Source organism: Pseudomonas sp. TE3895 (assembly GCF_056278855.1).
Window position 1 is genome coordinate 1 of record NZ_JBWBQE010000001.1, and the last position, 57,320, is coordinate 57,320.

49 protein-coding genes, 2 tRNA genes, 3 rRNA genes and 1 pseudogene (1 of these 55 running past the window's edge) are annotated in these 57,320 nt (G+C 59.5%); 16 read left to right on the plus strand and 39 right to left on the minus strand.

Going from position 1 to position 57,320, the window contains the following annotated elements; translation table 11 throughout:
• Positions 1-28 precede the first annotated feature (28 nt).
• Together ACZ889_RS00005 and mdaB are read right to left on the minus strand one after the other, a co-directional pair.
• A complete protein-coding gene (locus tag ACZ889_RS00005) occupies positions 29-925 on the minus strand; it encodes a LysR family transcriptional regulator (protein ID WP_054889663.1) in 897 nt (298 codons plus the stop codon).
• Positions 926-955: 30 nt separating this feature from the next.
• Positions 956-1,546, minus strand: a complete 591-nt coding sequence (mdaB, locus tag ACZ889_RS00010) for an NADPH:quinone oxidoreductase MdaB (protein ID WP_003251592.1) — start codon at positions 1,544-1,546, stop codon at positions 956-958.
• A 163-nt stretch (positions 1,547-1,709) separates the two neighbouring features.
• On the opposite strand from mdaB, the gene ACZ889_RS00015 reads away from it, so the two are divergent.
• Entirely contained in the window at positions 1,710-2,024 is a 315-nt protein-coding gene (locus tag ACZ889_RS00015; RefSeq protein ID WP_003251589.1) for a putative quinol monooxygenase, read from the plus strand.
• On the opposite strand, the gene ACZ889_RS00020 is transcribed toward ACZ889_RS00015, so the two are convergent.
• Positions 2,014-2,778, minus strand: a complete 765-nt coding sequence (locus ACZ889_RS00020; protein ID WP_003251587.1) for a sulfite exporter TauE/SafE family protein — start codon at positions 2,776-2,778, stop codon at positions 2,014-2,016. The genes ACZ889_RS00015 and ACZ889_RS00020 overlap by 11 nt on opposite strands.
• 77 nt (positions 2,779-2,855) lie before the next feature.
• Here ACZ889_RS00020 and ACZ889_RS00025 point away from each other — a divergent pair, with 77 nt between their 5' ends.
• On the plus strand, positions 2,856-3,737 hold the full coding sequence (locus tag ACZ889_RS00025; RefSeq protein ID WP_476257082.1) for a LysR family transcriptional regulator: 882 nt from the start codon (positions 2,856-2,858) through the stop codon (positions 3,735-3,737).
• 106 nt (positions 3,738-3,843) lie between these two features.
• Here the strand turns inward: ACZ889_RS00025 and ACZ889_RS00030 are convergent, their stop codons facing one another.
• Positions 3,844-4,119: a metal/formaldehyde-sensitive transcriptional repressor gene (locus ACZ889_RS00030; RefSeq protein ID WP_003251584.1), complete on the minus strand. Its 276-nt coding sequence runs from the start codon at positions 4,117-4,119 to the stop codon at positions 3,844-3,846.
• A 70-nt stretch (positions 4,120-4,189) separates the two neighbouring features.
• On the opposite strand from ACZ889_RS00030, the gene dmeF reads away from it, so the two are divergent.
• Positions 4,190-5,128 (plus strand): CDF family Co(II)/Ni(II) efflux transporter DmeF, encoded by a 939-nt coding sequence (gene dmeF / locus ACZ889_RS00035; RefSeq protein ID WP_012053717.1) that lies wholly within the window; start codon positions 4,190-4,192, stop codon positions 5,126-5,128.
• A 96-nt stretch (positions 5,129-5,224) separates the two neighbouring features.
• Positions 5,225-5,569 carry a cupin domain-containing protein gene (locus ACZ889_RS00040; protein WP_003251579.1) on the plus strand — a complete coding sequence of 115 codons (345 nt, stop codon included), beginning with the start codon at positions 5,225-5,227 and terminating at the stop codon, positions 5,567-5,569.
• A gap of 192 nt (positions 5,570-5,761) precedes the next feature.
• Here the strand turns inward: ACZ889_RS00040 and mmsB are convergent, their stop codons facing one another.
• Positions 5,762-6,649: a 3-hydroxyisobutyrate dehydrogenase gene (mmsB, locus tag ACZ889_RS00045; protein ID WP_476257083.1), complete on the minus strand. Its 888-nt coding sequence runs from the start codon at positions 6,647-6,649 to the stop codon at positions 5,762-5,764.
• 10 nt (positions 6,650-6,659) lie between these two features.
• Complete coding sequence (locus ACZ889_RS00050) at positions 6,660-8,186, minus strand: CoA-acylating methylmalonate-semialdehyde dehydrogenase (RefSeq protein ID WP_003251574.1); 1,527 nt, start codon at positions 8,184-8,186, stop codon at positions 6,660-6,662.
• Between the two features lie 132 nt (positions 8,187-8,318).
• Between ACZ889_RS00050 and ACZ889_RS00055 the strand changes: the two genes are divergently transcribed.
• The gene (locus ACZ889_RS00055; RefSeq protein ID WP_476257084.1) at positions 8,319-9,263 is read left to right on the plus strand and encodes a LysR family transcriptional regulator; all 945 of its coding nucleotides are present in this window, start codon (positions 8,319-8,321) and stop codon (positions 9,261-9,263) included.
• A 370-nt stretch (positions 9,264-9,633) separates the two neighbouring features.
• On the opposite strand, the gene ACZ889_RS00060 is transcribed toward ACZ889_RS00055, so the two are convergent.
• On the minus strand, positions 9,634-10,359 hold the full coding sequence (locus tag ACZ889_RS00060; RefSeq protein ID WP_476257085.1) for a recombinase family protein: 726 nt from the start codon (positions 10,357-10,359) through the stop codon (positions 9,634-9,636).
• Positions 10,360-10,768: 409 nt separating this feature from the next.
• Here ACZ889_RS00060 and ACZ889_RS00065 point away from each other — a divergent pair, with 409 nt between their 5' ends.
• The 3 genes from ACZ889_RS00065 to ACZ889_RS00075 all read left to right on the plus strand — a co-directional run bounded on the left by ACZ889_RS00065 (position 10,769) and on the right by ACZ889_RS00075 (position 12,268).
• On the plus strand, positions 10,769-11,194 hold the full coding sequence (locus ACZ889_RS00065; RefSeq protein ID WP_476257086.1) for a hypothetical protein: 426 nt from the start codon (positions 10,769-10,771) through the stop codon (positions 11,192-11,194).
• 60 nt (positions 11,195-11,254) lie between these two features.
• Positions 11,255-11,626, plus strand: a complete 372-nt coding sequence (locus ACZ889_RS00070) for a hypothetical protein (RefSeq protein WP_476257087.1) — start codon at positions 11,255-11,257, stop codon at positions 11,624-11,626.
• 171 nt (positions 11,627-11,797) lie between these two features.
• Complete coding sequence (locus ACZ889_RS00075; protein ID WP_476257088.1) at positions 11,798-12,268, plus strand: hypothetical protein; 471 nt, start codon at positions 11,798-11,800, stop codon at positions 12,266-12,268.
• A gap of 716 nt (positions 12,269-12,984) precedes the next feature.
• Here the strand turns inward: ACZ889_RS00075 and ACZ889_RS00080 are convergent.
• The 6 genes from ACZ889_RS00080 to ACZ889_RS00105 form a co-directional block, all read right to left on the minus strand.
• Entirely contained in the window at positions 12,985-13,725 is a 741-nt protein-coding gene (locus tag ACZ889_RS00080) for a hypothetical protein (RefSeq protein ID WP_476257089.1), read from the minus strand.
• A gap of 528 nt (positions 13,726-14,253) precedes the next feature.
• Positions 14,254-14,763 carry a hypothetical protein gene (locus tag ACZ889_RS00085; RefSeq protein WP_476257090.1) on the minus strand — a complete coding sequence of 170 codons (510 nt, stop codon included), beginning with the start codon at positions 14,761-14,763 and terminating at the stop codon, positions 14,254-14,256.
• Positions 14,760-14,894: a hypothetical protein gene (locus tag ACZ889_RS00090; protein ID WP_476257091.1), complete on the minus strand. Its 135-nt coding sequence runs from the start codon at positions 14,892-14,894 to the stop codon at positions 14,760-14,762. Before ACZ889_RS00090 ends, ACZ889_RS00085 begins: the two co-directional genes overlap by 4 nt.
• Positions 14,891-15,109, minus strand: a complete 219-nt coding sequence (locus tag ACZ889_RS00095; protein WP_476257092.1) for a hypothetical protein — start codon at positions 15,107-15,109, stop codon at positions 14,891-14,893. The genes ACZ889_RS00090 and ACZ889_RS00095 overlap by 4 nt, the downstream gene beginning before the upstream one ends.
• An 808-nt stretch (positions 15,110-15,917) precedes the next feature.
• Positions 15,918-16,478, minus strand: a complete 561-nt coding sequence (locus tag ACZ889_RS00100) for a tyrosine-type recombinase/integrase (RefSeq protein ID WP_476257093.1) — start codon at positions 16,476-16,478, stop codon at positions 15,918-15,920.
• 8 nt (positions 16,479-16,486) lie between these two features.
• Entirely contained in the window at positions 16,487-16,825 is a 339-nt protein-coding gene (locus ACZ889_RS00105; RefSeq protein WP_476257094.1) for a hypothetical protein, read from the minus strand.
• A 484-nt stretch (positions 16,826-17,309) separates the two neighbouring features.
• Here ACZ889_RS00105 and ACZ889_RS00110 point away from each other — a divergent pair.
• Positions 17,310-17,447 (plus strand): annotated as a pseudogene (locus ACZ889_RS00110) (LysR family transcriptional regulator); the annotation flags it as partial.
• 149 nt (positions 17,448-17,596) lie between these two features.
• Here ACZ889_RS00110 and yfiB read toward each other — a convergent pair.
• From yfiB to mrcB, 20 genes are all read right to left on the minus strand, one after another.
• Entirely contained in the window at positions 17,597-18,088 is a 492-nt protein-coding gene (gene yfiB, locus ACZ889_RS00115) for an outer membrane lipoprotein YfiB (RefSeq protein ID WP_014754448.1), read from the minus strand.
• A gap of 4 nt (positions 18,089-18,092) precedes the next feature.
• Complete coding sequence (gene dgcN / locus ACZ889_RS00120) at positions 18,093-19,364, minus strand: diguanylate cyclase DgcN/YfiN (protein ID WP_047604334.1); 1,272 nt, start codon at positions 19,362-19,364, stop codon at positions 18,093-18,095.
• Entirely contained in the window at positions 19,361-19,927 is a 567-nt protein-coding gene (yfiR, locus tag ACZ889_RS00125) for a regulatory sequestration protein YfiR (RefSeq protein WP_014859459.1), read from the minus strand. Before yfiR ends, dgcN begins: the two co-directional genes overlap by 4 nt.
• A gap of 100 nt (positions 19,928-20,027) precedes the next feature.
• Positions 20,028-22,103 (minus strand): exodeoxyribonuclease V subunit alpha, encoded by a 2,076-nt coding sequence (recD, locus tag ACZ889_RS00130; protein WP_476257095.1) that lies wholly within the window; start codon positions 22,101-22,103, stop codon positions 20,028-20,030.
• The gene (recB, locus tag ACZ889_RS00135; RefSeq protein WP_476257096.1) at positions 22,100-25,771 is read right to left on the minus strand and encodes an exodeoxyribonuclease V subunit beta; all 3,672 of its coding nucleotides are present in this window, start codon (positions 25,769-25,771) and stop codon (positions 22,100-22,102) included. The genes recD and recB overlap by 4 nt, the downstream gene beginning before the upstream one ends.
• A complete protein-coding gene (gene recC / locus ACZ889_RS00140; RefSeq protein ID WP_476257097.1) occupies positions 25,768-29,250 on the minus strand; it encodes an exodeoxyribonuclease V subunit gamma in 3,483 nt (1,160 codons plus the stop codon). Before recC ends, recB begins: the two co-directional genes overlap by 4 nt.
• Positions 29,251-29,437: 187 nt before the next feature.
• Positions 29,438-29,553, minus strand: a 5S ribosomal RNA gene (gene rrf / locus ACZ889_RS00145).
• Positions 29,554-29,684: 131 nt separating this feature from the next.
• Positions 29,685-32,577, minus strand: a 23S ribosomal RNA gene (locus tag ACZ889_RS00150).
• Between the two features lie 234 nt (positions 32,578-32,811).
• Positions 32,812-32,887, minus strand: a tRNA-Ala gene (locus ACZ889_RS00155).
• A 6-nt stretch (positions 32,888-32,893) separates the two neighbouring features.
• A tRNA-Ile gene (locus ACZ889_RS00160) sits at positions 32,894-32,970 on the minus strand.
• 77 nt (positions 32,971-33,047) lie between these two features.
• Positions 33,048-34,584: ribosomal RNA gene (locus ACZ889_RS00165) — 16S ribosomal RNA — on the minus strand.
• Together the 16S, 23S and 5S rRNA genes with 2 tRNA genes alongside form the textbook arrangement of a ribosomal RNA operon.
• 965 nt (positions 34,585-35,549) lie before the next feature.
• Entirely contained in the window at positions 35,550-36,161 is a 612-nt protein-coding gene (gene msrQ / locus ACZ889_RS00170; RefSeq protein WP_108078770.1) for a protein-methionine-sulfoxide reductase heme-binding subunit MsrQ, read from the minus strand.
• Positions 36,161-37,174, minus strand: a complete 1,014-nt coding sequence (gene msrP, locus ACZ889_RS00175) for a protein-methionine-sulfoxide reductase catalytic subunit MsrP (RefSeq protein WP_014860198.1) — start codon at positions 37,172-37,174, stop codon at positions 36,161-36,163. Before msrP ends, msrQ begins: the two co-directional genes overlap by 1 nt.
• 79 nt (positions 37,175-37,253) lie before the next feature.
• Positions 37,254-38,105, minus strand: a complete 852-nt coding sequence (pssA, locus tag ACZ889_RS00180) for a CDP-diacylglycerol--serine O-phosphatidyltransferase (RefSeq protein ID WP_003250045.1) — start codon at positions 38,103-38,105, stop codon at positions 37,254-37,256.
• A 150-nt stretch (positions 38,106-38,255) separates the two neighbouring features.
• Entirely contained in the window at positions 38,256-39,272 is a 1,017-nt protein-coding gene (gene ilvC / locus ACZ889_RS00185; RefSeq protein WP_003250043.1) for a ketol-acid reductoisomerase, read from the minus strand.
• Positions 39,273-39,328: 56 nt separating this feature from the next.
• Complete coding sequence (gene ilvN, locus ACZ889_RS00190; protein ID WP_003250040.1) at positions 39,329-39,820, minus strand: acetolactate synthase small subunit; 492 nt, start codon at positions 39,818-39,820, stop codon at positions 39,329-39,331.
• Between the two features lies 1 nt (position 39,821).
• The gene (locus ACZ889_RS00195; protein WP_003250036.1) at positions 39,822-41,546 is read right to left on the minus strand and encodes an acetolactate synthase 3 large subunit; all 1,725 of its coding nucleotides are present in this window, start codon (positions 41,544-41,546) and stop codon (positions 39,822-39,824) included.
• 408 nt (positions 41,547-41,954) lie between these two features.
• Positions 41,955-42,287 carry a YqcC family protein gene (locus ACZ889_RS00200; protein WP_003250034.1) on the minus strand — a complete coding sequence of 111 codons (333 nt, stop codon included), beginning with the start codon at positions 42,285-42,287 and terminating at the stop codon, positions 41,955-41,957.
• Entirely contained in the window at positions 42,287-43,087 is an 801-nt protein-coding gene (locus ACZ889_RS00205; RefSeq protein WP_017147958.1) for a tetratricopeptide repeat protein, read from the minus strand. Before ACZ889_RS00205 ends, ACZ889_RS00200 begins: the two co-directional genes overlap by 1 nt.
• A gap of 15 nt (positions 43,088-43,102) precedes the next feature.
• Positions 43,103-45,424, minus strand: a complete 2,322-nt coding sequence (gene mrcB / locus ACZ889_RS00210; RefSeq protein WP_180689237.1) for a penicillin-binding protein 1B — start codon at positions 45,422-45,424, stop codon at positions 43,103-43,105.
• Positions 45,425-45,539: 115 nt separating this feature from the next.
• Here mrcB and ACZ889_RS00215 point away from each other — a divergent pair, with 115 nt between their 5' ends.
• Together ACZ889_RS00215 and ACZ889_RS00220 are read left to right on the plus strand one after the other, a co-directional pair.
• Entirely contained in the window at positions 45,540-47,102 is a 1,563-nt protein-coding gene (locus ACZ889_RS00215) for a bifunctional aminoglycoside phosphotransferase/ATP-binding protein (protein ID WP_070096301.1), read from the plus strand.
• A 157-nt stretch (positions 47,103-47,259) separates the two neighbouring features.
• Positions 47,260-47,538: a TfoX/Sxy family protein gene (locus ACZ889_RS00220; RefSeq protein ID WP_003250025.1), complete on the plus strand. Its 279-nt coding sequence runs from the start codon at positions 47,260-47,262 to the stop codon at positions 47,536-47,538.
• Positions 47,539-47,719: 181 nt separating this feature from the next.
• On the opposite strand, the gene ACZ889_RS00225 is transcribed toward ACZ889_RS00220, so the two are convergent.
• The 4 genes from ACZ889_RS00225 to ACZ889_RS00240 form a co-directional block, all read right to left on the minus strand.
• Positions 47,720-48,604: a ChaN family lipoprotein gene (locus tag ACZ889_RS00225; RefSeq protein WP_060537778.1), complete on the minus strand. Its 885-nt coding sequence runs from the start codon at positions 48,602-48,604 to the stop codon at positions 47,720-47,722.
• 104 nt (positions 48,605-48,708) lie between these two features.
• Positions 48,709-49,476, minus strand: a complete 768-nt coding sequence (locus ACZ889_RS00230) for a heme ABC transporter ATP-binding protein (protein WP_003250021.1) — start codon at positions 49,474-49,476, stop codon at positions 48,709-48,711.
• Entirely contained in the window at positions 49,476-50,459 is a 984-nt protein-coding gene (locus ACZ889_RS00235; protein ID WP_161775158.1) for a FecCD family ABC transporter permease, read from the minus strand. Before ACZ889_RS00235 ends, ACZ889_RS00230 begins: the two co-directional genes overlap by 1 nt.
• Positions 50,460-50,509: 50 nt before the next feature.
• Complete coding sequence (locus ACZ889_RS00240) at positions 50,510-51,394, minus strand: heme/hemin ABC transporter substrate-binding protein (protein WP_012053733.1); 885 nt, start codon at positions 51,392-51,394, stop codon at positions 50,510-50,512.
• A 148-nt stretch (positions 51,395-51,542) separates the two neighbouring features.
• On the opposite strand from ACZ889_RS00240, the gene ACZ889_RS00245 reads away from it, so the two are divergent.
• Positions 51,543-51,860 (plus strand): Rieske (2Fe-2S) protein, encoded by a 318-nt coding sequence (locus ACZ889_RS00245; protein WP_182375387.1) that lies wholly within the window; start codon positions 51,543-51,545, stop codon positions 51,858-51,860.
• Here ACZ889_RS00245 and sfsA read toward each other — a convergent pair.
• The gene (sfsA, locus tag ACZ889_RS00250; protein WP_003250012.1) at positions 51,850-52,563 is read right to left on the minus strand and encodes a DNA/RNA nuclease SfsA; all 714 of its coding nucleotides are present in this window, start codon (positions 52,561-52,563) and stop codon (positions 51,850-51,852) included. The two genes, ACZ889_RS00245 and sfsA, sit on opposite strands and share 11 nt — an antisense overlap.
• Positions 52,563-53,735: a pyridoxal phosphate-dependent aminotransferase gene (locus ACZ889_RS00255; RefSeq protein ID WP_180689235.1), complete on the minus strand. Its 1,173-nt coding sequence runs from the start codon at positions 53,733-53,735 to the stop codon at positions 52,563-52,565. The genes sfsA and ACZ889_RS00255 overlap by 1 nt, the downstream gene beginning before the upstream one ends.
• A 210-nt stretch (positions 53,736-53,945) precedes the next feature.
• Here ACZ889_RS00255 and dksA point away from each other — a divergent pair, with 210 nt between their 5' ends.
• The 4 genes from dksA to ACZ889_RS00275 all read left to right on the plus strand — a co-directional run.
• Positions 53,946-54,392, plus strand: coding sequence for an RNA polymerase-binding protein DksA (gene dksA / locus ACZ889_RS00260; RefSeq protein ID WP_003250009.1), 447 nt, complete (start codon positions 53,946-53,948; stop codon positions 54,390-54,392).
• 63 nt (positions 54,393-54,455) lie between these two features.
• Positions 54,456-55,343, plus strand: a complete 888-nt coding sequence (gluQRS, locus tag ACZ889_RS00265) for a tRNA glutamyl-Q(34) synthetase GluQRS (protein ID WP_180690089.1) — start codon at positions 54,456-54,458, stop codon at positions 55,341-55,343.
• Positions 55,344-55,576: 233 nt separating this feature from the next.
• Positions 55,577-55,753, plus strand: coding sequence for a hypothetical protein (locus ACZ889_RS00270; protein ID WP_003250005.1), 177 nt, complete (start codon positions 55,577-55,579; stop codon positions 55,751-55,753).
• Positions 55,737-57,320, plus strand: partial view of a sensor histidine kinase gene (locus ACZ889_RS00275; protein WP_012053738.1) — the 5' portion only. 1,392 nt of this gene lie beyond the right edge of the window; 1,584 of the gene's 2,976 nt are visible here — the first part of the coding sequence; it begins with the start codon at positions 55,737-55,739; the stop codon falls past the right edge of the window. The genes ACZ889_RS00270 and ACZ889_RS00275 overlap by 17 nt, the downstream gene beginning before the upstream one ends.

Consider the following 57,320-nt stretch of genomic DNA (forward strand, 5'->3'; position numbering starts at 1 on the left):
TGGACAGGATTTGTCGCGATCAGGCAACTCAGCAGGCGTACATCGCCAGCTTGCGCTGGATGAAATCCAGGAAGCACTGGATGCGCAGTGCCAACTGGGTGTTGCGGTAATACACCGCGTGGATCGGCTGACGGTAGCCATTGTTGGCCTCGCTCAGCAGCACCTGCAGGCGCCCTGTGCGGATATCTTCGTGGGTCATGAAGTGCGACAGGCTGACGATGCCCTCCCCGGCCAACGCCAGCTGGCGCAGGGTTTCGCCGCTGGAAGCAACCAACGCCGGGCGGATGCTCCAGCGATCACCCTCAGCGTGGCGTAGCGGCCAATGATTGAGCGACTCCGGTTGGCTGAAGCCGAGCAGACAGTGGTTGGCCAGCTCCTCGACCTGCCGTGGCGTGCCGTGCTGCTCCAGGTAGGCCGGACTGGCCAGCACCTGCACCGGACTACAACCCAGGCTGCGCGCGTGCAGGCTGGAGTCGGCCAGCTCTCCGATGCGGATTGCCACATCAGTGCTCTGCTCCAGCAGGTCGATGATCAGGTCGTCGGTGTTGAGCTCCAGTTCGATGCCCGGGTACTGGCGGCGGAACTCGCCAATCCACGGCAGGATGGCATGCAGCATGAACGGCGCAGCGGCATTGATGCGCAATCGCCCGGTCGGGGTCTGGCGGTTCATCGACAGACGCTCTTCCATCTCGTCCATCTGCTGCAGGATCAGCCGCGAGCGCTCAAGAAAGTAGCGCCCCTCTTCGGTAAGGTCCATGCGCCGGGTGGTGCGGTTGACCAGCGTGGTGCCCAGCTTGCCCTCCAGGCGCGACAGGGTGCGGCTGACGGCAGACGGGGTCTGGCCCATCTGCTCGGCAGCAGCGGAAATCGAGCCGCAGTCGATGACGGCGACGAATACCTGGAGTTCTTCGGATCGGGTTTTCACATTCAGGCCTGCGGCTGATATCAATCCGGATTAGATCGCCTTGCCGAACACCTTGTCCAGATGCGCCTCGTAGGCCGCCAGTGCCGCCGGCACATCCGGGCGCTTCATCACATCCACAGCCAGGAAGGTCGGCAGGCCGGTCATACCCAGGAACTGGTTGGCCTTGTGGAACGGGAAGTACACGGCATCCACCCCCTTGCCTTCAAAGAAATCGCTGGGGTCATCGAACGCCTGCTGCGGCGCGTTCCAGGTCAGCGACAACATGTATTGCTTGCCGTGCACCAAACCACCGCTGCCGTATTTCTGCGAGTGGTCCGAACGGGTACGGCCATCATTGGCATACAGGCTGCCGTGGCCGGCAGTGAACACGTCGTCGATGTACTTCTTGACGGTCCACGGCGCACCCATCCACCAGCCGGGCATCTGATAGATCACCACATCGGCCCAGAGGAATTTCTCCACCTCTTCCTGGGCATCGTAGCCGCCATCGATGAACGTCTGGCGCACATCGAAGCCGGCGCGGTCCAGGTGAGCGATGGCCGCTTCGTGCAAGGTCGCGTTGAGACGGCCTTCGGAGTGAGCGAACTGTTTACCACCATTGAGCAGAAGGATCTTTTTCATGCTGGCCTCCACGGCCGAGTCAAAAATTGATGCCGGCAGGTTAGAGGCTCGCGGGGGCGGGATACAGCGGTGACGGGGCAAAATACAATTGACCAGAAGTCACGAATGAGCAATACATTATTGCCGTAAAATAGCGTCACCCCCCATCACCGAGTAGCGCCCCATGAGTGAGCCGTTCGCCTTTATCCTCAAAGCCAAGACCCGCCCGGAAATGGCTGATGCGTTCGAAAACCTGTTCCGTCCCTACGTCGAGCCAAGCCGCCAGGAACCCGGCTGCATCGAATACCACATGCTGCGCGACCAGCAGGACCCGAGCCTGTTTGTGTTCTTCGAAGTGTGGGCCGACAAGGCCGCGCTGGACGTGCACTCGGCCCTCCCGCACATGGCTGCCTTCTTCGAAAAACGCATGGATTACCTGGAGCGCGATTTCGATATCCAGAGGGTCGACATGCTCAGCGCTTCGTCCGCTAGCCGTTGATCAGCAGATGGACGCCGAGTGCGGCCAACCCGATGAAAAAGCAACGCTTGAACAGCAGCGCGCTGATCCGCTGACGCAGCCACTGGCCCGCCAGCATGCCGAGCAAAGCCGGCGCCAGCATCAGCAGCGACGCCCCCAACGCCTGGCCCCCCAAGGCATCCTGCCCGGCCAGGCCTAGGGCCAAGGCCAGGGTCGACACCGTAAACGACAGGCCCAGGGCCTGGATCAACTGCTCGCGGCTCAAGCCCAGGCTCTGCAGGTAAGGTACCGCTGGCATCACGAACACTCCGGTCGACGCCGTGACCACACCCGTGACCAGCCCGCAAAGCGGTCCCAGCCAGCGCTCGTGTCCCGGGCCCACCTGCAGGCCCGGGCCGACCACCCCATACAACGCGTAGACCAGCAAGGCGGCCCCCAACGCGTGCCCAGCCCAGGGGCCACTGCTGATTCCCAGCCAGGCGCTACCCAGCAAGGTGCCGACAACGATCAATGCCAGCATTGGCCCCAGGCGGACCAACAACCCTCGCAGATGCCCGCCGCTGGCCAGCTGCCACAGGTTGGTGAGTGTCGAGGGCACGATCAACAACGCGGCAGCCTGCGCAGGTGGCATAGCCAGGCCCAACAGGCCCATGGCAATGGTGGGCAGGCCCAGGCCGATGACCCCCTTCACTGCGCCCGCCAGCAGAAAGGTCAGTACAACCAGCAACGACAGTGCCGGGCCAATGTTCTGGTAAAACGCGAGCAAGGTAGTCATGGGCCGATGATGCCGTGCCCCGGGCGACGTGAGAATCTGCCATATACTCAGCCAGCCTCTTGCCAGGACAGAGCCACATGCATTTCGACCTGATCGACCTCAAGCTGTTCCAGCACACCCTGGAGTGCGGCAACATCACCGCCGGCGCCCGCCGCAGCCATCTGTCACTGCCAGCAGCCAGTGCGCGCATCCGCGCCATGGAAGCATCGCTGGGCATTCCCTTGCTGGAACGTAACCGCCGTGGCGTCCAACCAACGCCGGCTGGCCAGGCACTGTTGCAGCATGCGCGGCTGATAACGCAGCAGGTCGAACGCCTGCAGTTCGACCTGGGCCAATACGCGCAAGGGCAGCAAGGCCAGGTGCGCCTGCTGTGCAACACCGCTGCGCTGACCGAATACTTGCCCGAACTGCTGGCCAGCTACCTGGCTGAAAACCCTGGAGTCAGCGTGGATGTGCAAGAGCTGCCGAGTTTGCGCATCGTGCAGGCAATTACCCAAGGCATGGCCGACCTGGGCATCGTGTCCACAGCCGCCCCCAACGAGCACCTGCAGACCCGGCCGTTTCGAGACGACCCGCTGGTGCTAGTGACGCCACAGGGCCACCCCCTGGCCAGTGCGCTGGCGCCAAGTTTCGTCGACAGCCTGGCCCATGGCTATGTCGGCCTGGGGGCCGGCAGTGCATTGGGGTTGTACCTGGAAGAGCAAGCGCTGCACGAGGGGCAGCGCATGCAGGTTCGGGTACGAGCAGAGGGGTTTGATGGGGTGATCCGCATGGTCGCGGGCGGGGCCGGAATCGGGGTGGTGCCGCTGGCAGCGGTGCAGCGCTGGCAAGGGATGCTGCCGTTGCACTGGGTGGCGCTGCAGGAGCCATGGGCCAACCGCCGGCTGCTGGTGTGCGCGCGGGATTTCGCGGCATTACCAGGCTATGCCGCCGGACTGGTATCCGCCCTTATCCACTGACAGCCTTCGCTGGCACGCCTGCTTCCACAAACTCGTTCGCGTACCGCTCGGACCGTGAAGGTATTGATACCCCCCTGGGGTATTCGTGAAAGGGTACGGCGACCTCCTACTTCAGATAAGAACGCAGCAACGCTGCCACCTTGTCTGCCTCGTCCTGCCGTTCCTCGGCACTCAGGCCGTCCGCCACGAGGTGATCGCGGATGTGCCCTTCCATCACCTCGGCCATCAGCCCGTTCACCGCGCCGCGCACGGCAGCGATCTGCTGCAGGATCGCCAGGCAGTCCTTGTCCTGCTCCAGCGCCGTCTCCAGGGCGGCGGCTTGGCCTTTGATCTTGCGCACCCGGGTCAACAGCTGCTTCTTGCTCTTCAGGGTATGTGCCATTGGGTTTCACACCATGCTAGGTATACTGGGGTATAGTATTCTTCTCGATCTTCCGGGAGCATGATAAACCATGGCGACACAAACCTCAGACCGCTGGCAGCACAGCCACCAGTTCCACACCAGCAACCTGGGCGCTGAGCGCAAAACCCGCCTGGCGGTTTGGCTGACCGCAGTGATGATGGTGGCGGAGGTTGCCGGAGGCTGGTACTTCAACTCCATGGCGCTGCTGGCCGACGGCTGGCACATGAGCTCCCACGCCCTGGCACTTGGCCTGTCCTTGCTGGCCTACGCTGCCGCTCGGCGCTATGCAGGTGACCGGCGCTTTGCCTTCGGCACCTGGAAGATCGAAATTCTCGGCGGCTACTCCAGCGCATTGCTATTGCTGGGCGTGGCCGGACTGATGGCGTTCCAGTCGGTGGAACGGCTGTTGGTGCCGGGACAGATCCACTATGACGAGGCGATCTTGATTGCCGTGGCGGGCCTCGCCGTCAACCTCATCTGCGCCTGGCTGCTACGCGATGACCATCATCATGACCATCACCCTCACAGCCACGATCATCACCATCACCACCACCACCACCACCACGACCTGAACCTGCGCTCGGCCTACCTGCATGTGATGGCCGATGCCGCCACTTCGGTGCTGGCCATTGCTGCCTTGCTGGCCGGCAAGTTCTGGGGCGCCAGTTGGCTCGACCCAGCGATGGGCCTCGTCGGTGCGCTGCTGGTCGCGCTGTGGGCCCGTGGCCTGCTGCGCGATACCGGGCGAGTGTTACTGGACGCCGAGATGGACGCCCCGGTTGTGGCGGAAATCCGCGAAGTGGTCGCGCAATTGCCGGCGCCGGCCAGTATCACCGACCTGCATGTCTGGCGGGTGGGCAGGGACCAGTACGCCTGCATTCTTGGCCTGGCCACCCAGGCCACACTGAATGCCGACGGCGTGCGCCAGGCCCTGGCCGTGCACGAAGAGTTGGCGCACATCACTGTCGAGGTAAACCGCCTGCCATAGCGCGACCAGACACCTGGACGTCGAGCCCAGGCAACTGCTGCGCGGCCGTTGGGCCTATGGTGACCCGTCATTCAGCCAGTCACCAGGAGTTGTGCCATGTCCGATTTCATCACCGTCCTGCGCGAAACCTGCCCGACGCCGGTCGTGGACGCCACCAAGTGGAAGCGCATCGGCGGCGATCCGCACACCGTCAACCTCAATGCCTACCTGTCGGCCGACGGCAGCAAGATCATGGGCACCTGGATCTGCACCCCGGGCAAGTTCGAGGTCAACTACGATAAATGGGAGTTCTGCCACTTCCTCGATGGCTATTGCATCATTACCCCGGAAGGCGAAGAGCCCAAGCACCTGAAGGCGGGTGATGTGTTCGTGATCGAGCCAGGCATGAAAGGTACCTGGGAAGTGGTCGAGACTGTTCGTAAGTATTTCGTCTTCGCCTGACTTGCAGGCGCGGGTTTACCTGCGAATGCGGCGGTGAGGCTTCTGCAGCATTCGCGGGTGAACCCGCGCCTACAACGGCCGCGCACTACCTGTAAGCGTGGCCGAAAAAAATCGCGGAGCAGACGCCCTTCCCTCTGGTGCGCAGTTACAGAGGGAAGGCCACCTGGCCCGCGATGAAGTCCACCTCTTGCATCACTCCTTCTTGCGATAACCCTCGACAATGGCCGAGAAGTCCTTGCCACCCTCGCCTCGCAGGCTCATGGCCTGGTACAACTGCTGGGCCACGGCACCGAGAATCACCGGTTGGTGTGCCTGGCGTGCCGCTTCGGTAGCCAGCCCCAGGTCCTTGAGCATGAGTTCGGCGCCAAAACCACCGGTGTAGCCACGCGATGCCGGAGCGGTTTCGATGATGCCCGGCCACGGGTTGTAGGTGTCCGAGCTCCAGCAACGCCCGGTCGAACTGTTGATGATGCCGGCCAGCACCTTGGTATCGATACCCAACGCGTTACCCAGGGCCATGGCCTCGGACACGCCGATCATCGAAATGCCTAGCAGCAGGTTGTTGCAGATCTTGGCGACCTGGCCGGTACCGACTTCCCCGCAGTGCACGATGTTGCGGCCCATCTGTTCCAGTACCGGCTTGAGGCTGGCGAACAACTCGGTACTGGCGCCGACCATGAACGTCAGGGTGCCGGCCGCCGCGCCGCCAGTACCACCGGAAACCGGCGCATCACCCATGTCCACGCCCTTGGCCGCTGCGGCCTTGGACACATCACGTGCGGTCTGCGGGTCGATGGTGCTGCAGTCAACGGTCGGCGTGCCAGGGCGAATGCCAGCCAGTACGCCGTCCTCGTTCAAATACACGCTACGCACATGGGCTGCGGCCGGCAGCATGGTGATCACCAGCTCGCTGTTGGCCGCCGCGTCCTTGGGCGAGGGGCTGATCTGCCCGCCCAGTTCTGCCAGCTCGGCCAGCACGGCCTTGTTCAGGTCGAACAGGTTCAGCTGATGTCCGGCCTTGATCAGGTTGCGGGCCATGGGCGCGCCCATGTTGCCCAGGCCGATGAATGCGATACGCATGACGTACTCCTTAGCGCAGGCTAATGGTGGTGTTCACACCGTCGTTGACGCTGTCGTCATCGAACCAGCGAGCCGTGACGGTCTTGGTCTGAGTGTAGAACTGCACCACTTGCTTGCCGTAAGGCCCGAGGTCACCGAGTTTGGAACCCCGCGAGCCGGTGAAGCTGAAGAACGGTACGGGTACCGGGATCGGGATGTTGATGCCGACCTGGCCAATATCGATTTCGCTCTGGAACTTGCGGGCCGCAGCGCCGCTCTGGGTGAACAGGCCGGTGCCGTTGCCGAACGGGTTGGCGTTGACCAGGGCGATGGCCTCGTCGAGCGTATCGACTTCCAGGGTCACCAGCACCGGGCCGAAGATTTCCTGGGTATACACCTGCATGTCGGTCTTCACGCCCGAGAACAGGGTTGGGCCGACGAAGTTGCCTTGCTCGTAGCCCGGCACCTTGACGTCACGGCCGTCAAGTTCCAGCTTGGCGCCTTCCTTGATACCGCTTTCGATCAGGCCCAGCACACGCTCCTTGGCACGCTTGGATACCACCGGGCCAACGTCGGTGCCCGGCTCACAGCCAGCATTGACCTTGAGCTTGCTGGCAGCCTCCTTGATATCCGGCAACCATTCGCGGGCCTTGCCCACCAACACCGCCACCGAGGTCGCCATGCAGCGCTGGCCCGCCGCGCCAAAGGCAGCACCCACCAGCGCATTGATGGTTTGTGTGCGGTTGGCATCAGGCAACACCACCGCGTGGTTCTTGGCACCCATCATTGACTGCACACGCTTGCCATGCTGGCTGCCAAGGTTGTAAACGTGCGTGCCGACTTCAGTAGAGCCCACGAAGGAAATCGCCTTGATGTCCTGGTGGGTGCAAATGGCATCCACCACCTGCTTGCCGCCGTGCACCACGTTCAGCACACCGGCCGGCACGCCGGCTTCCAGCGCCAGCTCGACCAGTAGCATGGTCGACAACGGGTCCTGCTCGGACGGTTTGAGCACAAACGTGTTGCCGCAGACAATGGCCATAGGGAACATCCACAGCGGGATCATTGCCGGGAAGTTGAACGGGGTGATGCCAGCGCATACGCCGATCGGCTGGCGCAGGGTGTAGGTATCGACACCGCCGGCGACGTTCTCGGCAAATTCGCCCATCTGCAGGGTGCCAATGGACGCCGCGTGCTCGACCACTTCCAGGCCGCGGAAGATATCGCCTTCAGCGTCGGCCAGGGTCTTGCCCTGCTCGGCGCTGAGCACCTGGGCAATGCGTTTGGTGTGTTCGCGGATCAGCGCCTGCAGCTTGAGCATGATGCGCATGCGCGCGCCGATCGGGGTGTTACGCCATGTCTGGAAAGCGCGGTGAGCAGCGGCCACGGCTGCATCGACTTCCTCGACGGTGGCGAACGGTACGCGCGCCAGCACCTCTTGGGTGGCCGGGTTGACGATGTCACGCCATTCGGTGGTTTTGGACTCGACCCACTGGCCGTCGATCAGCAGCTTGACCTGCTCGACCTTGGTGCTGTTAGGGGATTGCGGTGCGTTCATCTGCGTTCTCCTTGGAATTGTTGTCGGGACGAGATCGCCAGCGCCGGGCAAACGCGGGGTGGCGTCCTGAGGCTTGTTTCGAGTATAGATGTGCAAACATCCAACAAGAACGCACAAAAAAACCGGATCATCATGCAAAAAGACCTCACATCCCTGAGCGCGCTCAACTGGGACGATTTGAAGTTCTTCCTCGAAGTGGCTCGCACCCGCAAGGCCAGCAGTGCCGCCAAACGGCTGAGCGTGGACTACACCACCGTGTCGCGACGCATCAGCTCGCTGGAGGGTGCGCTGGGCACCTTGCTGTTCGAAAAGTCGCGCACCAACGGCTTTGTGCTGACCGCCGAGGGCCAGCGCCTGCTGGGCTATGCCGAATCGATCGAGAGCACGCTGCACATGGCGTGCGAGCAGGTGTCCGGGTCGGGGGTGGCGTTGTCGGGCCATGTGCGCATGGGCTGCACGGAGGGCTTTGGCAGCTTTTTCATCACGCCGCAGCTAAGCCACTTCGTCGACGCCTACCCGGCGATTTCGGTGGACATCCTGCCGCTGCCGCACTTCATCAGCCTGTCCAAGCGTGAGGCGGACATCGTCATCGCGCTGGAGCGGCCCGAGCACGGGCCTTATGTGTGCTGCAAGCTGTGCGACTACCGCCTGCGGCTGTATGCCACCCAGGGCTACCTGGACAGCCACGCGCCGATCCGCCAGGTGACGGACCTGGCCAAACACCCCTTCATCAGTTACGTGGATGACCTGGCGTTCAGCTCCGAGCTGCTGTACCTGGCCAACCTGATCCCCAACGCCAGCGCACATTTGCGCAGTACCAGCGTGATCGCGCAGTACACGGCAGCGCTGCAGGGGCGTGGGCTGGCAATATTGCCGTGCTTCCTCGCCGCGCAGGACCCGCGATTGGTCACGGTGTTGCCGGAGGAGATCGAGGTGACGCGGCAGTTCTGGATGTACTGCCGGGAGGATTTGCGCAAGTTGAAGCGCATTACCCTGCTGTGGGATTACATCCGGGCGGTGACCGAGGCGAATGCGCCGTTGTTGATGGGGCAAACCCGCGAGATGCGCTTTGCGTAGCCTAGATCGACAAGGAGTAAGGGTGGCTCATCCTACCCACGGCAAGGGGGCTGTGGCAACGCCTTGTGACAGTGGTTGTGACACAGGTTGTGACAGTGCGTTTCCGCTAAAGACCCATTTTTCCCCTCAAATCAGGCATGGGGTTTCGGTTCGTATCCGGCGACGTTGTAAGTGGAAATCCCCTGAGGTACAGCGACTGGGCTTAACCCCCCAGCTTTCTAAAGACACCGGGGCGTCTAAGAACCGTCAAATCCAGTAGGGCATAAACAAGAACGCCCGCCACAGCTCCACAGAGGGCGGTGGCGAGGCGCTTTAGTGCATATCTACGTACCCCAAAGGGTGATGCTTAACGTTGCTGTATGGGCTAGTTTTAAGCCACCTTATCGAATGACAGATTGAGCGTGGCCATCACACGCATTACCGTAGTTGCACTCCATTCTCCACCACGGGAAGTTGTTACACCTTTCGCATTCAGGCAATCGGCTACAGAACGTAACGTGGTGCACTTGTCGAAAAGACATTCTTTGATGTGTGGCAGTACCGTGGCAGCATGGGCTGTTGCTTTCTTCACGTTCGCTTGGGTTGCTGCTCCATCCTTACCAGTGGCGTTGCGACGGGCTTCTACAGGTGCAGCATTGCGACGCGCAATCTTTGCTTGGCTAACTTCACAACCGCTGTCTGCACGTTGCTGCAATGCTTTGAGTGCAGCCTTAGTACGCTCGCTGATGAATGTACGTTCCTGCTCAGCCAACATGGCGTGGATGTGAAGTTCAACAGTGGTGGCGTGTGGCATCGTGGCCACTTTGAAGTTGTTACGTTTCATCATGCCAGCGATGTGCTCGACGTCACGACTCAGACGGTCCAGCTTGGCAACTACCAGTACAGCATCATGTTCCTTGCACGCGGCAATGGCCTTAAAGCATTCAGGACGCTCAGCAGGTGCGACAGAGCCGGAGATTGTATCAGTGAACTCGCCAACCACTTCCCACCCGTTCTGCTCAGCTGCTACAGCGATGTAATCATGCTGGGCTTCGATACCCAAACCTGATTCGCCTTGCGATTTCGTAGACTGGCGGTAGTAGGCGATTACTTTCATTTGATAACCACTCTCGTTCTGCTCGGCACCTTGCCTTGCTGATGCTGGTCATACTACTGGCTCACCATTACTGTTACAAGACTTAGTCGGTCGTATTAGGAATGAAACAAGGTAAAATAAATTTCCTTGACGACCACTGCTGATCTATGCGGGTGGATGACAGCCGAAATGAAGTGTCAGGCAGACCGGCGAACTCGCAGAAAATCGTGCTCGCCAACACAACTGGAAATGCCGAAGGCGGAAAATGAAATCTGGATTTTCCTGAGCGTCGTGTGACGACATTGGAAGACATGGTGTAGCGACATTGGTGACTATCGGAAAGGTTGAGTCCATAGATATCGAAGTCTGCGCTTGGCGTGCTGACAGTGCGGTGATAGCTTTATGCCTTTAAGACAACAAGGACGGAACGATGCGACAGCTGATTACCGCAGCCGCGATCACTACTATGCTGAGTGGCTGCGCTGCACCACCTACCTTAGGGGAGGCAACTCCGATCCCCAACAACCGACTGTTGGCGTATCAGGTCGAAGAGCATGGTAAACATGCTAGTGTTACGGTGTTTAGAGAAAGCGCAATCCCATCTGCTCAGTGCTACTTTGCGGTATATGTTGATGGTGTCCTTTCTGCTCGGCTGGACAATAACGAAAAGGCTAGCTTTTACCTAAAACCGGGTAGACACCTGATCGGCGTTGGGGCAGACCCACAAGGCGCAGGAAATTGCTCAGGGAATAGTGGGTACAAGAGAGAAGTGGCGACGTGGGTGGAAGTCGGTGAAAAGCAAACCTTTCGGATTGCATTTCAACCCATGCTTGATATTCGTCCGTCTTCGTACTAAGCCGGTCATAATTGCGTAGTATTCAGTACTAGCCATACTACGAACTCTTGAGGTTTAAAAATGGATTTGAAGGACTTTATTGCCACTAGTCTTACGCAAATTGCAGAAGGAATACTAACAGCCAATGAAGCATTGAGGGGGACCGATGCAGAGGTGAATCCTGTTCATCTAGTCACTCACTCAAATTCTGCTCAAGGCTATGGGCGGCTGCTTCTGCCACATGAAGAAGAACGCGGACGATTGGTGGAGCGTGTGTCATTTGATGTGGCTGTAACTGCTGAAAGTTCAGAGGCAGGAAAAGGAGGCTTGAAAGTGGGCATCGCTTCATTCGGGATCAATGGTGGCATTGAGTCCACGGATAAATCAGGCAGCACATCTCGTATCCAGTTTGGGGTTCCTATGGTCTTCCCATCTAAGCGCAACGACAAATGAGTTTCGTTTCGTCCGCTCCCTCTGGTGCAAGGGCTGATGCGACATGAGCTATAAAAAGCACTCGCAGGGGTTAATGCTTAGAGTGCTTCGGAAGTGTACGATGCAACTTGTATCTGGCATTGCAGGGCGGCACTAATCCTTTGTTAATGAGACTGACTGCATGGAGTCAATATGATAGAAGCCTTCATCTCTCGCCCCAATTGGGCTCCTCCTATTATTGAGAGAAATCTCGAACCATTCTATCGGCTACTCGAAGACTTGGGATTTCGTGCAAATACCATTGGAAAGAGCCAGATTCCACTGCGCTCTCCATTTGAAGATGTTCGCAGGCTTATGCAAAAGTGCCAATGCACTATCGTGCTCGGGCTACCTCAAATATTCATGCATAGCGGTAACGTCAAACATGTTCCTATCGAAAAGCATCTGAATCTGCCGACTGAGTGGAATCAGATTGAAACGACCATGTCTCTGATGCTGGATTTACCAACGTTGGTCTTGCTTCACAGTAATGTTACAAGTCGAGGGATTTTCGAGCGAGGTGCAGCAAATGTATTTGTACATGCCTTCAATGCCCTTGAGCCAAACTGGCTGGAAGAAATTCGACCTGCACTTCAATCGCTGAAAAAAGAAATTGGCGGCTGAGTAGATCAACCTACATTGCGTTATGCTCTTTGGCTATCATTATTTAATGATTCTGAGAATGCAGGCATTGGCAGAGAATGATACTCACAGGAACCTGTAAGTTTACATTCCTCTAAGACGGGAAGAGGAATGCTTTCTCTGCCTCTTTCCGAGTTTTATAAGTATCATTTTCTTCGTTTGAGCACGAAGAGATTGATATGAGAATCTTGATTTGCCAATCAAGAGGGAAGAAACAAATACATTCATAAAAGATACTCGACTTGACAGCCGAGAAGAGAAAGAAAATACATCTGCTGTTGATCTTGATCTTGCTTTAAGGCGACGAAGGAGACTCCCCCAAAGGGGTAAGAGAAGAAATCATTCGCTTTTGATATTTGTTATAAAACTGACTGATGCTCTTTTGTTATCCGTCTACGGATGAAAGGTTTTATCAGTAATGTTTTATGATTGTATATTCCTGTGTTAGTTAACACAGAGTGATAAAGCTCTTTGATTTAGGGGGCTGTCTGCTGCTGCCTGCCCCCTTCTATTTTCTTGGAAATCGTGACTCAAGGTTCAACCTTGGATAGAAGCTATCCTGTGGACAACTTCCACAGAAGGAAACACCCTATTATATAAGTAGGAATTTTGCCCAGCCCAGCAACCATGCGGCCTACAGAGCATCGCACCCTGAGCAAGATCAAAAAAATGCAGGGAAGATATCGTCGGATGGTCCGTCATGCGGCAAGTTGTAGTGGTTCCATCTTAGCAAGTCGCATGGCTCTAACACTCTCGCCATATTCTACATACCGACCTTGAAGCCTAAACTCAAGCTGCTCCGCCGTGTAGCTGGCCCTTATATTGGATTTCACTTCAATATTTGTTGAGTGGCCAATGCCATCGGGGTGAGACTTAATAACATCTAAGTACCATTGCTTAGCGTACTTGCCTTGCACCCAGTCCTCACCGCGAAATACGAAACGCGGATTAACAGTTAGGATTACCTCACCTTTCCTCACTCCATTACGTGCAGTACGGACACGAACAAAGTCTCTGTCACGTAAAGGTTTGAGCTTCCGCATTAAGTCGTCAACATGGACGCCAAGCATCTTTGCAAGATCAACCTGAGTGATCGCCAGTATATTTCGATACTTAACGGCTTTCTCAAGAACTTTCAAAGTTTTCATCGCGGGTGCTGTGATCCTGCAATCAATAGCTCCTTTCGAATCCTTCCATGCGAAGTAAGCTTCCGACTCCAACTCTCTCAGCCGATTAAGTTTACGGGGTGGCAACTTACGAAGATCAACATGTTTTAGATGCTCATCGAAGTCGTCAATACTACAGCAATCAGCCAGTGACCGCTTATAGTCTGCACGCTGGGCATAAACAGACGATGGATCACCATGACCAAGAATCTCACCCGTGAGCCTGTCAACTACAAATCCGTCAACTTCGTATGTTATTCCAGTATTTACCATTACATCAATTCTCCTTTATCAATTCAATAAGCTACCTCCTATGAGGTTTGCCATGTATTTGTGAGTCGCCATTATCCCAAGATTTCAAATGGCAGAAAACCCCTTGACAATTTGTCTAAATCAATAGGTCATAAATAGCTTAGAGAACTCGGTTGGTGACTTCTCTAAGTCTGATTCGACTTCTCTAAGCAAGAAATCACCAATCAGTATGCAGGCCGCTCCACAGCTTCAAACGAAGCGATTACAGCGATGCTCACTCACACCCGCTCCTTTTACTGCCCGAGACGAGAACACGCTCAGAAACGCACCCAGTGAGCCTCATGGCATGGTTTCCGATGCTTATCAAGGGCGGAGTCTGATTATTCGTTATATCTGTAGATATTGAAGACTTTTTCATTGAGAAAGTGGAATGTGCTTAACCCTCAGGCCACAATGTCCAAGGGAAATCGGAACATCGCCAGCTTCTTACAGGCAAAAGAAAGCCTCCTGCCAGCGTTAACCAGTAGGAGGCATCTGATACTTTCATTGTTACTCCGTCAGGATTGGCCATGGAGCTTCAGGGATTACAAGTGGAGAGAAACATCTCTGCACTTGTTTTTCAATTGCAGCAAGTTGCCTTGCTTCTTTTTCTGCTGCTGCTTTCAGTTCTTTTTCTACAGCTGCTTGTTTCAGCTGTTCGCGAAGTAACTCTTGATAACGACCATGTTCACTTTGAAGGTGAGCAACATACGATGCTTTCACATTAGCTTTAATGGCTTCAACATCCAAGGCTTGAACATCGTCAGGCTTTTTCAAAAAGCATGAGTAATTGAGTGGTTCTGTGATAACTCGCCAGCTTCTGGCAACTGTATATCCAGCTTTCAGTTTGCCTGCTACTTGCTCAAGGAAGTCATGAGCTAGTGAAGCATTTAGGAATTCTAGACTATCGCTCGTGTGATGATACTTATGTAGTTCAAGAGCAAGACGCCGGTCAAACTCTACTTCCTCATATTTCGGTGGAGTACCACGAATGGTGATCTTATCCTTGCTTGCTGTCATTCAATTTCTCCTTTGTGAGCTTTAATATAGTTCACCAACTCGACCAGAAGGTTAACTTCACGCTTCAAATTGTTCACTTCACAAACCCACTCATCAAGTTGGATGGCGATATTTTCATTTGTTACTGTCATTGTTTTGCTCCTTTGCGATTATGGATTAATTTAATCATTTTGGTGATGATTGTGGATTGATAAAGCAACTCGTCATACTGAGCGAATGGCTTTACAGCTAGAGTGGCTGTCTGTTGTTTCGTTAGGTCAGTTGTGGCAACTGCTCTACCCGTCTGCTGCTGTAGCTTCTTTCGTGCCGTGGCTCTTTGTAAACCTTTGATGAATGTGTCAGACATGTCTTGATGCTCCTGTGATAAATCGTTGTTCTTCAAGAAGTTCAACAATGCCATTACATCGCAGCCATTCCGATTGATTACTGGTGGCCTTAGCTGCACTACCCAGCGACTTGTAGTATCGAATTTCTTGACTAATGGTGTAGTTATTCCATTTACTTGGCATACTTCTGTACCACCATTCCAGTGAGCAGACCGCTGATCCCTTTCTTGGATTTGAAAGCATCAATAGCGAGGCTAGTATAAACATTTATGGGCACTCGGAAGTTGACAAGAACCGATTGCAGCTTGTTTGATCGAAAGAGCTTGCTACGGCAGCTATTGCTGCAAGTGGTGGCATGTTTACGTAAGTGACTAATGTCAGTATTGCAAATTTTGCAAAATCGGGAATATTCCATTTGGAAACCTCCATTAAGAATCAGGGACAAAGAAAAACCCCAGCCACTCGTAAGAGGACGGGGAACTTGGAGAAAGAAGGCCAGCCACTATAGCTAATAGCTGGCTATAACCAATTGGCAATTGATCACAAGGAAAAGTGCTGCTGACTTATCGAGGGTAGTCAACAGCAAGTGACAGTTCACATTGAAGGAAAGGAGAAACCTAATGGAACTGTCGGGGCGAGGACACGCCCGCTGAATAGAATTAGTGAGAGTGTGGAACTACTCGCCCTTGGCGACAAAGACCGAGGACGAAACCTATTAACCTATACTCTCAACTCATGATGATATTTTACACTTTTTTATTGAATTTGTAAATACCGTTACATATGTTTTTACACTTTAAGCCAACTATTTTAGTTGCAACTAAACTACTATGCAGTCTCACAAAAAACTTTCTTCAACATATCAGCAACAACTTCAACAGGTACGCCATTACCGTACGTGTCAAATGTGATAGTGCGGGAGGCGTGCCCCATGACAGCTTGGGCATGGAGTACGGACACTCCTTTTGTTTGCATCAATGATGCCAGTGAATGACGTAATGAATGGAACACTAGGCCGCGCTCATAGGTGTCTGTAAGAGCAGCGGGGATACCTTGTTGATTCACCCACTCACCTGAGGGTCTGTATCCAAACTGAGCAAGCTCCGTTACGTCCTCCGCTCGGCATGTATTGACGTACCGCAAAAATGCAGCAAGATCGAATCCGTAAGCACCGTCAGTGAGTGGCACCAATCGCTTACTCTGTTTGTTCTTGATCGACTTCCCTTCACCATTCTCATTGATGTGAATGGCTACGACCCCTGAGTCAGTTACTACAACGTCACTCATCGTCAGCTGACATATTTCCTTCAGGCGCCCACCAGTGATGATCCCCAAGCTGAGCAGCCAGCGTTTCCATGAGGTTTCTGGAAGGCCGTTTGCATAGTTCATCAGCTTGCTCACCTGAGCTTGGGAGAGAACGCCTTGCGGGTAGACTCAACCCCCTTAGTCAACTTCAGTTTCTTGTCGTATGTCTTGCTCAGGTGCCCATTCTCGACAGCCCATGCGAGCACAGCTGACAGCTTCACAATCAACTTGTTTACCGTTGAGGGCATCCGCCCTACTGACAGACGCTCCCGGAAGGCCACTAGGTCTGCTCTGGAATGGTTTCTCAAGTCCAACCCATCCAGATGTTCGGTAATGACCTTGTGGCAAAGATTCGTTTCCTTCAGGGTCGTGGGCTTTTGATCACCACCACGATCAGCCATGTAAAGTTGAGCGAGTGCATCGAAAGTCATCGGGGTTCCCGCCGGTTCTGCGCTCACCACCTCTCTATACGGTGTTTGCGCTGGCGAAGGGTTAACACCAACGTTTCGGTACATGTCCCCCCAATGGCGTAGTGGGTGGCCGTCATCAGCAGACACCAGCGTACTACTCACCAATTTCAACAGATGCTCCCGCAGCTCGTTCCATGAAGCGTCAGGACGATCCAAGTGGAACGATTGAAGCGATGCCGTGAGACGGCCAGATGCCTGCATTGCCCATCTGCGATCAGTGGTCTTCAGAGAGACAGACACCGCCCTCTTCACGCTGCCAGTCACGCGAAGGCGTAGGTAGTAGATTCCGTGTCGTCGGTAGTGGTACGGACTCGCCAACCGGCACGTTGGCCTCAAGACAAGCGTGCGATTTGTGACAGCACTTGTGACAGGGTGCTCCTGTAGAAGGTCGTTCATGATGGTTAAGCCCTTGTAACCATTGGGTTAACCCTTTCCCTCTTTGTCGTTCTGGATGTATTGCCGGGAGGATTTGCGCAAGTTGAAGCGCATTACCCTGCTGTGGGATTACATCCGGGCGGTGACCGAGGCGAATGCGCCGTTGTTGATGGGGCAAACCCGCGAGATGCGCTTTGCCCAGGACTGATGGGCCTGCGCATTTCCGAAGGCAACACAGCCCCTGTAGGAGCGGGCTTGCCCGCGAACACCGGCAAAGCCGGTGCCAGACAGCGCGTTGCCTGCTTCGCGGGCACGCCCGCGCCTACAGGGGATATGTGACAGCCCGAGCGGCAACGATCAGTAGGATGCGACCACGATGGACACTCGACGGTTCTCGGTACGCCCGGCGCTGGTGCGGTTGTCCGCCACCGGCTGGCTGCTGCCCAGGCCACGGCTCTGAATGTTCTGCGCCTGCATGCCAATCCCCACCAGCGCCTTGGTCACGCTTTGCGCGCGGCGCTCGGACAGCTGCTGGTTATACGCCGCCTTGCCCGACGAGTCGGCATGCCCGTCCACCCGCACGCCCTGGATACCAACGCCGAGCAGCGCCTTGCCGATGCGCTCGACAATCGCCTGGCTCTGGCCATTGAGGCTGTCCAGATCGCTGCCGAACAACACTTTGCCAGACAAGTCGTAGGCCCAACCTTCATCGGTCGGGGTGAAACCTTCGCGCTTGAGCACGGCAATCTGTTCTGGGGTAAGGCCTTTCGGGGGGGCGCTCTGGCAACCCGTCAGCGCCAGCATGGCGAGCAACAAGGCCCAAAGCGGAAAACGTAAAGCTTGCATCACGGGTTCAACTCCTGTTCCTGATTTCGTTGGCGGACCGTTCCGTCTGCGCCAGTTGCCAATGGCCACGGCGTTCGCGCTTGGCCTGGTACATTGCCGCATCGGCGGCATTGAGAAGACTGGCGGGGTCAGCGCCGTCATCCGGGTAATAGGCAATACCGACACTCAGCGAGGTGGAGATACTGCGGCCACTGTCCAGTTGCACCGGCAGCTTCATGCTGGCAACGATCTTCTCGGCAATGTGTTCGGCGTCCTTGCGCGTATGCAACGGCGTCAACAGCACGGCAAACTCGTCGCCCCCCAGGCGCGCCACCAGATCGTGCTCGCGCAGTTGGGCGCGCACACGTTCGGCCACGCTGATCAACACCTCGTCACCCACGGCGTGGCCGAGGGTGTCGTTGATCTGCTTGAAGTGGTCGCTGTCGAGGAACAGCAGTGCCAGGTGGTCCTGCTGACGCGCCGCATTCCGCACGCTGCGGCTCAGGCGTCCTTCAAAGAAGGCGCGGTTGGGCAAGCCGGTCAGGCTGTCGTGGCTGGCCTGATGGGCAAGGGTCTGGTTTTCGCTCTGCAGGTGGCTATGCCACACCTCCAGTTCATCCAGCAGGGCATTGAAGTCATTACCCAGCTCGTTCAGCTCGGCAATCGGCGCTTCTGGTACGCGCCGGTCGAAGCTGCGCTCGCGGCGGGCGGCATGGGCGACACTGGCCAGGCCACGCAGCGGGCGGGTGATATCGCTGAGCAGGCGCCGCGACAGATACTGGGCAGCCAGGGCGCTGAGGACCGTGCAGAACAGGATACCGGCCAAGCCACTGAGCAGGAACAGCAACAGGCTCCTGCCCTGGCCTGCCAGTTCGATATGCCCGACCTGCTGTTGCTGGTGCACGATCGGCAGAATGACCGGCTCATCCAGCAAGGTGCTGGCAACCTGCACCTCCAGCTGCGCGAGCATGCCGGTATTGTCGCGTTGCCAGTGCGCCAGTTGCTCGCCCTCGTTGTTGAAGACCTTGGCCTCGGCCACTTCTTCGGTACTGGCAATCAACGCCAGCGATTCATTGGCGGCGGCGCTGTCATCGAACACCACCGCCGCCTCTACCGTGTAATTGATCGAGCGGGCGATCAACTGCAGGTTATGGTTGGCATAGACACGCAGGGCGAGCACGCCCAGCAGGGTGAGGGAGATACCCGCCAGGCCAACGGCAAGCAAGGCGACGCTAAGGTGACCACGGCCCAGCACCGAGCGCAGGGTCGGGCGCACGGTACGCTTGCGGGTCGGTTTCATGGCTGCTCCGCCCGGCGCCGCGACAATTGCAGCACGCTGGGGTGAATACGCACGCCAGAGCGTGCCACCGAGTCGAGATTGACTTCAAAGGCCACCTGCTGGTCGCTGACCCGCAGGCAGAACAGGCTGCCGACCGTGCAGGGGTCATCCGCCTCGCTGATGCTCAGCACCGGGTGGCCGCCGATACGCTGGAACAGCCGATCCCGCTGGCCCTGGTCAAGCTTGCCAATGTAGAGGGCATCGCAGGCCTGGGCGACCTGGGTGTCTTCTGCCAGCAAGCGCCGCACCTGCAGCGGCCGGCCGGACTCCTGGACATGGCCCTTGATGAGATCGTCGGCGTACTCGGTCGGGCCGACCAGGCACAGGCGCAAAGGAGAGGGTTCGACGGGCCAGCGGGCGTAACTGAAGATACCCAGTACTACCTGGGTGACTGCCTTGGCGCGTTGCTGTGCCTGGGCGGCGGTTGTGCCGGGGTCTGCCCGGGCAGCGCCTGCAGAAAGGAGCAGGACGGCCAGCAATAGCGAAAGCGCACAGCTTGTCACTCGCCTTGCGGCCACGTTCATGTGGGAAATCCCTTTAAGCCCCTTCCGATATCGGCGCAACGATAGCACATGGCCGCTTTAATGTATGAGCCTGCAGCCACGTGTAATGGGTGTCATGGCCCTAGACCTGCTCGAGCATCAACCCGGAAATACGCCGTACTTTGCGCGCCACCGCTTCTTCGAAAATGCCTTGGCGTGGCTCGACCAGGCTGAAGCAGTGCTTGGCCCGAGTGATGCCGGTGTACACCAGTTCCTTGGTCAGCACCGGGTTGAGCGCATCCGGCAGCACCAGGGCAGTGTGGCTGAACTCCGAGCCCTGGGACTTGTGCACGGTCATGGCGAATACCGTTTCCACTTCGTTGAGCCGGCTCGGCAGAACGAACCGCACACCACCACTGCCGTCGTTGCGCGGGAAGGCCACACGCAGCAGCGGCTGGCCCTGCTCATCCGGCAGGCGCAGGGCTATACCGATGTCACCGTTCATCAGGCCCAGGCCGTAGTCGTTGCGGGTCACCAGCACCGGGCGTCCTTCGTACCAAGGCTGCTGGCTGTCGATCAGACCGGCATTGTGCAGCACCCGCGCCACCCGTTCATTCAGGCCTTCGACCCCCCAGGCGCCCCGGCGCACCGCGCACAGCAACTGGAAATCCTCGAAACTGCGCAACACCTTGCCCGCCCATTGCTCCCAGGCGGGGTCGTCAAAGGCGGTATCAAGTGCTGGCCGGTAACGCCCAAGGGTGCGCAGGTAGCTGCGGTAGCCTTGCGGTCCATCGGTACCGCGGTTCAGACCGTCCAGTAACAGGCGGTCGAAAGCACGATCCTGCTCGTGCTTGAGCGACAGGCTGTGCACGTCAGCAGGCGGCGCGGCCAGCAGGTTGCGCGCCGCGTGAGCATCCTGACGATTGACCAGTCTGGCCAACTGGCCAATACCGCTGCCTTCACCGAATCGCCGTGAAAAACGCAGCATCACCACCTGCTGAGCCAACGGGTGGCGCTGCTCATTGCCGGCCTTGAGGCCACTGCCGGCCAGCGACTCGCCACTGACCTGCTGAAGCCACGCTGCAGTCGCCGGCGAGTAAAAGCCCTCCTCAGCATCCCGGCATAGGTCACCCAGCACCGCGCCGGCCTCGACCGAAGCCAACTGGTCCTTGTCGCCCAGCAGCACCAGACGCGCCCGCGGCGGCAGGGCATCGAGCAGGTTGGCCATCATTTCCAGGTCGATCATCGACGCTTCGTCGACCACCAGCACATCCAACGGCAACGGGTTGCCAGCATGATGGCGGAAGTGCCGCGAGCCTGGGCGGCTGCCGAGCAGGCGATGCACGGTGCTGACTTCAGTAGGGATTTGCCCGCGTACTTCGGCGCTGACTTGCAGGCGCTCGACTTGCTGGCCAATGGATTCGGTCAGGCGCGCAGCGGCCTTGCCGGTCGGTGCAGCCAGGCGGATGCGCAGTGGCCTGCCCTGCTCCACTGCCGGCGCCTGCAGCAACGCCAGCAGGCGCACCACGGTGGTCGTCTTGCCGGTGCCGGGGCCACCCGTGATGATGCTGAAACCGGCACGGGTGGCCAAGGCACAGGCGAGCTTCTGCCAGTCCACCTGGCCAGCTGGCGCGCCGCCCTCGAACAGTTGCGCCAGGCGCTCTGGCAGGTCTGAAGGGGGGGCTTCGGCCTGACTCAGGCGCTGGCGCAGGGCATGGTCGATGCGCCGTTCGTAACGCCAGTAACGGCGCAGGTAAAGGCGCTCGCCACTGCGTACCAGCGGCCGCGCTTGCTGGCCAGGCGTATCACCTGCGGCCACCAGCGGGCTGGCGACGATGCGCTCAAGCCAGGCATTCAAGTCAAGGTTGGCCAGCAGTTGCGATGGCAGTAGCAAAGGGCCGATAAGGGCGTCACCTTCCGGCGGCAACGACAGGGCGAAATCAGGCTCGGCCAAGGTTTGTTGCAGGTCGAGGCAGACATGTCCGTGCCCCAGTTGGTGGCTGGCCAGCGCTGCCGCCAGCAGTAGCAAGGGATCACTGCCGGGGGCGCGCTCTTCCAGGAACGACACGAATGCGCGGTCCAGAGCTCGTAGCCAGCCCCGCTCAACCCAACGGTCGAGTAATTGCAGCAGGTCAGCGCTGTTGTGCTGCGGTGCCAGTGCCAGCAGGTGCTCTGCGTGCAACGGGGTGGGCAACAGGTCGACAAGGCTTCGGCTCATGGCGCAACTCCGGCAAACAGGTCCTGCTGTACCGGCGCGTGCTCGCCACGGAACAGTGCATCGAGGCTTTCGATCAGCTCACGCGGTGGCTTGGCGTGGTACACGCCGTGGCCGCTGCTGCTGGCACCGCGCAGGAAGATGAACAGGGCGCCGCCAACATGGCGGTCATAATCGTAGTCCGCCAGCCGCGCGCGCAACTGGCGGTGCAGGGCCAGCAGGTACAGCACATACTGCAGGTCGTAGCGGTGCTCAAGAATCGCCTTTTCCATGGCCATGGCATCGTAGGCCTGGATGTCCGCACCCAGCCAGTTGGACTTGTAGTCGGTCACGTAGTAACGCCCGTCCAGCTCGAACGCCAGGTCGATGAACCCTTTGAACATGCCGTTGAGCACGGTCGGCTGCGCAGCTGGGCGCGCCAGACCGGGGTGGGTATGGCGTGCCACCAGGCGATCGAGTTGTTCTGCGTCGACCCGGTGGCTGGCGAACCAGAACTCCATTTCGATCTGGTAATGACGCAGCTGGCCCAGCGTTACGCTCTGGTCGCTGCCCGGCAGCGGCAACGCCTCGCCCAGCAAACGTTGCATCCAGTGGCTCAGGGTGGGGATCCAGCCGGCCCAGTCACGGCGATTGCAGCGCTGGCCAACGGTGCGCTCAATCAGTTGAGGGTTACCGCTGACCTCGCTGAAGCCCTCACGGCCTGCCCACTCCAGCAAACCATGGAGGAAGGTGCCGGGGTTAGGCCCCCGCGGGAAGCGATGGATATCGCCGCTGTCGGCGGGGACCTCGCGCAACACCTGGGCATCGGGCACCTCGTCATCCAGCAGTTGCTGTGCCTGCGAGCTGTCGGCGCCGAGGGTCTGATCGCCGACACGAAGGGCACTGTAGGAAGCGATCCACCAGTGCTCGGCAGCCGCATGGCGTGGCCTGCGTGCTGGCAGCAGCTCACGTTCGGCGTATGGCATGCGATATATCTGCTCATCCGCCTGCGGCAGGCCTGGGCAAGTGATGTGCGGGCAACTTGCCCAGGCCTGCAACCAGTCCGTCAGCTGCGCCGAGCCAGCCAAGGCAAGGCCGCCCCCCAGCAGGTAGCCAAACGCCGAGCGGTGCAGCTGCGAGCTCTTCTGATTACCGCGCTTGAGGTCGGCGACACCCAGCCAGCAAGCATGCTGGGCGCGGGTCAGGGCCACGTAGAGCAGGCGCAGGTCTTCGGCCAGGCGCTCGTCGTCAGCGCGCTCGATCTGCTCCTGGTCAGGTGTGAGGGTGAGGTGGGCGTTACCTTCGCTGTCATGCCAGGCCAGCGGTAGACGGCTACCATCCACCGGTTTGCTGGTGCAGATGAATGGCAGGTAGACCAAGGGATATTCCAGGCCCTTGGACTTGTGGATGGTCACCACCTTGACCAACTGTTCGTCGCTCTCCAGGCGCAGGATCTGCTCTTCACCGGCCTGACCGGAACTGGCCAGATGCTCGGCCAGGTGGCGGATAAGCGCCTGTTCGCCGTCCAGTTCGCCGGCGGCCTGCTGCAGCAGCTCGGCCAGGTGCAGCAGGTTGGTCAGCACCCGCTCGCCATCGCTGCGGCGGATCAGCGTGCGCGGTAGCTGGAAGTCATGCAGCAGGTGGCGCAACATCGGCAACACCCCCTGGCGCTGCCAGGTGTCGCGGTAAAGGCGAAAGCGCATCACCCAGCTCTCCCAGACCCGCTCGTCCTGGTTAAGCCGGTCCAGCGCAGCCAGCGACAGGCCCAGTGTAAGGCTGGCCAGAGCAGCCTTGAGCAGGCGCTCCGAGTCAGGCTCGGCGCAGGCCTTGAGCCAGGCCAGCAGGTCGTGGGCTTCCTGGGCGGCAAACACCGAGTCCTTGTCGGACAGGTAGACGCTGCGCACCTCGCGTGCGGCCAGTTCGGCGCGGACCATCTGCGCCTCATGGCCATCGCGCACCAAGATGGCGATGTCCGAGGGCAAGCAGGCGCGCAATTCGCCTTCGGCATTCTGGAAGCCCGCCGTGCCCTGCTGGCCGCCATTGAGCAAGGCCACAATATGGCTGGCGCAACTGGCGGCCAGTTGCTGGCGGTAAACGCTGCTGGAGACTGGCTCTTCACTTTCCAGCTGCCAGCATTGCAAGGCTGCACTGACTTCACCGTCAATCAGCAGCTGTTCGCCCCGCCCCTTGGCGCGCACCTCGATGAATGGCAGCGGGTTGTCATCGGCCTCGCGGAACAGGAATGCACCCCGCCCCGCTTCACGCGCCTCGGCCTGCAGGAACACCTGGTTGACCGCCGCCACCATGGCTTTGCTGGAGCGGTAGTTGGTGTCCAGGCTGTGCAGGCGGCCGCTGGTAGCGCGTCGCGCGGCAAGGTAGGTGTAGATGTCGGCACCCCGGAAGGCGTAGATCGCCTGCTTGGGGTCGCCGATCATGAACAGGCCGGTTTCTGCGCGATTTTCGCTGATCTGGTAGATGCGCTCGAAAATGCCGTACTGAACCGGGTCGGTGTCCTGGAATTCGTCGATCAGCGCTACCGGGAACTGCTCACGGATCAGGCTGGCCAGGCGCTCGCCGGCCTCGCTGGCGAGCGCGTGCTGCAAGCGCACGAGCATGTCGTCGAAGCCCATTTCTGCACGCCGACGCTTCTCCACTTCGAAACGTGCCGATACCCAACTGGCCGCGTGCTCGAGCAGAGGGGCATCCGGGCTGTCCAGGGCCTGCAGTTGTTGCTGCAAGTGCTGCATGGCGTTGAGGGCTGGGTGCTCGGGAGGTTCTCCCTTCCAGGCCTCGGCCATGCCCGCCGGGGTCAGCCGGGTAAAACCGGTGCCCAAGTCGAGCTCTACCAGTTGCTCATCGCTGGCCCAAGCGCAGAGCTTGTCGAACCAGGGCTCGAAGTAACGGGCTTGCATCTTGCGGCCGTCGACCTGCTTGGCGGCTAGCGCCTCGCGGCAGATTTGCCGCAGTTCCTCGGCCCACTGTGCCCATGGTGCCTTGATCCGGGCCAACTGTGCGCCACGTTGCTGCAGCGATGCCTGGATCAATGCAGCGGGCTCTGGCCCATCCTGCTGGGCGCGCACACGGCCGAACAGTGGGCGAATGCGTGGCAGCAAAGCGTCGGGGCTCCCCCAGTTGCCGCGCACCCAGGCCAGTGCGTCCCCTTGCATCCCATAGCAGAAGCGCCGCCAGTAATCGCGCATGACCTGGCCCAACAACTCGCTGTGGTCGGTTTCCAGGGTCTGGGTGAACAGGCTGCCGCTGTCGAAGGCATGCTCGCGCAGCATGCGCTGGCACCAGCCATGGATGGTCGATACCGCAGCCTCGTCCATCCACTGCACGGCGATTTCCAACCGGCCGGCGCAACGCGGCCAGTTCTCTTGTGGGTAATCGTCACGCAGTTGGTGCAACAGCGGATCGGCGTCTTCCAGTTCGCCACGGAAGAACCGTGCGGCTTCAGCCAGGCGGGCGCGGATACGCTCGCGCAGCTCTTTGGTGGCGGCGTCGGTGAAGGTCACCACGAGGATCTGCGGTGGCAGCAGCTCGCGCTCGAAGCCCTGTTCGCCACCGTGACCGAGGATCAGGCGCAGGTACAGCGCCGAAATGGTAAAGGTCTTGCCCGTGCCGGCGCTGGCTTCGATCAGCTGGCTACCGTGCAGGGGGAAACTCAGTGCCAGAGGACGGTCCTGGGTCATGCGCCTTTCTCCGGGTTGCCCAAGGTCTGCCAAGGGGCGGTGAACAACGGGCGGTACAAGGTCTCGCACCAGCCTTCAAACGTTTCGTCAGCGGTGAGTGCTGCAAAATCTCGGAACTGGCGAGCCAGCGCAATGCTTTCACTTCGCTCGCCAAAACTGGTGCGTTCGTCGCCTTCGTAGGCGCGAGCTGCTGCGGCCATGGCTTTATCGGCATCGTCCTGGGCCAACCAGGCGAACGCGGTCTTGGCCGCGACTGGCAACGGCGCATTCATTGCCGCCTGACGGGCCACCAACAGGTCGCCCAGCAGTTGCGCGGACAGCGCTTGCGGCAGCGGTGCAAGCAACAGGGTCAGGTCACTGGCTACCAATGCACTGTTATAGGGGTAGCCCGCTGCACAGGCCGCCAGGTGCGTAACCCAGGGCGCGATAAGACGGTGCCACTTCAGGTTGTTGCGCCCGGCACTGATGGTGTTGGGTACTGTGGTGATACTGAGAAGGCTCTGATCTTCCGCCTGGAACACCCGGCCCAGCCAGCCCTCCAGACGGTGCTGACCGTGCTCGAAATGCACCGGTAAAGCGCCCTCGACCAGCTGTGGCCAGCGTTGCAGCAATTGTTGGTGACGTTGCAGCAGGTCCGGCAGCGGTTCGATCAATTCGTTTTGCAGCAGTTCGCCGAAACCGGCTAGCGGCAGCAAACCGCAGGCCTGCAGGCGTCGGGCCTGGGCGCGCAAGGCCTGTTCAGCGTTGTCCGGTTCGGCCAAGGCGGCGCCAAGCAGGCTTTCACTGGCGCCGTAACGTTGCAGGGTATCGAGGACGAAGGGCTCTTCGTCCGGGGTCGGCGCTTCCAGCGCCTCAAAGTACACCTTCAAGCGCTGGCTGAAGAAGTGCCGTACCGGGTGGCGCAAGAAGTCATTCAGCTGGTGCAGACTCAGGGCTTCGGCGTCCTGATAAGGCGGCAAGCCCGGCTCGCTCTGCTCGTCTGCCTCACCTTGCTGGTGCAGCACCTGCCATTCATGGGCATAGCTGAACAATGGGCTGCCCTTCTGGAAGTACCGAGGGCTGAACGGTTGCAGCGGGTGCTCCTGGGTCAGTGCGTGCAACAGTTGCTCGCCCGGTTTCGCGGGCTGGCCCTGCTGCGCGTCGGCCAAATGCCAGCCCGCAGCGATGTGATCGCGCAACTGGCCGATCAGCACCGAGGCCGGGCGTTCGCTATTGTCGCGGATACTGCGCCCGACCCAGCTGACATACAGTTGGTCACGTGCTGACAGTAGCGCTTCAAGCAACAGGTAACGGTCGTCTTCGCGGCGTGAGCGGTCGCCCGGGCGATAGTCGCTGGCCATCAGGTCGAAGTCCAGCGGTGGCTGCGCACGCGGGTAATCGCCATCGTTCATGCCCAGCAGGCAGACCACCCTGAACGGGATCGCGCGCATGGGCATGAGTGTGCAGAAGTTGACCGAGCCAGCGAGGAAACGTTGCGACAGCTTGCCCTGATCAAGGCCCGACAACCAGGCTTCACGCACCACGGTAAGCGGTAGCGGGTCGTGCAGGCCGACGGTCTCGCACACCTCAAGCCAGCTATCGCGCAGATCCTGCAACTGCATCAACAGGAATTCATCACCCTCGTCCTCGGCGAGGAAGAACACGTGCAGCAAGGCATGCAGTCGCTCGCCCCACTGGCTGACGGTGGCAGGCTCGGACAGGGCCTGGCAGGCGACTTCGAGCGCATCGAGCAACGCGACCAGCGGGCCGATCAGTGCCGCGTCCAGGCCACCGATTTCATCGTAGGGTTCAATGCCATCACAGGCCTCACCCACCCCCACGGCATAACCCAACAGCATGCGGCGCAGGCCGAAACGCCAACTGTTCTGTTCGAGCCCGGCGGGCAAGCCCAGGCTCGCCCGCTGTGCGGCGTCAAGGCCCCAACGAATGCCAGCGCCCTCGATCCAGCGATGCAGCGTGGGCAGGTCGTTTTCGCGGATGCCGAAGCGGGCGCGGACTGCCGGCACGTCCAGCAGGTCGAGCACTTCGCTGACCGCGAAGCGGCTGTCAGGCAGTTTGAGCAGGTGCTCAAGCGCGATCAGCAAAGGCTCGCGACCACGCTGGCCCTGGTCTGTCAGGGTGAACGGGATGTAGCGCGGGTCGTTGCGCTGCAACTGGCCGAAGACGGCGCGGATATGCGGCGCATACGTGTCGATGTCCGGCAGCATGACGATTACGTCGCGCGGGCGCAAAGTCGGGTCGGCGCTGAAGCGGGCCAACAGCTGGTCGTGGAGGATTTCCACTTCACGTTGCGGGCTGTGCGCGATATGGAAGCGAATCGAGCGGTCTTTTGTGGTGTCGACTGGCGGCCACCGTTCGCGGCTCTCGGCGAGCGGGCGCAATTCCAGGATGTCGTCCTGCAGTTCGTTGAGCAGCGTGGTGGGCGAACCGTCGCTGAACAGGTCGATACGGCCGTCGCTGAACACGCCCTGGTAGCTGCCTGGGTCATCATAGCTGTCGAGCAGGTTGATGTAGTCGCGGCCTTGTTTACCCCAGGCAGCCAGCAATGGGTGGGCATGCTGGTGCAGCGTCTGGTCGTCCAGTTGCAGGGGCATGCCTTGCTTGCGTTGCTGGCGTTTGTACTGGTGGCGCAACAGGTCCTTGTCGGCGACGATATCGGCCCAGTGGTGGCGGCATGGGTTGTGTACGCACAGCAATACCTGACTGAAACGCGACAGGCCTGCCAGCGCTTCCAGGGCCTGGGCCGGCAGCGAAGAGATACCGAACACGATCACCCTCGGTGGCAGCCCTGCAGGCGCCTGCTCCAGGCTGTTGATGCGCTCGATGAAACGTTGGTGTACCCCGGCGCGGCTTTGCGCCATGCCTTGCTCGCCAACATCCTCCAGCAATGCTCGCCACAACTCGGCTTGCCAGCGGTTGCCTGGCGGCAGAACTTTGCGCTCGCCGCGGGCCGTGTTGATGACGTGCTCACCAGTGGCCCAGTCCTTGAGCCAATCGGCGCGGTAGACCTGATACTGGTCGAACAGGTCGGCCAAGCGCTCGGCGAGCTGGTAGCGCTTGCGCAAGTCACTGTCATCGGTGAGGAAGCGCCGCAGTGGCTCGAAATGCGGGCGCTCGATGAGCGCTGGCAACAGGCGCATCAGCCGCCAGGTCAGGGGTGCCTTGTCGAGCAGAGACACTTCGGGGATTTCGCTACGGCCAAGCACGCTGCGGTAGAGCTGCCACATAAAGCTACCGGGCAGTTGCACATCGATTGCAGCGGCGATGCCGCAGCCGCCTTGGTCATCTTCCAGCGGATCTTCAGCCAGGGCCAGCTTGAGCCATTGGGCGATGCCATTGCTTTGCACCAGGGCAATTTCGTTTTCCAGAGGCGCCAGCGGGTAGCGACGCATCCAGCTCACTACCAGGCTACGCAGGTCGTCGAGGCGGTTGCCGTGGACGATCATGAAGCCAGGGTGGAGATGGGCGGTGTTGAGCATCGGAAGGTCTCTGGAGGCGCTGATGGCTGAGAGGGGAACGATATCACGCGTACATGAAACGGCCGAATGCCATCAGGCTGCGGGAGCGGCCGTGCCCGCTCCCGCAGCGATTCGCGCAGGTCGAGTTTTTTGCCCACAAAGACAAAACCCCTACCTGCATGCGCAGATAGGGGTTTTGCGAAATGAATCTTGACGATGACCTACTCTCACATGGGGAAACCCCACACTACCATCGGCGATGCATCGTTTCACTACTGAGTTCGGGATGGGATCAGGTGGTTCCAATGCTCTATGGTCGTCAAGAAATTCTGTTGCCAGAATGTCCAGATGGACAGCCCAGCGAATCCGGATATGCGATATTTGTGGTCTTACGAATTTTCGGGTCTTTCGTCTTCACCACCGCAATCTGCGTCAGCAAATTGCTTGGGTGTTATATGGTCAAGCCTCACGGGCAATTAGTATTGGTTAGCTCAACGCCTCACAGCGCTTACACACCCAACCTATCAACGTCGTAGTCTTCGACGGCCCTTTAGGGGATTCAAGATCCCAGTGAGATCTCATCTTGAGGCAAGTTTCCCGCTTAGATGCTTTCAGCGGTTATCTCTTCCGAACATAGCTACCCGGCAATGCCACTGGCGTGACAACCGGAACACCAGAGGTTCGTCCACTCCGGTCCTCTCGTACTAGGAGCAGCCCCTCTCAAATCTCAAACGTCCACGGCAGATAGGGACCGAACTGTCTCACGACGTTCTAAACCCAGCTCGCGTACCACTTTAAATGGCGAACAGCCATACCCTTGGGACCGGCTTCAGCCCCAGGATGTGATGAGCCGACATCGAGGTGCCAAACACCGCCGTCGATATGAACTCTTGGGCGGTATCAGCCTGTTATCCCCGGAGTACCTTTTATCCGTTGAGCGATGGCCCTTCCATACAGAACCACCGGATCACTAAGACCTACTTTCGTACCTGCTCGACGTGTTTGTCTCGCAGTCAAGCGCGCTTTTGCCTTTATACTCTACGACCGATTTCCGACCGGTCTGAGCGCACCTTCGTACTCCTCCGTTACTCTTTGGGAGGAGACCGCCCCAGTCAAACTACCCACCATACACTGTCCTCGATCCGGATAACGGACCTGAGTTAGAACCTCAAAGTTGCCAGGGTGGTATTTCAAGGATGGCTCCATGAGAACTGGCGTCCCCACTTCAAAGCCTCCCACCTATCCTACACAAGCAAATTCAAAGTCCAGTGCAAAGCTATAGTAAAGGTTCACGGGGTCTTTCCGTCTAGCCGCGGATACACTGCATCTTCACAGCGATTTCAATTTCACTGAGTCTCGGGTGGAGACAGCGCCGCCATCGTTACGCCATTCGTGCAGGTCGGAACTTACCCGACAAGGAATTTCGCTACCTTAGGACCGTTATAGTTACGGCCGCCGTTTACCGGGGCTTCGATCAAGAGCTTCGCTTGCGCTAACCCCATCAATTAACCTTCCGGCACCGGGCAGGCGTCACACCCTATACGTCCACTTTCGTGTTTGCAGAGTGCTGTGTTTTTAATAAACAGTCGCAGCGGCCTGGTATCTTCGACCGGCATGGGCTTACGGAGCAAGTCCTTCACCCTCGCCGGCGCACCTTCTCCCGAAGTTACGGTGCCATTTTGCCTAGTTCCTTCACCCGAGTTCTCTCAAGCGCCTTGGTATTCTCTACCTAACCACCTGTGTCGGTTTGGGGTACGGTTCCCAGTTATCTGAAGCTTAGGAGCTTTTCTTGGAAGCATGGTATCAACCACTTCGTCGCCTAAAGGCAACTCGTCATCAGCTCTCGGCCTTGAAATCCCGGATTTGCCTAAGATTTCAGCCTACCACCTTAAACCTGGACAACCAACGCCAGGCTGGCCTAACCTTCTCCGTCCCTCCATCGCAATAACTGGAAGTACAGGAATATTAACCTGTTTTCCATCGACTACGCTTTTCAGCCTCGCCTTAGGGACCGACTAACCCTGCGTCGATTAACGTTGCGCAGGAAACCTTGGTCTTTCGGCGTGCGAGTTTTTCACTCGCATTGTCGTTACTCATGTCAGCATTCGCACTTCTGATACCTCCAGCAAGCTTCTCAACTCACCTTCACAGGCTTACAGAACGCTCCTCTACCGCATCATCATAAGATGATACCCGTAGCTTCGGTGCATGGTTTGAGCCCCGTTACATCTTCCGCGCAGGCCGACTCGACTAGTGAGCTATTACGCTTTCTTTAAAGGGTGGCTGCTTCTAAGCCAACCTCCTAGCTGTCTAAGCCTTCCCACATCGTTTCCCACTTAACCATGACTTTGGGACCTTAGCTGACGGTCTGGGTTGTTTCCCTTTTCACGACGGACGTTAGCACCCGCCGTGTGTCTCCCATGCTCGGCACTTGTAGGTATTCGGAGTTTGCATCGGTTTGGTAAGTCGGGATGACCCCCTAGCCGAAACAGTGCTCTACCCCCTACAGTGATACATGAGGCGCTACCTAAATAGCTTTCGAGGAGAACCAGCTATCTCCGAGCTTGATTAGCCTTTCACTCCGATCCACAGGTCATCCGCTAACTTTTCAACGGTAGTCGGTTCGGTCCTCCAGTCAGTGTTACCTAACCTTCAACCTGCCCATGGATAGATCGCCCGGTTTCGGGTCTATACCCAGCGACTAAACGCCCTATTAAGACTCGCTTTCGCTACGCCTCCCCTATTCGGTTAAGCTCGCCACTGAATATAAGTCGCTGACCCATTATACAAAAGGTACGCAGTCACCTAACAAAGTAGGCTCCCACTGCTTGTACGCATACGGTTTCAGGTTCTATTTCACTCCCCTCTCCGGGGTTCTTTTCGCCTTTCCCTCACGGTACTGGTTCACTATCGGTCAGTCAGTAGTATTTAGCCTTGGAGGATGGTCCCCCCATATTCAGACAAAGTTTCTCGTGCTCCGTCCTACTCGATTTCATTGATAAGAGATTTTCGTGTACGGGGCTATCACCCACTATGGCCGCACTTTCCAGAGCGTTCCACTAATCTCAAACCAACTTAAGGGCTGGTCCCCGTTCGCTCGCCACTACTAAGGGAATCTCGGTTGATTTCTTTTCCTCAGGGTACTTAGATGTTTCAGTTCCCCTGGTTCGCCTCTTGCACCTATGTATTCAGTACAAGATAACCAGCTTGTGCTGGCTGGGTTCCCCCATTCAGAGATCTCTGGATCACAGTCTGTTTGCCGACTCCCCAAAGCTTATCGCAGGCTACCACGTCTTTCATCGCCTCTGACTGCCAAGGCATCCACCGTATGCGCTTCTTCACTTGACCATATAACCCCAAGCAATCTGGTTATACTGTGAAGACGACATTCGCCGAAAATTCGTACGTTGCTCTTTCGAGCAGAACTCACAAATTTTACCTTAGCCTGATCCACCAGCAGTGAAACTGGTGTTCAGTCTATATCTATCACATATCCGAATTTTTAAAGAACGATCTGACAAAAGTCAGAAATCAACATTCGACACGAATGCTCATTTCTGAGTTTGATCAAGGTACAGCAAGTGGTGGAGCCAAGCGGGATCGAACCGCTGACCTCCTGCGTGCAAGGCAGGCGCTCTCCCAGCTGAGCTATGGCCCCGCATATTGGTAGGTCTGGGCAGATTTGAACTGCCGACCTCACCCTTATCAGGGGTGCGCTCTAACCAACTGAGCTACAGACCTATATAGGGTCTTGATCGTCTTCGACAATGAATCAAGCAATTCGTGTGGGAGCTCATCAGCAGGCTGATGTCGTCGATTAAGGAGGTGATCCAGCCGCAGGTTCCCCTACGGCTACCTTGTTACGACTTCACCCCAGTCATGAATCACACCGTGGTAACCGTCCTCCCGAAGGTTAGACTAGCTACTTCTGGTGCAACCCACTCCCATGGTGTGACGGGCGGTGTGTACAAGGCCCGGGAACGTATTCACCGCGACATTCTGATTCGCGATTACTAGCGATTCCGACTTCACGCAGTCGAGTTGCAGACTGCGATCCGGACTACGATCGGTTTTGTGAGATTAGCTCCACCTCGCGGCTTGGCAACCCTCTGTACCGACCATTGTAGCACGTGTGTAGCCCAGGCCGTAAGGGCCATGATGACTTGACGTCATCCCCACCTTCCTCCGGTTTGTCACCGGCAGTCTCCTTAGAGTGCCCACCATAACGTGCTGGTAACTAAGGACAAGGGTTGCGCTCGTTACGGGACTTAACCCAACATCTCACGACACGAGCTGACGACAGCCATGCAGCACCTGTGTCAGAGTTCCCGAAGGCACCAATCCATCTCTGGAAAGTTCTCTGCATGTCAAGGCCTGGTAAGGTTCTTCGCGTTGCTTCGAATTAAACCACATGCTCCACCGCTTGTGCGGGCCCCCGTCAATTCATTTGAGTTTTAACCTTGCGGCCGTACTCCCCAGGCGGTCAACTTAATGCGTTAGCTGCGCCACTAAAATCTCAAGGATTCCAACGGCTAGTTGACATCGTTTACGGCGTGGACTACCAGGGTATCTAATCCTGTTTGCTCCCCACGCTTTCGCACCTCAGTGTCAGTATCAGTCCAGGTGGTCGCCTTCGCCACTGGTGTTCCTTCCTATATCTACGCATTTCACCGCTACACAGGAAATTCCACCACCCTCTACCGTACTCTAGCTTGCCAGTTTTGGATGCAGTTCCCAGGTTGAGCCCGGGGCTTTCACATCCAACTTAACAAACCACCTACGCGCGCTTTACGCCCAGTAATTCCGATTAACGCTTGCACCCTCTGTATTACCGCGGCTGCTGGCACAGAGTTAGCCGGTGCTTATTCTGTCGGTAACGTCAAAACAGCAAGGTATTAGCTTACTGCCCTTCCTCCCAACTTAAAGTGCTTTACAATCCGAAGACCTTCTTCACACACGCGGCATGGCTGGATCAGGCTTTCGCCCATTGTCCAATATTCCCCACTGCTGCCTCCCGTAGGAGTCTGGACCGTGTCTCAGTTCCAGTGTGACTGATCATCCTCTCAGACCAGTTACGGATCGTCGCCTTGGTGAGCCATTACCCCACCAACTAGCTAATCCGACCTAGGCTCATCTGATAGCGCAAGGCCCGAAGGTCCCCTGCTTTCTCCCGTAGGACGTATGCGGTATTAGCGTTCCTTTCGAAACGTTGTCCCCCACTACCAGGCAGATTCCTAGGCATTACTCACCCGTCCGCCGCTGAATCAAGGAGCAAGCCCCCGTCATCCGCTCGACTTGCATGTGTTAGGCCTGCCGCCAGCGTTCAATCTGAGCCATGATCAAACTCTTCAGTTCAATACTGCTTGGGTTTTTAAGAAACCCTAAACTTGGCTCAGCAATCTCAAATGACTATGTGATTTCTCGCATGGTCACTTGTGATGCTGATAATCTTTTTGACTATCAGTCCGTACTCACAAGCACCCACACGAATTGCTTGATTCAATTTGTTAAAGAGCGTTTGGTTAAGAGCTTTTCGTCTCAACCGAGGCGCGCATTCTACGCTTTCCTCAGAGCCTGTCAATCGTTTATTTTGAAGTTTTTTGCGAGAAACTCGTTTAGCTTCAAACACTTGGCTCGCTGCGATCTCTCGTAGCGGGAGGCGAATCATACAGCACTTGGAAGCGCTGTCAACCATCATCTCAACCGCTGGCGATCATTTGATCGTAGCCCTTACAGCATCTTCAGAAGCGTCTAACTCATTGAATTTCAAGGAGTTTGTCGTTCCGTTGTCGCTGGAAGTGGGGCGCATTATAAGGGGATTCGAGAGGGCGTCAACCTTTAATTTCAAGAAAGTGACATATAAGGGGAAAAGACCGTATCGGGGCTGCCAAGTGTTCGCCACAACAGTTTCAGCGCCTGTGAGATCGAGCGCCGCCCGCGCGGCGCTTCGCGGGTAAACCCGCTCCTACGTTTGTTTCAGGCCAATTATGCCTGTGGGATTCGCGCGCGAACGCTTTGGTGCCTGTCTCGATATCGCGTCGTACCAACAAGGCGGTCGCGCGCGCCAGGCACAGGAGGGACTGGCCCGAAACAAACGTAGGAGCGGGTTTACCCGCAAAGCGCCGCGCGGGCGGCGCTCGGTCTCATAGGCGGTGAATGTCTCAAGCCGGACGCGGGCGGCGCCCGATCTCATAGGCGGTGAATGTCTCAAGCCGGACGCGCGCGGCGCTCGATCTCGCTGGCGCCAGAGAAACAAAGGCGGGCACCCTCCCACAGCCATTGCTAACTCAAGACAGGCCCTTGGCAGCCCCATCCCTCTCTCAAACCGCCCTACCCTGCTTCCTGGCAACCCTGGGAAGCGCCCGCGCAACAGCAGGTATCCGCAAGACCATCAACACAGCCCCAATAAACGCATAGATCGCCCATTCCCGAAGGTCGGAACGCACGATCCACAGGAAATGCAGCAAGCCCAACCCAAGCACCGCGTACACCAACCTGTGCAGCTTCTTCCACCGCGCCCCCAGCCGCCGTTGGCTGTACCGGTTCGAGGTGACCGCCAGCGCCAGCAACCCCAAGAACCCCAGCGCCCCCACAATAATGTAGGGGCGCTTGCGCAACTCCACCGCCAACTGCCCCCAATCCAACCCTAGAATGAAAAACAGGTAGGCCAGAATATGCAGCACTATATAGGCGAACACCCATAACCCCAGCTGCCGGCGAACCACGATCCAGCCAGACCAGCCCGTCAGCTTCTGCAGTGGCGTCATGCTCAAGGTCACCAACAGGAAGGTAAGCGCCCCAAGCCCAAGGCGATCCATCATGATCTTCCCGGGATCAGGCCCCAGCAGGTTCATCGCCGCTTCATATAGCCACCACACCGGGAACAGGCAGCCTACGACAAAGATGGCCAAGCGAAACCAGGGGTAACGCATCAGTAGTTCTTCCGCAGATCGAGCCCGGTATACAGCGACGCCACTTCATCAGCATAGCCATTGAACATCTGCGTCTCCCGCACATTGGGGCTGAACAACCCGCTGGGCAAGCGACGTTCGCGCGCCTGGCTCCAGCGCGGGTGGTCGACTGTCGGGTTCACATTGGCGTAGAAACCATATTCATCCGGCGCCAGCCCTTCCCAGGTAGTGCCGGGCTGCTCCGCTACCAGGCTGATGCGCACAATCGACTTGATGCTCTTGAAGCCATACTTCCAAGGCACCACCAAACGCAACGGCGCACCGTTCTGGTTGGGCAGTTCCCGGCCGTACATACCCACTGCGAGAATTGCCAGCGGGTGCATCGCCTCATCCAGGCGCAACCCTTCTCTATAAGGCCAGTCGATCAAGGCGAAGCCAGAACGCTGCCCCGGCATATGCTGCGGATCCTTCAGCGTTTCGAAACGCACATAACGCGCACTGGAAGTCGGCTCGACCTGCTTGAGCACCTGAGCCAAAGGGAACCCCAGCCACGGAATGACCATCGACCACGCCTCTACGCAGCGCAGCCGATAGATCCGCTCCTCAAGCTGATAGGGTTTGACGAAGTCCTCCAGTGCATAGCGTCCGGGCTTGCCAACCTCACCATCCACCACAATGGACCACGGTTCGGTCTTCAGGCTGTCGCCATTGGCCGCCGGGTCGCCCTTGTCGGGCCCGAACTCGTAGAAGTTGTTGTAGTGAGTGGCGTCCTTGAACGGCGTAATCGCCTCGTCCTTCACCGTCACCGCCTGCCAGCGCGTGGCCGCGAGCTTGTCAGTGAACCAGGCCGGCGCGGCCCCAGCCTGCACATCGGCATAACGCGACATTTGCGCCGCGCCCACACCGCCCGGCAATGCGCCTAGCGCCAAGCCAGCCAATGAGCCACCCAGCAGGGCTCGACGGGAAAGGTAAATGCCTTCGGGGGTGATCTCCGACGCCTTGCACTCGGAAGACCTGGGAAGCTTGATAAGCATGAACGGCTCCATAGCACTGAGTAACGGATGTACCAGTAAGACTATGGAGCCGTGAGGTTATTCCAGCGTTAAGTGATTTTCACGCTTTGCGACGGCGCGCCTTCAGCAGGAACTGGATCGGCCCCGATGCTGCATAGGCAAGGAAGATCAACAGCAGGATACGCGGCGGGTCGCTGAACACGACGGCAAACACCAGCACCACCGCCAGGATCGCCACGAACGGGACGCGCCCCTTGAGGTCCAGCTCCTTGAAACTGTTGTACTTGATGTTGCTGACCATCAGCATGCCAGCAGCAGCCACCAGCAGCGCGACCAGGAACGACAGCTTGGAGCCCTGGATGCCGTAGTCGCTGAACGCCCATACGGTGCCCGCCACCACACCTGCGGCAGCCGGGCTGGCCAGGCCGATGAAGTAGCGCTTGTCGGCGGTACCGACCTGGGTATTGAAGCGCGCCAGGCGCAACGCGGCGCCGGCCACATAGATGAAAGCAACCATCCAGCCGACCTTGCCCATGTCACCCAGCGCCCAGCCGAAGGCCAGCAAAGCCGGGGCCACGCCGAAGGCGACCATATCCGACAGCGAGTCATACTCGGCACCGAAGGCACTCTGGGTATTGGTCATGCGCGCAACGCGGCCGTCCAGGCCGTCGAGCACCATGGCCACGAAGATGGCGATAGCGGCAAAAGCGAAGTACTTGCTCGCCTCGCGCGGGTCGCCGGCACTCAGGGCGCTCTGTGCGCTCATCGAGCTGATGATGGAATAGAAACCGGCAAACAGGTTGGCGGTGGTAAACAGGTTGGGCAGCAGGTAGATGCCGCGGTGGCGCACCTTGCGGCCTTCGGCGTCATGCCCTTCTTCAACGTGCTCATCGACAGGTAGCAGGCTTTCGGCGTCGGAGGGCTTGTTCGGCTCTTCGGGACGTTCGCTCATGGAGGGTACCTTGCAACAGGATGGAAAATGTTCGACACGGGCCCGCGAAACAGGTTCTGACAGCGAGCCACTGGTCTGCTTTATACCAGAAGCTGGATGCCAGAACGAAAAAACGCGGCCGAAGCCGCGTTTTTCATCTATCGATAAGACTTAGTTCTTGGTCTTGTCGACGATTTTGTTAGCCGAGATCCACGGCATCATCGAGCGCAGCTGCTCGCCGATGATTTCGATGCCGTGAGCGGCGTTGTTGCGGCGCTTGGCGGTCATCGATGGGTAGTTGGTAGCACCTTCGGAGATGAACATCTTCGCGTACTCGCCGTCCTGGATGCGCTTCAGAGCATTGCGCATGGCCTTGCGGGATTCTTCGTTGATGACTTCCGGGCCAGTGACGTACTCACCGTATTCGGCGTTGTTGGAGATCGAGTAGTTCATGTTGGCGATGCCGCCTTCGTACATGAGGTCTACGATCAGTTTCAGCTCGTGCAGGCACTCGAAGTAGGCCATTTCCGGCGCGTAGCCAGCTTCGACCAGGGTTTCGAAACCGGCTTTGACCAGCTCGACGGTACCGCCACACAGAACAGCCTGCTCACCGAACAGGTCGGTTTCGGTTTCGTCCTTGAAGGTGGTTTCGATGATACCGGTACGGCCACCACCCACGCCCGAAGCGTAGGACAGTGCGACGTTCTTGGCGTTGCCGGAAGCGTCCTGGTAGATAGCGATCAGGTCAGGGATGCCGCCGCCTTTGACGAACTCGGAGCGAACGGTGTGGCCCGGGGCTTTCGGCGCGATCATGATCACGTCGAGGTCGGCACGCGGAACAACCTGGTTGTAGTGGATCGAGAAACCGTGAGAGAAGGCCAGGGTAGCGCCCTTCTTGATGTTCGGCTCGATTTCGTTCTTGTACAGAGCGCCCTGGAACTCGTCCGGGGTCAGGATCATGACCAGGTCAGCCGCAGCGACAGCGGTAGCAACGTCGGCAACTTTCAGGCCGTGGGCTTCAGCCTTGGCAACGGTAGCCGAACCTTTACGCAGACCGACGGTAACGTCTACACCGGAGTCTTTCAGGTTGCACGCCTGAGCGTGGCCCTGGGAGCCGTAACCGATGATGGCGACTTTCTTACCCTGGATGATGGAAAGGTCGCAGTCTTTATCGTAGAAAACTTTCATGAAAATACCCCTGGTTATATCTCGGCCCCTGCGGAGCCATCGCTAATTTTTTGGATTTAGATGCTGAGCACTTTGTCGCCACGGGCAATGCCGGTAACGCCGCTGCGCACGGTTTCCAGAATCGATGCAGTGCCGATCGCCTGGATGAAGCTGTCCAGTTTGTCGCTGGTACCGCTCAGCTGCACGGTGTACACGCTGGCGGTCACGTCGACGATCTGGCCACGGAAGATATCCGTGGTGCGCTTGATCTCGGCACGCTGGGCACCGGTGGCCTTGACCTTGACCAGCATCAGTTCACGCTCGATGTGAGCGCTTTCCGACAGGTCGACAAGCTTGACCACTTCGACCAGCTTGTTCAGGTTCTTGGTGATCTGTTCGATCACTTCGTCATGGCCAACGGTGGTCAGCGTCAGACGCGACAGGGTCGGGTCTTCGGTTGGCGCTACAGTCAGGCTTTCAATGTTGTAGTTGCGCTGGGAGAACAGGCCGACCACGCGGGACAACGCACCTGGTTCGTTTTCCAGCAGCAGGGAAATGATGTGCCGCATATCAGGTACGCTCCGTCTTGCTCAGCCACATGTCACGCATCGAGCCATCCTTGATCTGCATCGGATAGACGTGCTCACTGCGGTCAACCGCGATGTCGATGAACACCAGACGGTCCTTCATCGCAAACGCTTCTTCCAGCTTCGGCTTGAGGTCCTTCAGGCTGGTGATGCGGATACCCACATGGCCATAGGCCTCGGCCAGCTTGATGAAGTCAGGCAGCGACTCGACGTACGAGTGCGAGTGACGACCGTTGTAGGCCATGTCCTGCCATTGGCGGACCATGCCCAACACACCGTTGTTGAGGTTGACGATCTTCACCGGCAGGCCGTATTGCATGCAGGTGGACAGCTCCTGGATGTTCATCTGGATGCTGCCTTCGCCGGTCACACAGGCCACGTCCTGATCCGGGAAGTTGAGCTTGACGCCCATCGCCGCCGGGAAGCCGAAGCCCATGGTGCCCAGGCCACCGGAGTTGATCCAGCGGTTTGGCTTGTTGAAGCGGTAGTACTGCGCGGCAAACATCTGATGCTGGCCCACGTCAGAAGTGACGAAGGCATCGCCATTGGTCACTTCACACAGTGTCTCGATGACTTTTTGCGGTTTGATGACGTTGCCATCGCCCTTGTCGTAAGGGAACAACTCGCCATTGCCACGCCATTCGTCAATCTGCTTCCACCAGGCATCCAGCGAAGCCTTGTCAGGCTGCTCGCCGATTTCCTTGAGGATGCCGAGCATTTCGCTGAGCACGCTGTCGACCGGGCCGACGATTGGCACGTCGGCCTTGATCATCTTCGAGATCGACGCCGGGTCGATGTCGATGTGGATGATCTTGGCGTTCGGGCAGAACTTGGCCGGACCGTTTACAACGCGGTCGTCGAAACGCGCACCGACGGCAAAGATGACGTCGGCATTGTGCATGGCCATGTTGGCGGTGTAGCTGCCATGCATGCCGAGCATGCCGAGGAACTGGCGGTCGGTACCCGGGAAGCCACCCAACCCCATCAGGGTATTGGTGACCGGCAGGTTCAGCGACTTGGCGATTTCAGTCAGGGCTTCGGAGCCACCGCCGAGGATCACACCGCCACCGGAGTAGACGACCGGGCGCTTGGCCGCCAGAAGCATCTCGGCAGCCTTGCGGATCTGGCCGGAGTGACCACGGACCGCCGGGCTGTAGGAGCGCAGCTTGACCTTTTTCGGGTAGACGTATTCGAACTTCTCAGCCGGGTTGGTCATATCTTTTGGAATGTCGACCACGACTGGACCTGGACGACCGGATTGCGCCAGGTAGAAAGCTTTTTTCAGAACTTCAGGGATCTCGGTCGGATTCTTGATCATGAAGCTGTGCTTCACGATCGGCCGCGAGATACCGATCATGTCAGTTTCCTGGAAGGCATCGGTGCCCACCATGGTGCTAGGCACCTGGCCGGACAGAATGACCATCGGAATCGAGTCCATGTAGGCGGTGGCAATGCCGGTAATGGCATTGGTCGCGCCAGGACCGGAGGTTACCAGCACCACACCGGCCTTGCCGGTGGCGCGAGCGTAGCCGTCCGCCATATGGGTGGCCGCCTGCTCGTGACGAACCAGGATGTGTTCCACTTCCGGTTCTTTGAACAGTGCGTCGTAAACATGCAGGAGAGCACCACCAGGGTACCCGTAGATGTGCTTAACGCCTTCGTCACGCAAAAAGCGGACGACCATCTCAGCGCCAGATAAAAGCTCCACGTTGTTCACCTCTAAAACGCCAGAATACCGCCCTCACTGGACGGGTCTTAATAGGTTTACTGCCAAGCAGAGCATGAGCGAACGTCAGCACTGACTGAGCAAGTATTGGGAAATCCCCAGAGTGTTGCGGGGGTTTCCCACCCAGCGCGAGGTAACGCGTTGCGGGGTGTAACAGGTCGGCGCGGGTGTGCACCTCATGATCTGCTTAGCGGGTCTGCTTCTGGCAGTCCCTCTACAGCGGAAGTTGGATTCTTGTGATTCGGCGCCAACAAGTCAAGAAAAATTATTGCCAATTTTTCCCCAAGATGAATTCCTGCCACCACTAAAAATCGCTTCAGCAGCAGAATTAAGAAGATTTCCAAAAAAAAGGGCCACAATCTGCGGCCCTTGACGGAAAAACTGAAGAAATCAGGCGGAAGGAGCGATCAATTGGTCAAAAGCTGCCAACAGGCGGCGTAGCTCACGACTTTGCTCCGGCCGGTCGGTAAACACGGTTTCGGCCATGACAAGGATGCTCGATGCGTTGGGCAGCGGGTGGCCCAGCTCGATGATGATCTTCATGCGTGGCAGGAAGATCCATTGCAGCCACTGCTCAAAACTGAGGGTATCCACGGCGAACGGCACCGTACTGGCCAGTGCCTCGTCGCTTGGCGGCTCGTCATCCCACCAGCCTTGCACCTGCAGCTCGCGCTCGATCAAGAGCAGGTGGTCGGCAATATCCAGCACGCGTTGCTCGATCATCACGAATTGACCCGCGCCTTTTGCCGGGCCAGCGCAGCGCCGGCGCTGTCACCCTGCTTTTCACGGGCCTGGGCGATCGTGTTCCAAAGCTCTGCCTGCAGGCTTGGGCGGCCGTTGGCGTAGGTCAGGGCGCGGCGCGCCAACTGCTCGGCCTGCGCCGCATCACCTTGCGAGAGGCGTACCTGGGCCAGGCGATACAGCACCTGCGGCTCACGCGGAGCAATGCGCTGGGCACGCTCCAGGCTCGAGGCGGCACCGTTGAAGTCGCCACTGCCCTGCTGCGTCTTCGCAGTGGTCAGCAGTGCCAGCACAGGACCGTCCAGCTGCTCGTCGGCCGACAGGCCACCGGCGGCGGCGCTGCGCGGAATACCGGTTGGCGCACTGGCGCTTTGCGGGGTGCTGTTCATCGCAGCGATGTCGAAGGGTTCATCGGCAATCGGGTTGGGATTGGTGGTCATCGGCGCCGAACTGACAGGCCCTGCACTGATCGGCCCCGGGGTGATCGGCGAGGTACTGATCGGCGCAGCGCCATTGCCCGCCGGGAATGTCTGGATGCCCGATGCGCCTGCGCCCTGCGGGATCATCACGGTGACACCGGAATCCTCCGGCAGCGTCTGCGCCTGGGCGGTGCCGGTGTTATAGCCACCCGCCGAGCGGTTGGCCGTCACGCGTTCGCTGTTGGACACGCGGGTGCTCGAGTCGACCACCGGAATATTGCCACGCGGGACGCTGGAGCACCCCTGGAGCACAGCCAACGCCGTCACGGCAGGAAACAGCCACTTGTTCACGTCACACCTCATCAATGCAGCCTGTGCTTAATTCATCCAGCCCTTGACCCAGTCCATTACCGATTCGACTGGGTCCTGCTCGCCGCCACAGGTTGCGCCGGCCGGCGGCTCACTCCCGCGAATATACGGCATCTGCACCGCTCCCGGACAGCTGGCATCAGACCCATGGCCTGTGTAAGGGTCGATCCAGGCCTGCACCACGTTATCCGGTTGCGGCATATCCAGCGGCAGCGGGTCGGCTTTCTTCATGAAGCTGGTCCACACCTGCAAGGCGCCGGTGGCGCCGGTAAACGGTGTCTTGCCGTTATCGTCACGGCCCATCCACACCACGGCCAGCAGATCCTGACTAAAGCCGGAGAACCAGCTGTCACGCGAGTCGTTACTGGTACCGGTCTTGCCCGCCAGGGTCAGCGAGCGTGGCAAGGTGTTGTACACCGAACGCCCTGTACCTTCGCGCATTACACGCTGCATGGCGTTCTGCACCAGGTAAATGGCACCCGGGTCGAAGGTTTGCTGGATCTGGAACGGGTAGCGCTTGAGCGGCTCGCCCTCGGCGGTGAGCACGCTGCGGATACCGCGCATCGGCGTGTTGAAGCCGCCGTTGGCGATGGTCTGGTACATGGTTGCGACCTGCATCGGCGACATGCCACCCGCCCCCAGCAACATGGCCGGAAACGCTGGCCAGTCGACATTCACGCCCAAACGACCAATGGTCTTGATCACGTTCGGCACACCCACTTCCAGGCCGAGCTTGGCGGTCGACAGGTTGTAAGAGTTGGCCAGCCCCTGGTACAGGTAGATAGTGCCATGCGGGCGGCGGTCATAGTTTTGCGGGCGCCAGACCTGGCCGTCAGCCCCTTTGACCGAAAATGGCTCGTCCTGCACCCAACTGGTCAGGGTGTACTTGCTCGGCTGCTCCAGCGCAGTCAGGTACACCGACGGTTTGACCAGGGAGCCGATCGGCCGTACAGCATCGATGGCCCGGTTGAAGCCGGCAAAACCTGCCTGGCGGCTACCGATCAGCGCCTGTACTTCACCGGTTTCAGGGTTGGTCACGACCATTGCCGCCTCGACATCGTCTGCCCCCTTGCGGCCCGCCAGGCGCTTGAAGGTCTCGCTCATCGAGGTTTCGGCCTTCATCTGCAGGATAGGGTCGAAGCTGGTAAAGATGCGCAGGCCTTCTTCGGTCAAGTCTTCGTCGCGGTAATCCTGGCGCAACTGTCGCTTGACCAGGTCGAGGAAGGCAGGGAACGAGCTGTCGGCCAGGCTGCCACGCTTGGTCACGCCCAGCGGCATTTTCTTCGCCGCATCGACTTCTGCCTGGCTGGCCACGCCCTGCTCGGCCACCAGGTCGAGCACCAGGTTGCGGCGAGCCAGGGCACGCTCGGGGTGACGCCGCGGGTTGTAGTAGGACGGGCCTTTGACCATGCCCACCAGCAGGGCGATCTGATGCAGTTTCAGCTCAGACAGCGGCTGGCTGAAGAAGAACTGGCTCGCCAGACCAAAGCCGTGCACCGCGCGTTGACCGTCCTGGCCGACGAACACCTCGTTGAGGTAAGCCTCAAGGATTTCGCGCTTGTCGTAGTGCAGTTCGAGCAGGACCGCCATCATCGCCTCGGTCAGCTTGCGGCTGAGGCTGCGCTCGCTGCTGAGGTAGAAGTTCTTCACCAACTGCTGGGTCAGGGTACTGCCCCCCTGGCGCATCGAGCCGGACGACGTGTTGACCCACATGGCCCGGGCGATGGACTTTGGCGACACGCCGAAGTGACTGTAGAACTCGCGGTCTTCCGTGGCCACCAAGGTTTCGAGCAGATATTTGGGTACCTGATCGATCTTGATCAGGATGCGATCTTCGAGATTTTTCGGGTAGATGCCACCGATCATCAGCGGCTCCAGCCGCACCACGTCAAGCGCCTTGCCATTGGCACCGGAAAGGCCTGCAACGTAATCGCCAGAAAAGCGTACACGGACGAACTGCGCCGGCTCCATGCCCTCGTAGAACTGGAAGCCACGGGTATTGAGGTCGACGGTATTGCCGCTGACGGACGCAGCGCCCGGGCCGTTGGCCGCGCTTTCGCGACGGTAGCCGAGCGCATCGAGCTCGGTGAGGAAGTCGTTCTTGCTCAACTTCTGGCCGGTGAACAGCTCCAGCGGTCGGGCATAAACTTTGGCCGGAATGGTCCAGCGCTTGCCGGAGAACTTTTCCTGGACGACGGCATCGAGGTAAACCGCGAAGCCGGCGACGATCACCAGGCCAACCAGGCTGAGCTTCAAAGCCCAGCCCAGCCAGGCGCGGGAGCGGCCGGTCGGGCGTTTCTGAGGGGTGCGGGGATTTCGGGTTCGGGTCATGGCGGCGGATTATACGCACTTTATAAAGGCTGGGCAGACGGCCCGGCGGTAGGCAGGGACGGCACCATTGACCATAATGGCGCATTCGAATTCCCTTGCCCCGGAAGGATTTGCCGTGAGCCAAGCTCTTATTACTGCGTTGCAGAACCCTGCCCTGTACCCTCACCCCGTGGAGGGGTTTCAGCTCATCGAGACGCATATCTCCTGGGTCCTGCTCACTGGCGAATACGCCTACAAGATCAAGAAACCGATGAATTTCGGCTTCCTGGACTTCACCGGACTGGACCAGCGCCAGCATTTCTGTAACGAAGAATTGCGCCTGAACCAACGCCTGACCGAAGGCCTGTACCTGGAAGTGTTGCCCATCACCGGTAGCGTCGACGCACCGCAGATCGGTGGCGAAGGCGTAGCCATCGAGTACGCGCTGAAGATGCGCCAGTTCCCCCAGGGGCAGATGCTCAACACCCTGCAGGCCAATGGCGAACTGAACGCCACGCACATCGACCAGATGGCCCGGCAGATTGCCGATTTTCACCTTCAGGCTCCGCGTGTGCCGATGGAGCACCCGCTGGGCACGCCAGACAGCGTGATGGCCCCGGTGGAGCAGAACTTCGAGCAGATTCGCCCATTCCTCAGCGACAAAGCCGATCTGCAGCAACTTGACGCCCTGCAGGCCTGGGCCCGCAGCAGCTTCGAGCGCCTGCAAGGGCTGCTGGAAAAGCGCAAGGCCAATGGCTTCATCCGTGAGTGCCACGGTGACATTCACCTGGGCAACGCCACCTTGATCGATGGCAAGGTAGTGATTTTCGATTGCATCGAATTCAACGAGCCTTTCCGACTGACCGACGTCTACGCCGACACCGCCTTCCTGGCCATGGACCTGGAAGACCGCGGCCTGAAATGCCTGGCCCGGCGCTTCATCAGCCAGTACCTGGAACTGACGGGGGATTACGAAGGCCTGGAACTGCTCAACTTCTACAAAGCCTACCGTGCGCTGGTGCGGGCCAAGGTCGCACTGTTCAGCATGCCGGCCGACGCCGATGGCGTGCAACGTGCCACCACCCTGCGCACCTACCGCAACTACGCCAACCTGGCCGAAAGTTACAGCGCCATCCCGTCGCGCCTGCTGGCCATCACCCATGGTGTTTCGGCGGTGGGCAAAAGTCACGTGGCCATGCGCCTGGTCGAGGCCTTGGGTGCAGTGCGCGTGCGTTCGGACGTAGAGCGCAAGCGCCTGTTCGGCGAACAGCAGCAGGCTGATGCCGGCCAGCTGAGTACGGGCATATACGACCAGGACGCCAGCGCAGCGACCTATCAGCGCCTGCACGAGGTGGCAGCGACCGTGCTGCGCGCCGGCTTCCCGGTGGTGCTGGACGCCACCTACCTCAAGCGTGAGCAGCGTCAGGCTGCGGCAGACGTTGCCAGCCAGACCGGCGTGCCGTTCCTCATCCTCGACTGCCACGCGCCAGAGGCGGTCATCGCCAGTTGGCTGGAGCAGCGCCAGGCTGAAAACAGCGACCCCTCGGATGCCACGCTGGAGGTGATCAAGGCCCAGCAGGCCAGCCGTGAGGCGCTGGATGCGCAGGAGCTGGTGCACAGCACCCGCGTCGATACCCAGGCTGCCGGCAGCATGGATCAAGTGATCGAGCAGATTCGCCAGCGGTTGCCTGGCCTGTAAGTTCGTCATCTTCCTGTGCCTGCCCGCGAAGGGGCAGGCACAGGCCGCTCATCACCCGATGGCAAAAAGCCGCATATTTCCCAACGCCCGCTACACTCCTCTCAGACCTGCTCGCGATTTATCCCCCATTCCCGTTCAGCCATCGCAAGGAGGCTCGATGAACGATGAATTGCAGCATCTGAAGAACCTTGGCAAGACTTCTGCGCAGTGGCTGCATGCAGCCGGCATCCACAGTGCATCGGATTTGCGCCGCCTGGGCGCGGTGGGTGCGTACCAGGCCGTGAAGACACGAGGGTTCCGTGCATCGAAGGTGCTGTTGTATGCCATTGAAGGCGCCCTGCTGGACATGCACTGGAACGATTTGCCGCTCGAACGCAAGGAAGCACTCAACCAACAATTGGACGCGAAAAACCCTGCGCAAAAAAAACCAAAATAATCGGGGTAAAGGGATTGACGTCTAAATGAGAATTGTTATGATTATCACAACTGGTCGCGAGACTGGTTGGATAAGCTAAGAGCCCCTGGTTCGGACTCTCAGATTATCTCCTCATCAGGCTAATCACGGTTATTGACCCGGCAATTTGCCGGGTCTTTTTTTTGCCTGTGCTTTTTCAGGATCAACGCCGCAGCTGCGCACAATAATCCTGCTCCGGCATCGCCGCCGTGTACCACACATAATCAGCCTCGCCAGGCTCGACTCGCTCGCCCACCTCAGCCAGCAGCAAAACCTTGCTCTCCCCCGACGCCCCCAGGTCAGCCAGATGCAAGGGTATGCCCAGGTCCTTGCGCACATGGTAAGCCCCGGCAAACAGCAGCGCCGGCTGCGGTGCCGCCTGCAAGCGCTCGGCCATGCGCCGGTCGCGCTGCTGCTGAACGGCCAGCATCGCCGGTAACTGGTTTTCCGGCAGCATCCCGCAATGCCCGGCGCGCACCTGTTCCAGCAAGGCAGCCTTTACCGCGGGTGCATTGGACTTTTCGCCCTGCACCGGCGCCGGCTGTCGATAGGCCTGACGCATCTCGTCGGGCGAAAGGTTGGCGGCCAGCAACGTCACCCGATGCTGCAAGGCTTCGGTGACAATCGGCCCGTACAACTGCCAATCCCAGCCCTCCTGCCAAGCCAGTGCCTTGGGCAAGTCTTCCGGCAAAGGCTGCCCCACCAGCTTGTCCACCCGCGATTGCTGGCTGGGCTGCAGCATCTCCAGCAACAGGCTGCCCTGAGTGCGCTGGCCTTGAAGAGCGCGCAGCAGCCACAGTTGCAGCGCGTGATGGTCAGGGTTGTCATGCTTCTCGCCGACAAGCACTCGGGGCGCATCAGCCAGGCGCTGCACCAGCGTTTCAGGGCTTATGACCTGCTCATTGGACAGGTCGACAATCTTTCCCAGCTCGGCGTGCGTGCGACCTTCACTGCTCTGCCAGGCGGGCAACGGCGGCAGGCTGGCCTGACAGCCGCCTATCGCCAGTACCAGGCACAGCGAGAAACCGGACAGCATCGGGTGTCGCATCGGCAGTTACTCCATGTCATCCACACTTTAAATGGCCTGCACCGGGGGCGGGCCGGTCGCAAGACAAGGCCACTTTCACAAAGGCCATGCATGCGTTGAGAACATCAACGGGTGATGATCAGCGGGTGCCCGCGCTCGGGGTGCGCCTGCACCAATACGTCAATACCGTACACCGCCTTCAGTGCCGCTGGGGTCAGTGCCTCTTCGGGCGTGGCAAACGCGTGGCAGCGCCCCTGTTCCAGCAACAGGATACGGTCACAGTAACGTGCTGCCAGGTTCAGGTCATGCAGGATCACCAACACTGCAGCACCGCAGTCGGCGAAGCGGCGTACGGCTTCCAGGGTGGTGTGCTGATGCAGCGGGTCGAGCATCGAGGTCGGTTCGTCGAGCAACAACGTGCTGCCCTCCTCCCCCGGCCATAGTTGCGCCAGCACGCGGGCCAGGTGTACCCGTTGCCGCTCGCCACCGGAAAGCGCCAGGTAGCTGCGCTCTACCAGGTGCCAGGCATCTGCCGCCCGCAACGCCGCTTCGACGATTTCCGCATCGCGCCGCTGACCGGTGCCATGAGGCATGCGCCCCATGCCTACCACTTCCTCCACCCGAAACGAGAAACCCAGGCTGGACACCTGAGGCAACACTGCCAGGCGCCTTGCCCGTTCCTGTCCGGCCCAATCGGCCAGCGGGCGGCCCTGCAGCGTTACCCGCCCGCGGTCGGGCGCCAGTTCACCGCACAGCACACTCAGCAGGCTGCTCTTGCCGGCACCGTTGGGACCGAGCACACCCACGACCTGCCCCGGAGGCAACTGCAGGTGAATGTCGTGCAGCACCTCATTGCTGCCCCTGCGCAGGTACAGGCCCTCTACATGCAACATCAGCCGCGCCCTCGCATCAGCAGGAACAGGAAGAACGGCGCACCAATGAAGGCCGTGACGATACCAATCGGCAGCTCGGCAGGCGCCAGTAGCAGCCGCGCCGCCAGGTCGGCGAACAACATCAGTACACCGCCGGCCAGCAGCGAGGCAGGCAGCACCACACGGTGATCAGGCCCGGCCAGCAGACGTACCAGGTGCGGCACTACCAGACCGATGAAGCCGATCAACCCGGCTGCCGCCACTGCCGCCCCCACGCCCAGCGCCGTGCAGAACACCAGCTCACGCTTGAGCCGCTCCACGTCAACGCCCAGGTGACGGGCCTCCGACTCACCCAGCAACAGGGCATTCAGCGCCTTGGCCCGGCGCGGCAGCCACACCGCTACCCCTGTCGCCACCAGCAACAATGGCCACAGCCGCTCATAGCTGGCGCCATTGAGGCTGCCAAGGTTCCAGAACGTCAGCGTGCGCAAGGTGGCGTCATCGGCCAGGTAAGAGAACAGCCCCACGGCCGCGCCCCCCAGTGCGGTCATGGCCACGCCAGCCAATAGCATCGTGGCGACGTTGGTCTGGCCATCGCGGCGCCCCAGGCGGTAGACCAGCGCAGTTACCCCAAGCCCGCCGACAAACGCGCAGAACGACAGCAGATAAGGCGCGAAAGCATCCGGCATGCCGCCAAACCAGGCGCCGCCAACAATGGCAACCGCTGCCCCCATCGCGGCGCCGGCGGCAACCCCTACCAGCCCGGGGTCGGCCAGCGGGTTGCGGAACAGCCCCTGCATCGCCACCCCGGACAGCGCCAGCACCGCGCCCACCGCCAACCCCAACAAGGTACGGGGCAGACGGATCTGGCCAAGGATCATCTCGGCCTGCTGCAGGCCATCTTCGGACACAGGCAATCCCAAAAGGCGCAGGCCAGCGCGCAGCGTATCGAACATTGGCAGGCTGACTGGCCCCAGCGCCAGTGACAGCCAGATCGCCAACAGGCACAGCAGGCTCAGGCTAATGAACAACGTACGTGGCGAGACCCGCTGTTTCATTGCGCGAAGCTGGCCTGAGCAGCCGGGTAGAAGGTGGCTGCCAGCGACTGCAAGGTCGCCGGTAGCCGAGGCCCGAGCCCGCCGACCAGCAGCGTCGGGTCCAGTGAGACCAGGCGTTTCTCACGCACGGCCCGCGAGGCAGCCAGCGCGGGGTTTTCTTTCAACAGCGCCTGCAAGGCCTGTTCATCGGCCAGCGCCCGGTCGGAAAACACGATCACATCCGGGTCAAGCGCCGCCAACGCTTCGTTGGAGAAGTTCTTGTAGCCTGGGTGCGCGGCCAGGTTACGCCCACCCGCCTGGCTCAGCAGCCAGTCACCGGCAGTGCCTTGCCCGGCGATCAGCGGCTTGGCCCCGGCATGGCCGACCAGCAGCAACACCCCGGGAGCCTGCTGCCCGGCCTGGGCCAGCTTGACGTTGGCCTGCAACGCATCGAGCCGCTGGCGGTAGTCCGCTGCAAGCGCGGACGCTTGCTGCTCTGCACCGAGCAACTGACCCAGGTGCCTGAGGTTTTCATCTACTGCCGGCAGCTCGGCCTTGCTGGAGAACAACTCGACCCGCACGCCGGCCTTGCGGATTTGCGCCAGTACCGGTGGCGGCCCCATTTCCTCGGTGCCCACCAGCACATCCGGGCGCAGGCTGAGAATGCCCTCGGCCGACAGTTGCCGCTGATAACCCACACTGGGCAAGGCTTTCAACGAGGCCGGATGCTGACTGGTAGTGTCCACTCCGACCAGGCGCGCTTCCCCCCCCAATGCGGTTATCCACTCGCTCAAGGCGCCACCCGCGCTGACCCAGCGTTGCGGCAGCTCGGCTGCCAAGGCTTGGGTAGAAAGCACAAGGCTTGCACACAGAGCGAGAAAAGCAGCTGGACGGCGCATCATCGGGTTCCTTCTGAAGACGGGCTACACGCCTTGTGGCGAGCAGCGGAACTGCGCACCATAGGCAGCCAGGCGCAGCGAATGCGATCAATTTGATAATTATTCGCATTGGAGCGTCAAGCCATCACGTGTTTCACGGGTCATCCTTGCCATGCACTTCCTTTGTCCATCCCTCGGCCTGGCCGAGGGCCAAAGCCGCGCCTTCAGCGTAGACGGCCTCGAACTGTTCGGCGTGCGTCGCCATGGCCAGGTGTACCTGTACCGCAACCGCTGCCCACACCGGGACATCCCGCTGAACTGGGCAGAGGACGCGTTTCTGGATGACAGCGCCAGCCTCATCCACTGCGCCCATCACGGTGCGCTGTTCCTGATAGAAAGCGGCGAATGCGTGGCAGGCCCCTGTGAGGGTGAGCAGCTGCAGCCCCTGGGCTGCCACGAAGACAGCCAGGGCATCTGGTTCAAGGGGTAAGCAGCACCGGCAAGCGGCGATCGATGACGATACCCTCGGCGTCCAGCCGAGTGCCATAGGCCAGCACCTCCACCCCGTCCGCTACGGCAGCGCGCAGCGCCTGGGCGTAGGCCGTATCGATTTCTTCAGCCGGGCGCACAGCGTCGATACCGGTCAGGTTCACGCAATACAGCTGCACGGCCCGCACGCCCTGCCGGGCCAGCTTTGCCAGCTCGCGCAGGTGTTTCGCACCGCGTTGAGTCACCGCATCAGGGAAGGCCGCTACTGCAGTGTCGGGGTAGCCCAGCGTCACACTCTTGACCTCGATATAGGCCGGAGCTCCCTCGAATTCCAGGCGAAAGTCGATACGGCTGCCTTCCTCGCCATAGGCCACTTCGCGCTTGAGTGCAGTGAAACCGGCCAGTTCAGTGATTGTGCCGGCGCGCAGGGCCTCTTCGACCAACGCATTGGCCCGCCCGGTATTCACGCAGGCCAACCGCCCCTGGGGGGTTTCGCTGATTTCCCAGGTCCCTGGCAGCTTGCGCTTGGGGTCGTTGGAGCGGCTGAACCACACCTGCCCACCTTCACGCATGCAGTTGAGCATGGAGCCGGTATTCGGGCAGTGGATAGTCATCTGCTCGCCGCTGGCCAGTTCGATATCGGCCAGAAAGCGCTTGTAGCGACGCAACAGGCGGCCCTGCTCGAGTGAAGGAGAGAAACGCATCAGCCTTGCCAGCTCTGCAGGCCACGGGCAATACGCTGCACCGCTTCTTCCAGGCGCGGCAGGCTCTGGGTATAAGCGAAGCGCACATGGTGCCCGGCCAGGTGGCGACCGAAGTCCAGGCCCGGCGTGAACGCCACGTGCTCGGTTTCCAGGAAGTGTCGGCAGAATCCGAACGCGTCCCCGCCAAAAGCGCTGATATCGGCATACAGGTAGAACGCGCCTTGCGGCTCGACGGCAATGCGGAAGCCCAGTTCACGCAGGGCGGGCAGCAGGTAGTCGCGACGGCGGGCGAATTCGGCGCGGCGCTCTTCGAAAATGGCCAGCGCCTCGGGCTGGAAACACGCCAGCGCGGCATGCTGGGCCATGCTTGGCGCACTGATGTACAGGTTCTGCGCCAGTTTCTCCAGGTCGGCGACCGCACCGGGCGGGGCCACCAGCCAGCCAAGGCGCCAACCGGTCATGCCGAAATACTTGGAAAAACTATTCAGGACGAATGCTGAGTCGTCGACTTCCAGCACGCTCGGCGCGTCCATGCCATAGGTGAGGCCGTGGTAGATCTCGTCCACGACCAGATGGCCATGCCGCTCATGGGTGGATTTGGCCAGGCAGGCCAACGCTTCGCGCCCCAGCACGGTACCGGTCGGGTTTGCCGGCGAAGCAACCAGGGTACCGACGGTATCCTTGTCCCAGTAGCGCTCAACCAGGTCGGCAGTCAGCTGGTAGTTCACATCCGGGCCCACCGGTACCAATTGGGCCCCGCCCTCGACCAGGCGCAGGAAGTGGCGATTGCACGGGTAACCCGGATCGGCCAGCAGCCAGTGCTTGCCCGGGTCCACCAGCAGGCTGCTGGCCAGCAGCAGCGCGCCGGAGCCACCTGGGGTAATAAGGATGCGTTCCGGGTCGATGTTCAGGCCATAGCGCTGCCCATAAAAGCCGGCAATTGCCTCACGCAGTGCCGGCAGACCGCGTGCAGCGGTGTAGCGCGTGTGCCCGGCGGCCAGCGCGGCCTGGCCGGCCGCAACGATGGGTGCGGCCGTGGTGAAGTCCGGCTCGCCGATTTCCAGGTGGATCACGTCGTGCCCGGCCGCCTGCAGCTCGTTGGCACGGGCCAGCAGCGCCATGACGTGGAAAGGTTCGATGGCGCGGCTGCGCGCACTGTAGGGTTGGGCCATGACCTTCTCTCAATTGGGTCTAAACTGGAGATTCTACCTCTGCACACCACCGAACGTACCGCTCAGGCCAGTGTCAATTAGCAGGATCGGGCGGGGTAGCGCACCCCCGATCTATCTGGTAAGTTCGGCGGCTCGCAGTCGCAGGGCCGGCGGTCGCCGGAGATGGAGCATCCTGCGCATTGGATCAGATGAGTGAGAGGCGGTCTATTCATGTCCACCCTAGAAAAGCAAAAAGCCAACCAGAATCTTTATGGGGTTGCACCCTATCAGGAGACCAAGGGTGAGGAGTACATGGGTGAGCCCATGCGCAAGCACTTCACCAAGATCCTCACTGGCTGGAAGCAAGAGCTGATGGTCGGCGTCGACAAGACCGTTGACCATATGAAAGAAGAAGCAGCCAACTTTGCAGATCCCGCAGACCGCGCATCCCAGGAAGAGGAATTCGCCCTCGAACTGCGCAACCGCGACCGCGAGCGCAAGCTGATCAAGAAAATCGATAAAACCCTGCAGAAGATTCAGGACGAAGAGTACGGCTGGTGCGAGTCGTGCGGCATCGAGATCGGCTTGCGCCGCCTGGAAGCCCGCCCAACCGCCGACCTGTGCTTCGACTGCAAGGAAATTGCCGAGAAAAAGGAAAAAACGGTCGGCAAAGGCTGATCTTTCTTCCACCTGAACGGGGCGCATCATGCGCCCCGTTTCATTTATATGCCCAGCCTGACCATGACCGACTCCAGCTACATCGGGCGCTTCGCCCCCACCCCCAGCGGCTTCCTGCACTTCGGCTCGCTGGTCGCCGCCCTCGCCTCCTGGCTTGATGCCCGCGCCGTCAACGGCCGCTGGCTGCTGCGCATGGAAGACACCGACCCGCCCCGGGAAATGCCCGGCGCCCGCGATGCCATCCTCCAGACGCTGGAACGTTACGGCCTGCACTGGGATGGCGAGGTGGTATTCCAAAGCCAGCGCCACGATGCCTATGCTGCCGTGGTAGACCGCCTGTTCAACATGGGCCTGGCGTATGCATGCACCTGCTCGCGCAAGCAGCTGGAACGCTACAACGGCATCTACCCGGGCTTTTGCCGTAATGCCGGGCATGCACGTGAAGGGGCGGCAATCCGCTTGCGGGTGCCAGAGCTGATCTACCGCTTTACCGACCGAGTGCAGGGTGAGTACCAGCAACACCTGGGGCGTGAGGTGGGCGATTTCGTCATCCAGCGTCGTGACGGGTTGTACGCCTACCAGCTGGCCGTGGTGCTGGACGATGCCTGGCAGGGTGTTACCGACATCGTGCGTGGCGCCGACCTGCTCGACAACACCCCGCGCCAGCTGTACCTGCAGGAACTGCTGGGCTTCTCACAGCCGCGTTACCTGCATATTCCGCTGATCGTGCAGCCGGATGGGCACAAGCTGGGCAAGTCGTACCGTTCGCCGCCACTGCAGGCGGAGCATGCTACCCCCCTGCTGCTGCGGGCATTGCGGGCGCTGGGGCAGGAGACAGACCCGGAACTGCTGTTGGCGACACCGGCAGAGGTGCTGGCAGTCGCGCGCACGCAATGGCGGCCGGATGCGATCGCGCAGCGGACCACGGTGCCAGAGGCTGATCTGCGCTGAACCTTTACCGGCCTCTTCGCGGGCGCGCCCGCTCCCACAAACCTAGAAGCAACGCTTTACCTGTAGGAGCGGGTTCACCCGCGAAGAGGCCGGCACATTCATTCCACCTCTCAAAAACAAAAGCCCAGTAAATTCAAACCCTTGGCGAACGCTGTGGATTCCCGCTAGCATCCCCCCTGCCATTTGCGCCAATAATAAGTTCAAGCCCGCAGCGCCCAACCATCGAGGCCAGCATGTACATCTATCGTTTGGTCCTGCTTCTGGTCGTGGGGATCTACCTGTTCTCCCCGGCCATCATGGACTGGTGGATCGAACCGACCGGAGCCTGGTACCGCCCCTACCTGCTCTGGCTGATCCTGATCGTCGTCACCTTCATCCTGCAGAGCCAAAGAGATGCCGATGAGCTTTAGCCTGACCCAGATGATCCTGATCAGCGCCGGGTACCTCATGGTGCTGTTCGGCGTGGCCTGGATCAGCGAGCGCGGGCTGATCCCGCGTTCGATCATTCGCCACCCACTTACCTACACCCTGTCGCTGGGCGTCTACGCCAGCGCCTGGGCCTTCTATGGCTCGGTTGGCCTGGCCTACCAGTACGGCTACGGTTTCCTTGCCTGTTACCTGGGGGTGTCTGGCGCATTCCTGCTGGCGCCGGTGCTGCTCTACCCGATCCTCAAGATCACCCGCACCTATCAGCTGTCATCGCTGGCCGACCTGCTGGCCTTCCGCTTCCGCAGTACCTGGGCCGGGGCCTTGACCACCATCATCATGCTGATTGGCGTGCTGCCATTGCTGGCCTTGCAGATCCAGGCGGTGGCCGATTCGATCAGCATCCTTACCGGTGAACCGGTCAAGGCCCGGGTGGCCTTTGCCTTTTGCACGCTGATCATTCTGTTCACCATCTTCTTCGGCTCGCGGCACATCGCCACGCGCGAGAAACATGAGGGGTTGGTATTCGCCATCGCCTTCGAGTCGGTGATCAAGCTGCTGGCCCTGGGCGGTATCGGCCTGTATGCCTTGTATGGCGTATTCGGCGGCCCGCACGAGCTGGAAGTCTGGCTGCTGCAGAACCAGACCGCCCTCGCCGCCCTGCACACACCCCTGCAGGAAGGCCCATGGCGCACCCTGCTGCTGGTGTTCTTCGCCTCGGCCATCGTCATGCCGCACATGTACCACATGGCCTTTACCGAAAACCTCAACCCGCGCTCGCTGGTCAGCGCCAGCTGGGGCCTGCCGCTGTTCCTGCTGCTGATGAGCCTTGCCGTGCCGCTGGTGCTGTGGGCCGGCCTGCGCCTGGGCGCCAGCACCAACCCCGAGTACTTCACCCTGGGCCTGGGCATCGCCGCCAACAACCAGGCATTGGCACTGCTGGCCTACATTGGCGGCCTGTCGGCAGCCAGCGGCCTGATCATCGTCACCACCCTGGCGCTGTCGGGCATGGCCCTGAACCACCTGGTGCTGCCGCTTTACCAGCCGCCGGCCGAGGGCAACATCTACCGTTGGCTGAAGTGGACCCGCCGTGCACTGATCGTCGCCATCATCACCGCCGGCTTCATGTTCTACCTGAGCCAGAACTACCACCAGAGCCTGGCCAACCTGGGCATCGTTGCGTTCGTCGCCACCTTGCAGTTCCTGCCCGGGGTGCTGTCGGTACTCTACTGGCCAACCGCCAACCGCCGCGGTTTCATCGCCGGGCTGCTGGCCGGCACCCTGGTGTGGATGGTGACCATGCTGCTGCCGCTTCTCGGCAACTTGCAGGGCTTCTACATCCCGCTGCTGGACATGATCTATGTGCTGGACGATACCAGCTGGCACATGGCAGCCATCGCCTCGCTGGCGGCCAACGTGCTGCTGTTCACCCTGATCTCATTGTTCACAAACGCCAGCACCGAAGAGGTCAGCGCGGCCGAAGCCTGTGCCGTGGATAACGTGCGCCGCCCGCAGCGCCGCGAGTTGCACGCCGCCTCGCCGCAGGAATTC

What these genes read in the sequence shown, in the direction of transcription:
- ACZ889_RS00030 (WP_003251584.1), bottom strand. Translation starts at nt 4,119, where the DNA reads ATGGCACATACCCTGAAGAGCAAGAAGCAGCTGTTGACCCGGGTGCGC.
- ilvN (WP_003250040.1), bottom strand. Translation starts at nt 39,820, where the DNA reads ATGCGGCACATCATTTCCCTGCTGCTGGAAAACGAACCAGGTGCGTTG.
- sfsA (WP_003250012.1), bottom strand. Translation starts at nt 52,563, where the DNA reads ATGCGTTTCTCTCCTTCACTCGAGCAGGGCCGCCTGTTGCGTCGCTAC.
- ACZ889_RS00055 (WP_476257084.1), top strand. Translation starts at nt 8,319, where the DNA reads ATGCAAAAAGACCTCACATCCCTGAGCGCGCTCAACTGGGACGATTTG.
- gluQRS (WP_180690089.1), top strand. Translation starts at nt 54,456, where the DNA reads ATGACCGACTCCAGCTACATCGGGCGCTTCGCCCCCACCCCCAGCGGC.
- ACZ889_RS00200 (WP_003250034.1), bottom strand. Translation starts at nt 42,287, where the DNA reads ATGATCGAGCAACGCGTGCTGGATATTGCCGACCACCTGCTCTTGATC.
- ACZ889_RS00245 (WP_182375387.1), top strand. Translation starts at nt 51,543, where the DNA reads ATGCACTTCCTTTGTCCATCCCTCGGCCTGGCCGAGGGCCAAAGCCGC.
- ACZ889_RS00205 (WP_017147958.1), bottom strand. Translation starts at nt 43,087, where the DNA reads ATGAGGTGTGACGTGAACAAGTGGCTGTTTCCTGCCGTGACGGCGTTG.
- ACZ889_RS00070 (WP_476257087.1), top strand. Translation starts at nt 11,255, where the DNA reads ATGGATTTGAAGGACTTTATTGCCACTAGTCTTACGCAAATTGCAGAA.
- ACZ889_RS00090 (WP_476257091.1), bottom strand. Translation starts at nt 14,894, where the DNA reads ATGACAGTAACAAATGAAAATATCGCCATCCAACTTGATGAGTGGGTT.
- ACZ889_RS00065 (WP_476257086.1), top strand. Translation starts at nt 10,769, where the DNA reads ATGCGACAGCTGATTACCGCAGCCGCGATCACTACTATGCTGAGTGGC.
- msrP (WP_014860198.1), bottom strand. Translation starts at nt 37,174, where the DNA reads ATGCTTATCAAGCTTCCCAGGTCTTCCGAGTGCAAGGCGTCGGAGATC.
- dksA (WP_003250009.1), top strand. Translation starts at nt 53,946, where the DNA reads ATGTCCACCCTAGAAAAGCAAAAAGCCAACCAGAATCTTTATGGGGTT.
- ACZ889_RS00050 (WP_003251574.1), bottom strand. Translation starts at nt 8,186, where the DNA reads ATGAACGCACCGCAATCCCCTAACAGCACCAAGGTCGAGCAGGTCAAG.
- ACZ889_RS00230 (WP_003250021.1), bottom strand. Translation starts at nt 49,476, where the DNA reads ATGTTGCATGTAGAGGGCCTGTACCTGCGCAGGGGCAGCAATGAGGTG.
- ACZ889_RS00225 (WP_060537778.1), bottom strand. Translation starts at nt 48,604, where the DNA reads ATGCGACACCCGATGCTGTCCGGTTTCTCGCTGTGCCTGGTACTGGCG.
- dgcN (WP_047604334.1), bottom strand. Translation starts at nt 19,364, where the DNA reads ATGAAACCGACCCGCAAGCGTACCGTGCGCCCGACCCTGCGCTCGGTG.
- ACZ889_RS00255 (WP_180689235.1), bottom strand. Translation starts at nt 53,735, where the DNA reads ATGGCCCAACCCTACAGTGCGCGCAGCCGCGCCATCGAACCTTTCCAC.
- ACZ889_RS00085 (WP_476257090.1), bottom strand. Translation starts at nt 14,763, where the DNA reads ATGACAGCAAGCAAGGATAAGATCACCATTCGTGGTACTCCACCGAAA.
- ACZ889_RS00080 (WP_476257089.1), bottom strand. Translation starts at nt 13,725, where the DNA reads ATGGTAAATACTGGAATAACATACGAAGTTGACGGATTTGTAGTTGAC.
- mmsB (WP_476257083.1), bottom strand. Translation starts at nt 6,649, where the DNA reads ATGCGTATCGCATTCATCGGCCTGGGCAACATGGGCGCGCCCATGGCC.
- ACZ889_RS00060 (WP_476257085.1), bottom strand. Translation starts at nt 10,359, where the DNA reads ATGAAAGTAATCGCCTACTACCGCCAGTCTACGAAATCGCAAGGCGAA.
- recD (WP_476257095.1), bottom strand. Translation starts at nt 22,103, where the DNA reads ATGAGCCGAAGCCTTGTCGACCTGTTGCCCACCCCGTTGCACGCAGAG.
- recC (WP_476257097.1), bottom strand. Translation starts at nt 29,250, where the DNA reads ATGCTCAACACCGCCCATCTCCACCCTGGCTTCATGATCGTCCACGGC.
- msrQ (WP_108078770.1), bottom strand. Translation starts at nt 36,161, where the DNA reads ATGCGTTACCCCTGGTTTCGCTTGGCCATCTTTGTCGTAGGCTGCCTG.
- pssA (WP_003250045.1), bottom strand. Translation starts at nt 38,105, where the DNA reads ATGAGCGAACGTCCCGAAGAGCCGAACAAGCCCTCCGACGCCGAAAGC.
- recB (WP_476257096.1), bottom strand. Translation starts at nt 25,771, where the DNA reads ATGACCCAGGACCGTCCTCTGGCACTGAGTTTCCCCCTGCACGGTAGC.
- ACZ889_RS00075 (WP_476257088.1), top strand. Translation starts at nt 11,798, where the DNA reads ATGATAGAAGCCTTCATCTCTCGCCCCAATTGGGCTCCTCCTATTATT.
- yfiR (WP_014859459.1), bottom strand. Translation starts at nt 19,927, where the DNA reads ATGAACGTGGCCGCAAGGCGAGTGACAAGCTGTGCGCTTTCGCTATTG.
- dmeF (WP_012053717.1), top strand. Translation starts at nt 4,190, where the DNA reads ATGGCGACACAAACCTCAGACCGCTGGCAGCACAGCCACCAGTTCCAC.
- ACZ889_RS00095 (WP_476257092.1), bottom strand. Translation starts at nt 15,109, where the DNA reads ATGTCTGACACATTCATCAAAGGTTTACAAAGAGCCACGGCACGAAAG.
- ACZ889_RS00015 (WP_003251589.1), top strand. Translation starts at nt 1,710, where the DNA reads ATGAGTGAGCCGTTCGCCTTTATCCTCAAAGCCAAGACCCGCCCGGAA.
- ACZ889_RS00040 (WP_003251579.1), top strand. Translation starts at nt 5,225, where the DNA reads ATGTCCGATTTCATCACCGTCCTGCGCGAAACCTGCCCGACGCCGGTC.
- ACZ889_RS00025 (WP_476257082.1), top strand. Translation starts at nt 2,856, where the DNA reads ATGCATTTCGACCTGATCGACCTCAAGCTGTTCCAGCACACCCTGGAG.
- ilvC (WP_003250043.1), bottom strand. Translation starts at nt 39,272, where the DNA reads ATGAAAGTTTTCTACGATAAAGACTGCGACCTTTCCATCATCCAGGGT.
- ACZ889_RS00105 (WP_476257094.1), bottom strand. Translation starts at nt 16,825, where the DNA reads ATGACTTTCGATGCACTCGCTCAACTTTACATGGCTGATCGTGGTGGT.
- ACZ889_RS00270 (WP_003250005.1), top strand. Translation starts at nt 55,577, where the DNA reads ATGTACATCTATCGTTTGGTCCTGCTTCTGGTCGTGGGGATCTACCTG.
- ACZ889_RS00100 (WP_476257093.1), bottom strand. Translation starts at nt 16,478, where the DNA reads ATGAACTATGCAAACGGCCTTCCAGAAACCTCATGGAAACGCTGGCTG.
- ACZ889_RS00020 (WP_003251587.1), bottom strand. Translation starts at nt 2,778, where the DNA reads ATGACTACCTTGCTCGCGTTTTACCAGAACATTGGCCCGGCACTGTCG.
- mdaB (WP_003251592.1), bottom strand. Translation starts at nt 1,546, where the DNA reads ATGAAAAAGATCCTTCTGCTCAATGGTGGTAAACAGTTCGCTCACTCC.
- mrcB (WP_180689237.1), bottom strand. Translation starts at nt 45,424, where the DNA reads ATGACCCGAACCCGAAATCCCCGCACCCCTCAGAAACGCCCGACCGGC.
- ACZ889_RS00220 (WP_003250025.1), top strand. Translation starts at nt 47,260, where the DNA reads ATGAACGATGAATTGCAGCATCTGAAGAACCTTGGCAAGACTTCTGCG.
- ACZ889_RS00240 (WP_012053733.1), bottom strand. Translation starts at nt 51,394, where the DNA reads ATGATGCGCCGTCCAGCTGCTTTTCTCGCTCTGTGTGCAAGCCTTGTG.